We start from the raw sequence: 56297 nt of genomic DNA on the forward strand, positions 1-56297 counted from the left end.
GGGAGTCAACTGCCCCTCCGCCAGATCGACCTCGTAATCGTCGAGGTCGTCGAGCCAGATCTGTGCGCCGATAATCGCCAGCACGATCGATCGCTTGAACGCCGGTTCGATCTCGAACCCGGCCGCCTTGTACATCTCGACCATCCCGTCGTAGATCACACCGACACGGTCGTACTGGGTTTTCAGATAAGGGAGTTCGAGTTCCTCCGCGCTGAACATCGACGGCTCTTCCTCGAAGGTCCCGTACTTGTACCGTTGGCGGATCGCTTCCCGAGCCTCGTCGTCCCCGTCTCTGGCCTGCTGCATCAGCGCCCGGAACTGTTCGTCTTCGTCCTGATGGGCTTCGGAAATGTCGACGGCCCACTCGTAGATCTCCCGGAGTTCGTCGGGATACCGCTCGAACTGCTCGTCGACGCGATCCTGCAGCACCGACTGCGCAATCTCGGCGATCTGCGCTCGATCCGCCTCGTCGGTCGGGAAATCGACCTCGAAGTCCTCGTATTCGTCGTCGTTCAGCGCATCGCGCATGTCCCCGTCGATCAGCGCTTCGACAGCCAGCCGAGTCACGGCTTCTACCTCCTGATGGGAAGCGTCGTCGAGTCGCCGGTAGAGATAGCCGAGGGTCAGTTTCGCCGGCAAGACGAGTTTCGTGTCGTACCCGAAAGCGACAAACTCGTGGCCGAACTCCTCGGCGACGGCCTCCTCGACAGCGCCGAAGGCGTCGTCGATCATCTCCTCGACTGCGGCGTCGACTCGTCGCTTCAGTCCGAGACTCCCGGCGTCGAACACGCCCGTATCGGCGTAGTAGCCGAAGACGGCACGGACGGCTGTCGGCATTGCATCCACGGCGGCGACTCGGCCGGCCCCTCGCCTGAGCATGGTTGTCTCTCCTGTCTACCGTGTCTCCCCTTCATCCTGTCGGTCCGGCCCCCCGATAGCGCTGCGATTCCCGGAATCCGACCAGACACCCGGGCCAGGTTCCTAGATGGAGATATTGGGGTTTTTTATGAAATAGGGTACAAGACGCTCTGTAATGACAACGGATACCCGCGATATCGTCGTCGTCGGTGGCGGCACGGCTGGCTGTTTCGCCGCCGCGACGGCCGCACAGGACGGCCTCGACGTCGCCCTCCTCGAACGAAAAAGCGAGGCGGACGCCGGCCACATCGCCTGTGGTGACGCCATCAAGGGCAAGAGTACGTTCCCGGATGTGATCGATCTCGACTACCTCCGCGACGAGTCGTTCACCAACGAGAACATCCAGCGTGCTCACTTCATCAACCCGAAAGGCCCGAACTACGACATTCCGTTCGAGGGCGAGTCCGGTGCTGTCGTCGACCGCAAACGGTACGGCGAAGTCCTGGTCGAAGAGGCTGACCGGGCTGGTGTCGACATCCAATTCAACACCGTTGTTCAGGATGTCGTCCAGAACGGTCGGGTAACCGGTGTGACGGCGATTCGGGAGGGCGATCCGGTGGAGTACGAAGCAGATGTCGTCATCGACGCTGCCGGCGCACTCTCGCTTTTGCAGGACAAGGTCGATTTCGAGGGGACGAACTACGACACGAACGTCGATTACTCGCAGTTCTGTTCGGCCTACCGGGAGGTCATCGAAACCGACCAGCCGGTCGACTACGACGACGCTATCGTCTTCAAACCGACCGAAGAACTCGGCTATCTCTGGTATTTCCCGCGAACCGATCGGGAAATCAACGCGGGCCTTGGCTTTCAGATGGACCAGCCCCCAATGCCGCTGGTGGACGTCCTCAAGAATGATCTGGAGAACCAGCCGGAGTTCAGAAACGCCGAGGTCAAAGACAAACTCGGCGCGGCCCTGCCCACTCGCCGGCCGTACGACTCCGCAGTCGCGCCCGGATTCATGTCCGTCGGCGACGCCGCTGCCCACGTCAACCCGACGACCGGTGGCGGGATTCCCGGGGCCGCGAAGGCAGGTCACTGGGCGGCCGAAATTGCCGGCGAGGCCATCGCCGATGGCGATCTGAGCGAGTCGGCGCTGTGGGAGTACAACCAGCGCGTCCAGACCGACTTCGGCAAGCGATTCGCCGCGATGGACCTGTACAACATCTTCGGGACCGCTCACGAGGTCGACGAATTGACCGACGTGGTGACCGCACTGCCCGGCGAGATGCTGATCGATCTGATGGGCAAAAAAGGCGAGACGACGCTCGGACTCGTCGACAAACTCAAAACCGGACTCGTGACCGCTATCGAGACCCGCGGCCACTGGAAAGTCCTCTACGAAGGGTATCAGGTGAGCAACCTCGCCTCGGAACTCAAGGGAATCTACGACGAATACCCCGGAACGCCCTCGGAGTTCGAGGCCTGGCAGGCCAAACGTGACGAACTGATGGACGAGGTTTACGAAATTACCGGCGCGGAGCCGAAATACTGAGTCGTGTCTCTGCTCTGACTCCAGATAGCTATTTCTTCAGTCGAGGTACCAGTATCGTATGCCAAACTCGCAGCCCGATTCGTCGGTTTCAGACTCGCTGGGCGGATCGAGGTGGGAGATGTTACTCGGCGTTGCTTACGTCGTCGCTGGCGTTGCACTGTTTGCCGGTCTCCTGACGGATTCGTTCGGTCTCTCTGCCGCTGTTCTCGGGAGTCTCTTGCTGTTGATCGTCCTCTCGCTGGGCACGATTATCCGCCGTGAAGGACTCATCACCCCGGAAAACAAAGTCATCGGGGGTTGCGTTCTCGCGGCGATGGGGTTGCTGTTCGGATGCTCGCAGTATACTGAGTTCTCTCGGGAACTGATCTTCGGTGTCGTCTTTCTCGTCGGCGTGATCGTTCCGCACCTGCTGGTGCAGTATCTCGGCTACGGGGGCGACTGAGTGTCAACGGACCGGGAGAGATCTCGGGTTTCCAAACGCCTATTCCGCTGACGCCCCCACCACTGAATATGAGCGTACCAACAGTCTCAGGCATGCCGATGCTCGGTCTCGGAACGTGGCAGAACGACGATCACGACGCGTGTGCAAACAGCGTCGAGACGGCTCTCAATATGGGCTATCGACACATCGACACTGCACAGGCCTACCATAACGAAGACGCCGTCGGTGAGGGTATCGCGGCGGCGGACGTGGACCGCGACGATATTTTCCTCGCGACCAAGATCTGGATCAGCAACCTCTCCCGAGAGGACGTACTCGAAACGGCTCAGAACAGTCTCGACCGACTCGGAACGGACTACCTCGATCTGTTGTACATCCACTGGCCGGCCCGAGAGTACGAACCTGAGGAGACGCTCGCGGCGTTCGACCAACTGTACGACGAGGGCAAAATCGAGCGGGTCGGCGTCTCGAATTTCGAGCCTGAACACATCGACGAGGCCCAGGAGACTCTCGACGCGCCGGTCTTCGCGAACCAGGTCGAGATCCACCCGTTCCTCCAGCAGGAGGAACTGCGCTCGTACGCCGACGAGAACGACGTCGAACTGGTCGCGTACTCGCCGCTCGCCCGGACGGAGATTTTCTCGGATCCGACGCTGGGAGCGATTGCCGACGACCACGGCGTGAGCGAGGCACAGGTCGCGCTCGCGTGGCTGCGCGAACACGACATCACGGCGATTCCGAAAGCAACCGGCGAAGAACACATCCAGGATAACTGGGAGAGTCGGGCGCTCGAACTCACGGCGGAGGAGATCGAACGGATCGACGGAATCGACCGACGGGAGCGACAGGTCTACCCCGATTTCGCACCGTCGTCGTGGTAAGCTACCCGAGTACGAAAACATATACCGGGGGCAATCAAACGGTGGGATATGGCAGCCGGGAATCGCGGTATCGCCGACGCGATCAAATACGATCTGACGCTTATGCACGAGACGTGGATGGAGCTTTTCTATCCGCGTCAGCGAAACGCCGAGAATACCGTTCTCGGGAAGTACGAGCCCGAAACGACTGGAAAACGGTTGCTCTATCAGCTCGTCTCGGTGCTGGGTCTGTTGATCGTCGCCGTCTCGTATCCACTTCTGTTGACCGGATATTTCGTGCGGTTTCAGGCGCGGAAGCTGAACGTCACTGCGGCGCGACTCGGTCTGTTCGGCGTCATTCTGGTGTTTGTTGCACTCTGGGGAGGACTCGTCGCGCTGATCTGGTTCGGCTTCCAGAGCACCTTCAGCACCGTCGAGATTATCGCTATCGGTGCCGCCGGTGCCGTCGCAGTCGTCTCTTCGGCGCTTTCGTACGGCTTCTGGAAACTGGGCGGTCGCGGGACGACGATTCTGCTGGCATATCCCTTTGCGATGACTGCGCTGTTCCTGCCGCCGGTCGTCGCCGCACTCTTTCACCCAGTCCTCGAAGACGTGATCATCGCGCGAAGTGACGAACTCGCCCAGGACCTCTTTCAGGCCAGCCCGATGTTCGTCCAGGAGCAACTCGGACAGATCGACCGCCAGGAGGCCCACCACGTCATCATCTGGTTCGTCTTCTCGTTCCCAATCGGCTGGATTCTGGGCCTGCTGGTCTCGCTTGCGGATCTGATCCGCCCAAAGAACGGGTAAGGTTCGCATCCGAAACGGGCCGTCCAGGAGCGTAGTTGTTGGGTCACATTCATCACGGTCCGTCCAAATGTAGACAGTATGTCCGGAGCGATTCAGGTTCTCCACGTCGACGACGATCCGAACCTTGCGGACCTGGCGGCGACTGTTCTCGAACAGGAGGCCGAGGAACTGTCCGTCGAGACAGCCCTTCACCCGGACGAGGGGTTCGAGCGGCTGAAATCCAACGGGTTCGACTGTATTATCTCAGACTACGAGATGCCCGACCAGAACGGCATCGAGTTTCTCGAAACTGTCCGCGAGGAATATCCTGATCTGCCGTTTATTCTGTTTACCGGTAAGGGGAGCGAAGAGGTCGCCAGCGATGCAATCTCCGCCGGAGTCACGGATTATCTGCAGAAAGAGTCGGGAACCGACCAGTACGCTGTCCTCGCGAATCGCATTCAAAACGTCGTTGACGCCTACCAATCCGAGCGGAAACTCGAAGAGCGAACCCGCCGGCTGGAGACGCTCATCAGCAATCTTCCGGGCATCGTCTACCGGAGCGAAAACGAACCCGAATGGCCGATGGAGACTGTCGAAGGCGAGGTGACAGAACTTACCGGATACTCGGCCGACGAACTCAAATCCGGCGACGTGATCTGGGGTGAGGATATCCTCCATCCAGAAGAGCGCGACCGGATATGGGACGCCGTTCAACGGGGACTGGCCGAGGATGGGACCTTCGAGGTCACCTATCGGATTATCGCCTGCGATGGAACAGTCAAGTGGATGTGGGAGCGGGGCCGGGGTGTCTACGAGGAAAATGGAGAGCTAGAGGCGCTGGAGGGCTTTATCACTGACATCACGGACAAAAAGGAGTGGGCCGAGCGGCTTGACGCCTACATCGATAACAACTCGGACATTCTCGGTGTGGTGAACGAGAGCGGCGTTTTCGAGGATCTCTCCCCGTCGGCCGAGGACGTGCTGGGGTACGAACCCGCCGAACTCGAAGGGAGTCCAGTGTTCGAGTACATCCATCCCGACGACCGCGAGCGAATCGGCTCCGAGTTCGCCGACCTCGTCGAGAGCGGCGAGACCAAACGCGTCGAGTATCGGTTCAAACAGTCTGACGGTTCGTGGGCGTGGTTAGAATCGGTCGCGAGTGATCGCACCGAATCGCCGCTGTCGGGCTACGTCATCACCACGCGAGAGATCACTGACCGGAAGCGGCGCGAACAGGAGTTAGTCGCCCAAAACGAGAAACTCGACGCTTTCACGAGTTTCGTCTCTCACGACCTCCGCAACGCACTCAACGTAGCGACGCTGCGGCTGGATCTGGCCGAACGAGAACACGAGAGCGACCACCTGACGGCGATCGAACAGACGCTCGACCGGATGGAACAACTCATCGAAGACCTGCTGATTCTCGCTCAGCGCGGTGAGACGGGCGGCCAGACGGATCGTGTGCGACTCGAACGGATCGCGCGGGGAGCGTGGGCGAATCTGGATGCCCCCGACGCCGAACTGGACATCGACGTGTCGGGATCGATCCAGGGAGACGAGAGCCGTCTCACCAGTCTGGTCGAGAACCTCTTCCACAACGCAATCGAGCACACTGACGGGGCTGTCACCGTTACCCTCGACCGGCTCGACGCCGGAGAGGGGTTTTATGTGGCTGACGATGGCCCGGGACTCTCGAAAGAGGCACAGAACCGCCTATTCGAGACTGGCTACTCCACCAAAGACGACGGAACAGGTCTTGGCTTAGCTATCGTCGAACAAGTCGCCATCGACCACGGATGGGATGTTACCGTTACCGAAAGCACCGACGGCGGGGCCAGATTCGAGGTGACCGGTGTCGAGTTTTTCGACTAAAGGCAGCGTACAGTTGGTAGCCTGCTGGTGGTTTCACCATCCGTAACTACCCCTTCTCCTTTATTTATATTCGGTCCCAAGGCGGCGGTAATGAGAGCCTCGCTTCCACAGGATCGGGGTATCTCGCCCGTCATCGGGGCGATCCTGATGCTCGCGATCACCGTAGCCCTCGCGATGTTCGCGGCCAGTTTCTTCCTCGGCCTCACCGACGAGACCGATCCACAGCCAAATGTTGTTCTGTCGGATGCGGACGCAGACGACACGACCCACCGGCTGATCCACGACGGTGGTGAGACGCTCGATGGCGACCGGCTCGAACTACAGGGAGCGCTCAATCCCGACGCCGCAGCAGGTAAACGGCTCGAAGACGGCGATGAGATCGAGTTCTATCCGATCTCCGAAGAGATAACCGTCGTTTGGCACGGCGACAACGACGAATCGTACCAGTTGACGACGCTGACAGTCGAGCAGGCACTCCCCGAACCGGACGAGGGCTGTGAGTGGGTCGAAGACCAGACTAACGGTGGCACTGATCCCATCACAATCGACGACAAAGTCGTGAACTGTGACGTACAGACGGCTGACCAGATCAAAGTCCGCAACGACGGGATCGTTATCGGTGAGACGCTGAGTGACAACAAGGACCTCGATATCGACGCCGGCGAGGTCTACGGCGACGCCACAATCGAGACAGTGATCGACGTTCAGGACGGCCGGATCAGAGGTGACACGACATCAGAGACGGCGAACGTGAAACTGTCGAACACTGTCGTCGAGGGCACGGTCTCGTCCGACAAAGGAACCGAGGTGCTCGATGGCTCGACTGTCGAGGACTCGGTGACGGCCGGTGGAACGATCGACGTGCAAGACGGTGAGATCGGTGGCGCGGCAACGTCGGAGGATGAAGACGTGAAACTCACCAACGCAGTCGTCGAGGAAGAGATTGCGGCCGGGAAGGTCATCGACGTCCAGGACAGTCGGATCGGCGGGCCAGCAACGTCGGAGACGAAGAGTGTGACGTTCACTAACGCGGTGGCCGAGGGCGGCGTCACGGCCGAGACAGTGGTCGACCTGCAGGACAGTCAGATCGGCGGGCCAGCCACCTCGAAGACAGAGAACGTGAAGCTCTCGAACACCACCGCCGGGGGCGGCGTTACCGCCGAAAAAACCGCCGACGTGCTCGACGGCACGACTGTCGATGGCTCAGTAACGGCCAAGAAAGGCGCGACAGTCGACGATGGTACCGTCACTGGCGACGTAGAGAGTACCGGGGAAGGCACGGATATTCTCTCCGGAAGCGTCGTCGAGGGGTCGGTGACTGCCAACAAAATCGTCGAAGTCGACGGGTCGACTATCGAGGGCCACGTCTACGCGGAGCCGAGTGATTTCAAATGTACTGACTCGACGATCAACGGCGAAGATTGTGGCTCCTACGATCCAAAGGATCCCGACGACTGGTGACCGTATCGGACTAACCGCTTTCTGAAGGCTTTTTATTTCCAGAGCCTACTGTCTGGTATGGAACTCAATCTTCCCGTCTCGGTCGGCGTCGTACTTGCAATTATCGCGGCCGGAACCGCCGGGCTGATCTTCTCGCCGATTCCGATGACGGCGAGCACGACACTCATGATGGTCACACCGTCGATGCTCGTCTTCGCCGCAATCGTCTTCGTCATCGGCGTCAAGCACGGCGAGTATCGCGCAGGCGCTGTGTAAGCTCCGAGACGCTGAGTGCATCCTCTCCGGTCGACTCCTCACTGACGATCAGCTCTCCGTCTGCCCGCTCTCCACTGGACTGACGCAGTTCCAGCGTCGCCTCGGCGGCGAGCGTTCCGAGAACCGGCACAACTGCACCAGCCTCGGTAACTGGGGCATTGAGTACCACTCTACTCTCGTCATCGAGATCGAACTCCTCGACGAGATCTGTTGCCACCGACAGCAGGTCGTCGTGGCTGATCTCTGTCCCGTCTTCGACAACCGCCGGATCTTCTGGCGCGACTCGCTCCGGTGGCTCGATGGGATTTTCGCTCCACATCTCCTGCTCGAAGTGGACCACGTCGGCCTCCTCAGGCGGGCCGCCGTAGGCGATCTGTGTACACTGTGGGGTGAGTTCGTACCGCTCGGTCCAGCCGGCAGGGAGGACGAGCGCGCGGGATTCGACTGGCTCAGTTGGTTCAAACTCGACGGTTGCGCCGACGAGCGTCGCGCCGACGATGGCCAGCAGTGGGTCGGCCGCATCGACGCGGCGGTCGGTCTCGGCGGAGTCGGCGTCTTTCGGCCCGGTGACGACGGTCACTGATGCGCCGGGATGGACGCCGTAGTGGCCGAGCAGATTTCCGGACTTCCAGACGTTCGGCACAAAATCGTCGTAGGTGTACGGGGCAGTTCGGGCGGGCGTCTCGATCACGGTGCCCGAGGCGTCACGGCAGGCGGCGACGAGGTCTTTCAGCGTTTCCATTAGAAGGAGTTACGGAGCCGATCAAAAAAGCCCTGCTCTACCTCGATGTTTTCGCCGCCAGCCTCGGCAAACGCTTCCAGCGCTTCACGCTGCTCCTCGTTGAGCGAGTCAGGCGTGACGACCTGCACCTGCACGTAAAGATCGCCCTGTCCCCGGCGCTGCGGCCGTGGCATCCCCTTTCCTCCCAGTCGGAAGGTCTCGCCGCTCTGTGTTCCCTCCGGAACGTCGAACTCCACCACTCCGTCGAACGTTTCGAGTTCGACCGTATCACCGAAGACGGCCTGCGGGAATGAAATCGCCTTCCGGGTCTGGAGATCCGAGCCCTCGCGCTCGAACTCCGGGTGGTCTTCGATCTTGATTTCGACCAGCAGATCACCGTTGCGCGCACCGCCTTCGCCCGGTGCGCCCTCGCCGCGCATCCGCAGCGTCATCCCGTCCTGAATGCCGGCTGGGATCTCGACGCTGAGTGTCGCTTCGTTCCGGACGACCCCGTCGCCGCGACAGGTCGAACACCGCTCTTCGTAGATGGTTCCCTCGCCCTCGCAGCGCCGGCAGGTCGTCCGCTGTTGCATCCGGCCGAAGGCCGTCTCCTGCACGCGGGTCTGCTCACCACGGCCGTTACACTCTGGGCAGGTCCGAGAGTCGGTTCCCGGCGGGTGGCCGCGGCCGTTACACTCGTCGCAGGATTCCGGTCGGGTGACCGTCAGTTCTTTTTCGGTGCCGTGATAGGCAGTCTCCAGATCGATCGTCAACTTCGTCTTGAGATCCTTGCCGCGGCGTGAGCCCCCACCTCCGGAGCCACCGCCGAAGAACTGATCGAAGATGTCCTGCATGTTGCCGAATCCACCGCCGCCAGCGCCGCCGAAGGGGTCGCCGCCGCGGCCGCCACGGGCGCCGCCACTGTCGGTCGCGCCGCGTTTGTCGGCTTCGACGAACTGCTCGTGGCCCATCTGGTCGTACATCCGTCGCTGCTCGTCGTCCGTCAGCACCTCCTTTGCCTTCTTGGCCTTCTTGAATTTCTCTTCGGCGTCCGGTTCGTCGCTCACGTCCGGATGATACTCCCGGACGGCCTCGCGGTACGCGCTTTCTATTTCCTCTTCGGATGCGTCCCGCGAAACGCCGAGTGTGTCGTAGAAATCCTCCGTCATCAGTTATCCGCGTCTATGACACTTGGCTACTAAAGATGACCGGGTTGGAGGCCAGTCGTCCCAGGCCAGTGACCACAATACTCTTGATTCGTACCATCTGTTCTGTTCGTATGTCTCGCCGTCGTGTGCTGGTCGGACTCGTCCTCGTCGCCCTGTGTCTCACCGGACTCTCCTACGTCGGCGCTGGACTCGTCGATCCACCGAGTGAATCGACCCCGACAGAATCATCACCGCCGGACAGCAAGTTGGTCGACCCGGCGGAGAACACCTCACAGCTCTGGCCGTACACGTCCAAGCGCCGCTCGACCGATGGCCGCACGCTGGCGATCAACGTCGTTCTCCACGGCGAACCGACCGAGGTTCGGGCAGCACTGACCGACCGGTCGGATCTCGGATTCGAGGAACTCCCGGAATCAGAGGCTGAAGCGGGTAACGAATCCTACGAACTCGAAATACAGGAGAGTGACCTCGACTGGAACGACGCGACCGGATCGACCCGGTACACCTACATTCGTGACGGGACCAGCGGCACGTGGCTCGACGAGAGCTACCAGCTTCACGAGGGTACCTATCTCGGCGAACGCCACCACATCCGGGCCTACGAGGATCCCGACGGCGAGTACACCGCGATCCAGATCCACCGGGAGTACTTCGATTTCTTCCAGTTGCGACACAACGTCGTCGACCTCGACGGCTCTTCGCGAATGCTCGAAGCGGAGTTCATCGACGAACCGTTCGTCGAGCAGGTGAGCCGCGATTACTACGACACCCGCGGGCGCTGGTTCGACGGCTGGGCCACCTCGATCCATCTCGAAACGCTACTCCCGCTCGGGTTGTTCGGTCTGCTCGGGGTGGGAAGCGTCGTCTCTTCTAGCACTCGTCGGGCGGTCCAGTCGCTGCTCGGGAACTTCCTCTCGTGGGCCCGGGAGAACTGGGCTGGCTTCGCACTCGCCGTCGGACTGGTCGGGATCGTTCTCGGGACGAGAGCGTTCGCGCTCGTCCTCGAAGGCGCGTTCACCGAAACATCACCGCAAGTATTCGCGGGCGTCGTCTACCCGATTCTGGCGTTCGGTCCACCCGCAGCGGTGCTCGCTTTCGCCGGACGCCTCGATCCGTTACCCGGCTTCGGATTCGCCGTCTTCGGGCTCATCGCGGCTTTTACGCTCGATACGATCTGGGTCGGCCTCGGCGTCATCCCAGTCCAAGTGTTCTTGCATCGCTTCGGGCTGGCACTCACGCTCGGCATCCTCGCGCTCGGTGTGGCCCGCGAGGTGAACGACGACCCCGAAGCCATCGATCAGGAGCGGGGGATTCTCATCGCCGCCGGCCTGCTCGCGTGGTTCGGCGGACTCGTCTTGCCGCTTCTCGGAATAGTCTAACTCTGGGTTAACCCGACGCTTTTTGTCGACTCCACGTGTCAGTCATACTCATGTCTGACTCACTGGAGGGAACAGACGAAATCGTCTACGAACCCAGCGATGACTTCGTCGAGCAGTCGAACGTCTCGCAGTTCATGGACGAGCACGGGATCGAAGATTTCGAGGAGTTACACCGCCGGTCCACGACTGACATCGAGGGAGTCGAAGCTTCGGGACTGGACTGGTTCTGGGATGAAATTGTCGACACGCTCGACCTCGAATTCGACGAACCGTACGAGACGGTCAGGGACGATACTGATGGTCCACAGTTCGCAGAGTGGTACGTCGGGGGGAAACTGAACATCGCGCACAACGTCGTAGACCGCCACGCCGACCCAGACTCCGAGACGCGCAACAAGGTCGCGACGATCTGGGAGGGTGAGGACGGCGAGATTCGCGAGGTCACATATCACGAACTCCACCGACAGGCCAATCAGGTCGCCAACACGCTCGAAGCGAAGGGAATCGGAACCGGCGACACCGTCGGGCTGTATATGCCGATGGTCCCGGAAGTCGTCTCGCTTTTGTACGGCTGTTTCAAAGTCGGCGCGATTGCGGTCCCGATCTTCTCCGGGTTCGGCGTCGACGCCACCGCAACCCGAATCGCCGACGCGGAGTGTTCGGTGCTGTTCACCGGCGATGGCTTCTATCGCCGCGGCGACGAGATCACGCTCAAATCACAGGCCGACGAGGCCATCGAGGAGGCAGGCCACGTCGAGGATGTAATCGTCTTCGACCGTCTCGGAGCCGAGATTCCGATGACCGACGGCCGTGACGAGTGGTGGGGTGACACGGTTGGGGAGGCCGACGACAGCTACGAGACGAAGTCACTCTCTTCGGATCAGGAGTCGATGCTGCTGTACTCCTCGGGGACGACCGGCAAACCGAAGGGCATCGTTCACACCCACGCCGGCGGCCTCGTCCAGCCAGCGAAGGAACTGTACTTTTCGTTCGATCACAAGCCCTCGGATCGGTTCTTCTGGGTGTCTGATATCGGCTGGATGATGGGGCCGTGGACGCTGATCGGCAACCACGTCTTCGGCGGGACCATCTTCATGTACGAGGGTGCGCCCGACTACCCGAATCCGGATCGGTACTGGGAGATGATCGACCGCCACAACATCAGCGCCTTCGGCGTCTCACCGACTGCGATTCGCGCGCTCCGAAAACACGGCGACGAGTGGCTGGACGGCCACGACCTCTCGACGCTCCGATTACTGGGCTCGACGGGTGAGCCGTGGGACCCCGAGTCCTGGCAGTGGTTTTACGAGCGGGTCGGCAACGGCGAGACGCCGATCATGAACATCTCCGGCGGGACCGAAATCTTCGGTTGCTTCCTCCAGCCCTTACCGACTCACTCGCTGAAACCCGGGACGCTCGGCGGCCCCGCACTGGGGATGGACGTGGATATCGTCGACGCGATCGGCGAGTCGATCGCCGACGATCACGAACAGGGCTATCTGGTCTGTCGCTCCTCCGCGCCGTCGATGACGAAATCGCTGTGGAGCGGCGACGAGCGATATCTGGAGGAGTACTGGAGCCGGTTCGATGACATGTGGGACCACGGCGACTGGGCCGAGAAAGACGAAGACGGCTTCTGGTTCTTGCAGGGCCGCTCGGACGACGTGCTCAACGTCGCCGGTCGGAAGGTCGGACCCGCCGAGGTCGAGGGCGCACTGATCGACCACGAGGCGGTCAACGCCGCCGCCGTGGTCGGTGCCGAAGACGAAACGACCGGAACGGCCGTCGTCGCCTACGTCATCCTCGAAGACGGCTACGAGGAGACCGACGACCTCCGGGCAGAACTGACCGCTCACGTCGGCGACGAACTGGGCAAGCCGTTCCGCCCGTCGGAGCTGTTTTTCGTCGATGAGTTCCCGAAGACACAGAGCGGCAAGATCGTTCGACGGCTCATTCAGGCCGTCCACGAAGACGAAGAACTCGGTGATCTGTCGAGCATCGAGAATCCGGACGCCCTAGACGAAATCGACGAGGCCCGGTGACGGACTGCGGCGACCTCAGAGGACCCGTTTTCCGAGTGCGCTGGCGGTGAGTTCGCAGGCCAGTTTTGCGGTCTGATTCGATTCGTCGAGAATCGGGTTCACTTCGACGAGTTCGAGCGAGCAGAGTTCCGTTTCAGAGGTGGCGATCATTTCCATCGCGGCGTGGGCTTCTCGGTAGGACGCACCGCCCCTGACTGGGGTTCCGACACCCGGGGCTTCGGCCGGGTCGAGGAGATCCAGATCGAGGCTGACCGCGAGTTGTTCGGTCGTCTGTGTGATCGCGTCGAGGGCTTCACGGATCACCGTCGAGATCCCCTGCTGGTCGATGTCGGTCATCGTATACGCGTGGATCGGGCTGGACCGAAGGCGCTCGCGTTCGCCTGAATCGACGCTCCGCAGACCGACAATCGCCACGTTCTCTGGCTCGATCATCGGTGCGTGTGCCCACTCCATCTCGCCGAAGATCCCGTCGCCGAGAATCGCCGCCAGCGGCATCCCGTGGACGTTTCCGCTGGGGGTCGTCGCCGGCGTGTTCAGGTCGGCGTGCGCATCCAGCCAGAGCAGTCCTGTGGGTCTGTCGGCGACCCCGTTGGCGGTGCCGATTCCGATCGAGTGATCACCGCCGAGAACCAGCGGCAACGCTCCCGAGTCGTGAATCGACCGAACACGCTCGGTGAGTTCCGTACAGACGGCACGAGTCGCGTCGAGATACTTCGCGTCTCCGGTGACCTTGGCGTCACGCTGGGACTGTTCTGGACGCGGAACGTCGATATCGCCGTCGTCAGTACAGGGGATTCCGAGATCGTCGAGTTGGTCGCCGAGTCCGCCGTACCGGATCGCAGACGGCCCCATATCGACTCCGCGGCGGTCCGCACCGAGATCCATCGGGACACCGATCAGTTCGACTGGTCGATTCATATCTTCTCGTGGTCGGTCGACCGATAAAAGGGCTGTCACAGTGTCGCGAAAAGATACCGAAATATCATTATTGTTACCGTCGGCTTTAAGACCGCAAGTGCCGAAAATCGGATTATGTCATCAATCGAACTGACACCGAGTCAGAAAACCATTCTTCAGGAGTTGATCAATCTCCACAAGGAGTCCGACAGTGCCGTCAAAGGAGAGGATATCGCCGAAGAAGTGAACCGGAATCCAGGGACGATCCGCAACCAGATGCAGAGTCTCAAGGCTCTGCAGTTGGTCGAGGGTGTACCCGGCCCCAAAGGTGGCTACAAGCCAACCGGGACGGCTTACGACGCGCTGCAGATTCAGGATATGGATCAGGCGGCCGATGTCCCGCTGTATCACAACGGCGAACTGATCGACGAGGCCAACGTCGAACAGATCGATCTCACCAGCGTCCACCACCCCGAGGAGTGTCGAGCGAAAATCAACATGCGTGGCTCGCTCTCCCGATTTACCGAAGGCGACAAGGTGACTGTCGGTCCGACTCCCCTCTCGAAACTACAGATCATCGGCACGCTCGAAGGCAAAGACGACACCGACAACGCACTCATCCTGACGATCGACGATATGCAGGCTCCGGTCGAGGAACCCAGCCACTGATTCGACTCATCTCTGTTCTGGTTCTCGCCGATTCCGTCGGCTTCTCCCGCCGCCCCGATTCTCTTTCAAGGAACCCCGGGATAGAACGGCGACGAATAGCACATGTGAACTCATACCAATGGAAGGTGAATTGCAAACCTTTGTATCGGCGGATTACTGACGGGAGGATATGACAGAGCAGGTCGTCGTTCTCGGCTCCGGGTACGCCGGCGCCGGAGCAATCCAGAGCCTCGAATCGTCGCTCTCGGGCGACGCAGAGATCACGTGGGTATCAGACGTCGACTATCACCTCATTCTCCACGAGACCCATCGTTGCATCAGCGACCCAAGCGTCCAGGAGAAAGTCGCGATTCCGATCGACGAGATCAAATCGCCGTCGACAGAGTTCATTCAGGCGACTGTCGAAGGCGTCGATACAGACGAACGGACTGTCGAACTCGACGACGAGGACACCCTCGATTACGATTATCTGGTGGTCGGACTGGGAACACGAACTGCATTCTTCGGCATCGACGGCCTCAAGGAACACGCTCACACGATGAAGAGTCTCGACGACGCGCTCGGTATCCACGACGATGTCGTCGAGGCGGCAGACGAAGCGACACAGACTGACCCCGCACAGATCGTCATCGGCGGCGCGGGACTGTCCGGTATCCAGACGGCCGGCGAAATCGCGCGACTACGGGACGAGCGTTCGGCCCCGCTCGACATCCATCTCGTCGAGGGACTCGACGAGATTTTCCCCGGGAACGACGACAGCATCCAGTCGGCGCTTCGCGACCTCCTCGAAGAACGCAACGTCAACATCCTCACCGGCGAGTTCATCGGCGAAGTCGACGAAGAAACCGTCTACATCGGCGAAGAGACCGAACTCGATTACGACGTGCTGATCTGGACTGGCGGTATCACCGGCCGCGAGGCGGTTCGAGATGCGAACATCGAGAAAGACGAGCGCAACTACCGACTCGAATCCGGCCAGAACTTCCAGACGACCAACGAGCGCGTGTTCGCCATCGGCGACGCTGCACTCATCGACCAGCCCGGCGACGACCCGGCACCGCCGACAGCACAGGCCGCCTGGCAGGCCGCGGAGGTCATCGGCGAGAATGTCGCTCGGGAGATGCGTGGGCAGCCACTCAAAGAGTGGAAATACAAGAACAAGGGAACAGTCGTCTCCGTCGGCGAGGATGCGGTCGCGCACGACGTCTTCATCGTGCCGTTCGTCGACACCTTCGGTGGCTTCCCGGCGCGCAACCTGAAGAAAGCGATTGCCGCGCGGTGGATCAAAGACATCACGGGCATCGGCCGGGCGAAAAACGCCTGGGCCGACATGTAACTCGAAGCCGATTTCTCACTCCAGTCCGAGTTTCGCGTGCCACTCGGAACTCGCTGACTCTGCGACCCGCTCGTCCATCTCGGCTAGGAGGCTAACCGCTTTGCTCGCCGTCTTGGCGGCCCGCTGTTCTCCCGTCACCTCGAATTCACCTGTTGTCCGGTCCGCATAGACCGTGCAGACAGCACCGCCGCGCAACCCGTAGATGTTTGCGAGCGTCAAAATCGCGCTCGCTTCCATCTCGAAGTTGAGCACGTTCGCCTGCTTGAGTTCCTCGATCATCGCTTCACTGTCTCGACTCCGGTAGCCACCGAAGCCTTCGCGGCTCTGCCCGGCGTAGAAACTGTCTGTGCTGGCAGTTAGACCGACGTGGTAGTCGTAGCCTAGTTCCTCCGCGGCGGCGGCCAGCGCAGCGACAACCGCGTGATCTGCGACTGCCGGGTAATTCCCGCGGATGTACTCGTCACTGGTCCCCTCCTGTCGCACCGCCCCGGAGGTGATGATCAAATCGCCAACGTCGGTCTCCGGCTGGATCGCGCCACAGGAACCGACCCGGATCATGGTGTCGACCCCGACGCGGGCGAGTTCCTCGACGGCGATTGCCGCGCCCGGCGAGCCGATTCCCGTCGAGGTGACCGAAATTGGCGTCTGCTCGTGCGTTCCGGTCGCGGTCCGGTACTCGCGGTGGTCGGCGACCACATCGGCGTCGTCCCAGCAGTCGGTGATCGTCTCGATCCGCTCGGGATCGCCTGGAAGTAACACGCTGTCGGCCACGTCCTCGCTGGTGACTTCGAGGTGGTATTGTTCGTCCTCGCGAGGGTCCTCCGCGCCGCTGTGGTCGGTCATCGCTGGCCCTCCGCGGCGGCATCGAGGTGGTCTTTCGTGATCGTCTCTGGCAGGAGTTCCCCGAGGCTGTACCGCTCGAAATCGTCAGGGGTCCCACAGAGTACTGGAAACACCTCGGAACAGAACTCCGCGAGGCTCTGGCGACACATCCCGCAGGGAGTCACGCCATCGTTGGCGGCCGAAGCTACGGCGAGGCGCTCGAACTCCTGGACGCCGTCACTGATTGCCTTCCCGAGCGCGACTTCCTCGGCGTGAAGGCTGTTCGAGTAGTTCGCGTTTTCGATGTTACATCCTGTATACACGGTCCCATCTGTGGCCTCTAGCGCTGCACCGACTGGATACTCCGAGTACGGTACGTACGCCTGCTCGAAGGCATCCCGTGCCGCTGCGAGTAACTCCGCCTCAGCGTCGCTCATATCAGTGCTGTCGGGCACTCGCCTCAAATAGCCACCGCCGCGATTTCAGCGGCGTATCCTCGGTCTAAGTTTCAGAAGAGCACGTACAACTGGAGATAGACCAGCACGCCCAGCACGAACGAGATTAGCCACAGGGCGGCGGCGATCCGGCCCGCTCGGGGGTGATTCGTGTTCGGCAGTTGGGAGACTGGGTGGGTGCTCGCGAGCAACAGCGCGTAGTAGACGAATGGGATACAGAGTATCGCGAGCAGGATATGAATCGCCAACATCGGGAGGTAGATGTACTGGTAGAGTAGATCAGGGCCGGGGTACGTCGTCGGTCCTTCCAGCGAGACACGATAGAGATAGAGGAGCAAAAACAGCGCGAACAGGCCAGTGCTTGCGAGCATCGCGGCCCGGTGTTGCCGGATCTCACCGCGGCGGATCGATACCACACCGTAGGAAATGGTCCCAATCGCCGCCAGACTCAGGACAGCGTTGATGTGTGGAATCGCACTCACTACTCCTTCAATCCGGGGGAGCAGTCCGTCAGGGACCGCCCCGCCAACTGCTGCAAAAACCAGAGCGAGCGAGACGGCCGTCAGAATCCCAGTCAATGCCGGGACGTGCTCGCGGGCCTGCGATTGCATACCTATTCGTTCGACCACGGACGCCTATACGTTGTGTTCTCTCGTGGGTGGCTGCGAAACCTCGGCGATCCGACTCAGCGTCCTCGCGTGTGACCGAGGATGTGCGCGACTGTCGGGAGGATCAACTCCTCGGTACCGAACGCAGCCGCCTGTTTGCTCCCCGGCAGACAGAAGATTGCTACGCCCTCTTTCGACCCAGCGAACGCACGCGAGAGCAACGCTCGGGGCCCGATGTCTTCGTAGGAAAGCGAGCGGAACAGTTCGCCAAACCCGGGAATCTCCTGATCGAACAGTGGCCGAACGGCCTCGACGGTTACGTCCTCCGGCGAGAGACCGGTGCCGCCGGTCAGAACGACGGCGTCCACGTCGTTGCGCTCGACGAGCGCTTCGACTGTCGCCGCGATGGCCTCTCGTTCGTCTCCGACTAGTTCCCGCACTGCGACCTCGTGGCCGTCGGCCTCGATCAACTTCTGAAGTTTGTCACCGCCGGGATCGTTCTCCAGGCTTCGGCTGGTGGAGACGGTTACGACTCCGAAGGAGACGGTATCGAGTTCGAGATGGCTGTGCTGGTGTCCCTCATCATCGTGGTCGTGACTGTGATCGTGGCTACTGTCGTCGTGGTCGTGACCGTGACTCTGGTCGTCGTGATTGCTCATCTTTCCGGGTAATTCGCCCGCCGGTTGTAAGAAGGTACTGTCAGTCGTCGGCCGGCGATTCGATCAGTTCGAGATACTCCTCGTTGGGCACCCACTCGCCGTCTTCGCGAACCATATACTCCCCGTAGTACGGCACCCGGTTTGCGACCGTCTCACGGAAGGTTTCGCGAATCTCGGCTTTCGACATCGCCCCCATCGGCCTGTGGTCGTCGTGGCGGTTCAGACAGCCTTTGAATTTGCCGTCGTGTGTGACGCGAACGCGGTGGCAGTTCGCACAGAATTCGGCGTTCTCGACGGGGTCGACGATTTCGACCATTCCTTCGCCGCCGGTTTCCGGTAACTCGTCCAGATCGGTCTCTTCGCTGTCCAGATCGATTCGGACCGGCTCTTCGTCGGTCGCCTCGCCTTCGGCGATGAAATAGCGGGCTCGGCCGTGCATCTCGCGGCGTTCGATGCGGTGGGCCTGGTCGGCAAGCCAGTCGTGGACGCGGTCGATATCGATTGCCCACTCGGGATGACCCGAGATTTCGGGCATGTACTCGATCAACTGTAGTCTCAGTCCGTCGTTTCGAGCGACGTGATTGACCATCTGCGGGACGTAGCCCGCCGTTGGCTCGAAGACGACCATGTTCAGTTTGACCGGTGCGAGTCCGGCATCGAGGGCGGCCTCGACGCCCTCGATGACGCGGTCGTAGGCGCCGCTTTTGGTTAACTCTGCGAAGTCGTCAGGGTCGAGTGCATCCTGTGAGACGTTGACGCGATCGAGTCCCGCTTCGACGAGATCGGGTGCTCGTCCCGGGAGGAAGGTGCCGTTGGTCGTCATCGAGACTTCCATCCCCTCGGGAGTCCGGCGGATAATCTCTTCGAGGTCGTCTCGAAGCATCGGCTCTCCGCCGGTGAACTTCACAGCGTCGACGCCGAATTCCGAGACAACGTCCAGAATACGGACCACCTCGTCGGTGGTCATCTCGTCGTCCTGGGGGTCCATCGGGCCGCGCGTGTCACCCAACCCCTCGTTGTGGCAGTACACGCAATCGAAGTTACACCGGTCGGTCAGTGAAATGCGGATCCCTGTCACATCCCGACCGAACTCATCTTCGAGGGGCATATCATAATGCAGAATCGCGGGGCATATAGATGTGTGGGGCGCTTGCACGGTCTCGGATAGATCGAAACGGCTCGCAGGCTTTTGCCCTCGCCCCCGGGGCCAGCCAAACCCACCGACTGGCAAATCTCCGGGTCGATGGCGTGGCCGACGTGTCCACACGGTTGTGATCCTCACTGTCGTCAGGTCTCTGTCCAGAGGCTTGGACACGGTTGCACCGAACAGTATCCCTAACAATCGGTCGGTCGCCCGAGAATTCCGTACTAGCAGACTAGCGAGTCCATCGATGTTACGACTGTATACAGCCCTCGCTAAGGTTCCAGCCAAGGAATACGAGTGGATTAAACTCTGATAATCACGGCCCAACAATTAATCCTGAAACCGTCATTGACGCTTCATGGAATCTCCGCTTCATTCGGCCAGGTCAATCATATACAACGGAACACTCAGGCGAAAACTCATTCTTGCATTTGCGAGTGTCGCTGTATTAGCCGCTCTCGTTGGGATCGTTGGGATGGTCGGCGTCTCGGAGACTGCGTCGACATCCGAGACGATTGCCAACGACGGAACAGAAACTGTCGATGGGGTGATGATGCTCAAATTAGAGTCACAACGAGAGCGGGCCGCGACGCTTTCGTATATCAGGAACGATACTGACACGCGCGACGAGTTCGATGGGGCCGCGGAGAAGTACAACCGCATCCACGAAGATCGGGTCCAGTCGACGGACCTGCTTTCCTCGGGTTCTGACTCGCTCGTAGCGGACGCGCGGGACTTACACGAACAGGCAATCAGCGAGGCGCGGGCCGCGATGGATGCCAAGGATCAGGGAGACACGGAGGCGATGCGGGAGCATCTCACAGCCTACCAGAACACTCTCAACGAACTCGGAGAAGTTCTCGGACAGTTGGAGAAGACCGCCAAGGGAGAACTCCAGAACGAGGTCGACTCGGCACAGCAGACCCAGCAGCGAAGCGGTATCTTGATTTTTCTACTCACGGGCGGGGCCTTCCTCGGCGCACTCGGCGTCGGTCGCCGAGTCGGTGGCGGCATCGCGGCCGAAGTGGGCCAGGTCAGGGACACGGCCGACCGGATCGCCGACGGCGAGTTCCACTTCGAGGTCCAGGAGAGCGAGCGCCGGGACGAAATCGGTGACCTCGTCGACTCGTTTGGTTCGATGACTGGATATTTGCAGACCGTCAGCGAGCAGGCGGAGGCCGTTTCGGACCAGCGGTTCGACGCTGCCGTGCTGGACGAGGAGGTGCCCGGACCGCTGGGTGAAGTCATGACTCAGATGGCCGCGGACATCGAGCGGGCCCAGCAGGAGACCCGAGAGGCGCGACGCAACGTCGAACAGTTGAACGAGACGCTCCGCGAGACGGCTGACGACTACAGCGACACGATGGCCCAGGCCGCGAACGGCGACTTCACTCAGCGGATGGATACCGATACCGGGAGCGAAGTCATGCGAGACATCGGCATCGCATTCAACGAGATGATGGACGAAGTCGAGCGGATGGTCGCGACTGTTCAGGAGTTCACCCGAGAAGTCGAGTCATCGGGCCAGCGGCTCTCCTCGGGTGCTGGAGAGATCAGGACCGCCAGCCGCGAGGTCAGCGAGTCAGTCCAGGATATCGCGACGAGCGCAGAGGGCCAGCACGATAATCTCGAACGCGTCAACGGCGAACTGCAGGGACTGTCCGGAAGTATCGAGGAAATCGCATCCTCGGCAAACGAGGTCGCCTCGACTACCGGAGCGGCGACCGAACGCGGCCAGTCGGGTCGCGAGGCGGCGAGCGAGGCCGTCGAGGAACTCGAAACGATTCAGGAGACTGCCGACCGAACGATCGAAGAAGTCGAAGGACTTGCAGCCGAAATCGAGGAGATCGGCGAGATCGTCGAATTCATCACTGACATCGCCGAGCAGACAAACATGCTTGCGCTGAACGCTTCGATCGAAGCCGCTCGTGCGGGCGAAGCCGGTGAAGGATTCGCTGTCGTCGCCGACGAGATCAAAGGGCTGGCGACTGAGGTCGGCAATGCGACTGACGATATCGAACAGCGGATTGAGGGCATCCAGCGTTCGACAGAACATACGACCGACGACATGCAGGATCTCGGCGAGCGCGTCAAGACAGGAACCGATACGATCGAGGCAGCACTCGGTGACCTCGACGAAATCGTCGACATGATCGAAGACGTCAACGCCGGGATCCAAGAGATCAGTAACGCTACCGACGACCAGGCGAGTTCGACGACGGAAGCCGTTGAACTCGTCGACGACGTGACGCAGTTGGCTCAGGAGACCAACGACGAGGCGAGTTCGGTCTCGGCAGCGACCGAACAGCAGACCGCTTCTGTCGAAAGTGTCACTGATCGAATCGACTCGCTCGCGACGAGTACGCAGGAACTCTCTGCGTATCTCGACAGGTACGATGTCAAACAGTCCGAGATCGATCTCGATACGATCTCGACCGAAAACCGCTCCGGAGCAGTTTCCGACGGTGGTCCCTCATCCCATGAGGACTGACCGCTCCGCTTAGAGGAAGTCGTCGACGCCGATCCCACCGCTCGAGTCGTCGTCTTCGTGCGCCTGTGCACCGTAGAAGAGCATCGGATTCCGCGTCTGGAGCCAGACCTCACCCTCGCCATTGAACCTCGTCACGAGTCCCTCACCGCCGAGTACCGTCGATTTCAGACTGCCGTCTTTCTCCCGGGAGAGATCCATCCCGGCGGTCCACGCGACAAGGTGGTCCTCGTCGACGACCAGCGAGTTCTCCGGCGTGACCTCGCGTTTGACCATCGACCCGAACGAAGAGAGAAAGGTCATTCCTCGGCCCGACAATCCGAGGACGGTAAGCTCACCCGAAGAGAAGAGATTCGAGCGGTTGTTCCACTCCGTCGAGCGCTCGACCAGCGGTTCCCACGCCAGCAGTGATCCCGACTGTACACGGAGTTCGTCCCGCTCGCCCATATCGAGCGCGACGATGTCACCGGGGTGTTCCGGGACGAGTGTCACTCGCTCGTCGTCGGCCTGTGCGTAATAGGTATTGTCGATCAGCGAACGCTCGTCGCTGACCATCCGCCCGACTGTGCCCGCGATTCCAGCGTCGCCGCCGATGTCGGACTCGTTGCCGATCCCACCGGTCCGATCCATCATGACGCCCGGCTTCGTTTCGATCTGTTCGCCGTCGGCGAGCGTGACCTCGACCATCGCGTAACTCGGGTCTTTGCGAATCTGATACTCCATACCTGCGAGAAATCCCGACTATTTAATAAATATTGATATTCTCTTTCGAGAGAAGTTCTCGCTATAGAATCAGTTTGTTCGACAACCCTGATCCTCGACATCAGTTAATTCACTAGTTATTTCAGAGAATTAATCTGGGTGAGTGAAGAACAACTGCATTGAACGGGTAACTCCTACGTGAGGATGTCGATGAGCACTGGTATGTTCCGATCACGCTGTGTCGTCGAAACGGGACCAGAACGATGAACGCCAACGACCGCGCGATTACGGGCTTTACGATGGCCGGTCACGCGATGGTCCACACCTACGAGCTTTCGGTCCCAATTCTGATGACCGTCTGGCTGGTGGAGTTTTCCGTCACGTCGGCGGCGCTCGGGACCGTCGTCGCCGTCGGCTACGGGCTGTTCGGCGTCGGAGCACTCCCCGGTGGACTCCTCGTCGACCGCTTTGGGTCGCGCCGGCTCATCGTCGCTTGTCTCCTCGGCATGGGATCGTCGTTTCTCGTCCTCAGTGTTGCTCCCGGCATCGCCGGCATTACGCTCGCCCTCGGGTTGTGGGGACTGTCGGCCAGCGTCTATCATCCCGCGGGACTCTCGCTGATCAGCAACGCTGTCGAACAGCGCGGCTCGGCGTTTGCCTACCACGGGATGGCCGGCAACGTCGGTATCGCTGGCGGCCCGTTTCTCACCGCCATTCTGCTGGTCGCCGTCGACTGGCGGACGGCAACGCTCATCCTGGCAGTCCCCGCCCTGTTGGCGGCCCTGGTCGGACTGACGGTCGAGTTCGACGAAACTGCGGCCATTGCGGCCGCCGACGGCGGCGATGCACCTTCCGCAGATATCGACTCCCCCCGGGAATTTCTCTCGGCTTCCCGCGGACTGTTTACCGCTGGCTTCGCGACGGTTTTCGTCCTCGTGTTGTTCAACGGGTTGTACTACCGCGGCATGGTCACCTTTCTTCCGGAGATGCTCGGTGACTTCCTCGACCCGCTCGTGACTCTCGCGCCGGAGGAGGGGCTCGGTCCGATTCCTGACGGTCGACTCGCCCGGGAATTCGATCTCGCGCAGTATCTCTACGCAGGTCTTCTGGCGGTCGGCATCGGCGGGCAGTACGTTGGCGGCCGATTGACCGACAGCGTCGCCGAAGAGCGCGGGCTGGCGATCATGCTCGCTTTGCTCGCGGTCATCGCACTGGGTTTCATCCCGGCTGCTGGAACGCTCTCGACGTTGTTGCTCGCGAGCGTCGCACTCGGATTCGTTCTGTTCGCGATTCAGCCGCTTAGTCAGGCGACAATTGCAAAATACTCTCCGCCGGAACACCGTGGACTCTCCTTCGGCTATACGTATCTGGCGATTTTCGGTATCGGCGCGCTCGGTGCCTCCATCGTCGGGGCCACGCTAACCTACGGCTCTCCGGCGGCGGTGTTCGTATTGCTGGCTGGCTTCGAGGTGCTCGCGCTCGGACTTGCGCTGTCGTTGATCGTCCGAGGCTAATGGAGCATTTTCTAACTCGCGACGGACGGCTTTCGAGACGACCCACAACTACCGCCGCCGTCGAACCCGTACATCTCCGAGATGGCTTGGGTCACTGCGGTTGTTTCGACGACCCATAGCAACGCTCCGAAGATCAACGCGCCTGCAAATCCACCGACTACCCCGCCGATGATTCAGTTCAGGGAGCCGCCAATCCCTCGGTCGGTGATCGCCTCTGTCTCTGATCTCATAACTGATCTGCGTACGCCAACTGCACGCAGAATGGCTGGGGAATAACAATTTTCGGTTGGGATACCCCGCTCATCTTGCAAGTTACGATAGACTGAAAGAAGTTGGATTCACGAGTTTCTCGGGCTGAGGAGAGGAAATCGAACGCAGTCAGCACGCGTTCGGCTCGCGGATAACTTCCCCGAGACGACACGGTCCGGCTCTCTCATTGGGTATCAATATCTATTGGCCCGTTGATCGATTAGAGGCCGACAGTAACAACGAATGTTCTCTCGAAACGCTACAGCGTTGTAGAGACCCCCCGCCGTATCTTATACAGTGCATCCATTCAGGACGTTCACACAGTTTTTCACTCTGGGTACCACTCCGGATTAACTGAGAGAAACTGTGGTTTGACATTCATCCAGAACGTACGGTTATTTGGGAGACAATTGCTAACTCTGCACAGAGCCAGATTGGCAAACCCCCCCGATTTGTCGATCTGCTCCCCAAGAGCGGCCCTGACCACCCTCTACTGTCTCCCCTCTCACCCCCTCGTTGCCGATTTTTCTCCACCTCTGCAGAACAGAAAGCCCATCTCTTGCAGGTCTTCCCTCCAAATTTCAGGTGTTAGGCCACTCAGTATAGCCAGCCGACTCAATTTCAACCAGCAATCGCTTGGACGGAAGACAGTAGTTCTCTGACCATCCAACTGATCCACTGGGACAAAGTATATGGCCACAACACCAGACATGTTACTATGGCACACAGTCCAGAAGAGTTAGAACAATTCATCTGTGAGAACTGTCAGGTAACCCACGCTGGAACACCAATCCACCATTCAGCTTCCGAACACACTTTCGAGCCACCCGAATCCTGCGGTGCCTGTGGCGAAACTGAGTTCGTACACATGCAAGAGTGGATACACCACCACGATTAGTAGAGTTCACCGCCGGTAAACGACCGACTGTGAGTGGCTGAGATCGGATTTGAACGAGATGAGACGCCGACGCTCGGGCATACGCCCCACCGCTCACGATGATGCGGTAGCTAACTCACCTCATACTGCGCCGAGTACGATCAGCGCCACCAGCCCTGCAACGATTGTCGCGAGAATGCTCTCGGTGTACCACGCGATTGCGGCCGCGACGAGTGCTGCCGGAATCCGCCCGTTACTGACCACTGTGATTGTCCCGTCCGGTGCCACCACGGCTGGGACGACCAGCGCCGACAGCACCGCAGCAGGAACCATCTCTAAGCCAGTTTCGACCCCATCTGGAACGTCACCGAATCGCTCGAATAGGAACAGAAACGATGCCCGCAGGGCGTAGGTTCCCAGGCCGGCGAAGAGCACTGCCAACCAGACGACAGCGTCAGGAGATGTCATTCACCCACCTCCCTCGGATCGACGCCGGTGGGTGTTTCATCGGTCTTCAGTGCCACCAGTGTCCCAGCGGCGACGCCCAACAGCGCGCCGATAAGCAATCCGAGATTGTAGGGTATCCCCACGCCAGCGGTCGCGACGCTCCCGCCGACGATGGCGGCTATCGCGTGCGCTCGCGTCCGAATCGCCGGCACAAGAAGCGCCAGGAAGGTGAGCGGAACCGCGAACCGAAGCGGCAGCCAGCCAGGCACGTTCGCACCTACCACGACACCGACGACCGTACAGATCTGCCAGACGACCCACAGCGGGGCGGCAGTGCCGAGATAGTACCACCGCTTGCGGGTCACTCCCTCCATTCCCTCGGCATACCGCGTTGCCGAGAGTGCAAAGGCTTGATCTGTCATGATGTACGCCATCAGCCCACGCCAGCGGCGCTCTTCCTGTGTGAAGTGTGGTGCCAGCGACGCCGAGTACATCACCAACCGCGAGTTGATGATCAGTGCCGTCCCGACTACGACCAGCAGTGTCGCGTCTTGGCCGAATAGCTCGATCATCGCGAGTTGTGAGGCACCAGCAAACACCACGACTGACAGCGCGACTGCTTGCAACAGCGACAGTCCCGCCCCGACGGCGGCCGCACCGGCGACCAGCCCAAACGGAATGATTCCGAGCATCACTGGCGATGTCGCTGTCACACCAGCGATGAAATCCTCACGACGACTCATTGCTGGCTCTTCGCGTTTGGTTGGGACACTCCTTGCGATTCGAGACCACCTTTTTCCCGCTCGGGTTTCCTCGGTCGCCTGCGGCGACCTGCGGGAACCACGTGGCGGCTGCGAGGCGGCTACGCCGCCTCGAACCGTGGCGGTGAAACCGCCACGCTCGCCACGTTATGCAGTTGCGGGCGTCGCCCGCAACTCACTCCCGGCAAAAACGTGGTCCTGTTGAGCGAAGCGAAACAGGGCTCGAAAGACGAGCATAGCGAGTCTTTCGGTGGTGAAAAAGGCTGCTCGGTCGCTTTCGAGGACTCACTCCGTTCGACCTCGCACCGCTCCCTCGCAGTGAACCGCGCTCGCTACGCTCGCGCGGATACCACTCCTCGACAGGTTACTGACCCCCTCTTTTCACCATACTATTTGTGCATGCGCTGCTCAACAATTCGCTAATGGACAGGGAAGAGATAGACGAATATGTCCAGCGGTGTCAGCAACTCATTGAATCTTCACCGCAAATGGATGAAGAAAACACGAAAGTAAAACTCGTCCAGCCGTTTCTCGAACTTCTTGGATGGGATCTCTACTCTACAGAAGTGGCTCTCGAATACACTATCCCAATGGCATCGGGTAGTACCCACGTCGATTACGCTCTCCTTGTCGGTGATTCTCCCGTGGTGTTCGTCGAGGCCAAACCTGTCCGATCGACGCTTACTGACAATGAGGTCCAGCAGTTGCGGAGTTACATGAGACAGGAACTCGACGTGGATTGGGGTATTCTGACCAATGGGAAGTCCTTCGAAGTCTTGACCAAGAACAACCACAGGAAAGACGGCGAGGAAGTGTCCGTCGTTCAGTTTGATCTCGACGATCTCGCTGAGAATCCAGACGTACTGGAACTGCTCACCAAGGAATCGATACGCAGTGGAAAATCGGACGAGGTAGCTGAACAAGTTGCAGAGACGAACCGGGCGATTCGGCACCTGCAAAATAACGAAGACAGCGTCACAGAATCTATCACTGAGGCTGTCGAGAGCGAAGTCGGCGAACTTACTGTGGATCTCGAAGAACAGTCTCGTGAGTTTGTCCAGAACCTCGTCTCCGTGCTTCAGGAACAGCGGCACTTTGTGAGTGAGGACTCTCTCAAAATCGAAGAAGAGTCTACAAGCCAAAAAACAAAGTCAGGCCCATCAATCGAAACTGGCGATCAAGTGGTTGAAAACAAACAAGGATACGTTATACGCTTCTCCGACGGTATGGTAATTCCCCGCGATAACACAGACATCCAGACGCGGCAAAAAGAGAACATGGGTGCGGCAGTTGACTACCTGATTGATGAGTATAATTTAATCAACGAAATCGAAATTCCGCACTCTCCGCCCCGCGCTCGAAAGAACTGTTCCATCAACAATGAACCGGTACACCCCACTGGCGAAGAAATGAGGCAGCCTTATGAACTGACGAACGGGCATTTCCTTCATACCTCGCTCAATACGCGGGGTAAGAAGACTCGTCTTCGTGACCTCGCTGAAAAAGTTGGACTGTCCGTAGAATTTCTGAGTGAGTGGAAGTCCAATTAAGAAGCCTTTGGGGCAAGAATGCAGTCTGGCCATATGGATTAGAGTTTGGGCGAATATCCGCCGAGCGCTACGCGAACGGCGAAGCCGTGAGCGAGAAGCGAGGCGGTTCGCTCGACGCGAACGGAGTGAGCGTCGAGGAAGTTTTTCCCCAAGTTTTTACGAGGAGTGGTTCCCGCAGCGAGCCGAAGGCTCGCGAGGAAACCCGACGACGTAAAAAGTGGTAGTGCGCGGGACCGGATTTGAACCGGCGGACCCCTACGGGACAGCGTCCTAAGCGCTGCACCTTTGGCCTGGCTCGGTTACCCGCGCGCATCCTTCCATTCTGACCCACCCCAAATGAACGTGTTGCTTGCGGGCAGCATTTATACCGACCCACAACCAATCCAACGCCGTGTACCGCGCCAGCGACGAACTCGACAACGCCGAATGGCTGGAGACGCTGGAAACGGCAGCCGACAGCCTCGATCTCGGCACCGACGCCCGCACACACGCCCGCGATGTCTTTCTCTCGACAGTCCCCGAATCCGAGCGCTCCAAACAGGCCCGCGTCGCCTCCTCGCTGTACGTCGGCGCGCTCATCGCTGGCGAGCAACGCTCCCAGACCGCCGTCGCGGACGCTGTCGGCGTCTCGCGACTTGCCGTACAGCAACACTGGAAAGATCAGTTAGAAGCGACCGGGTTGGAACCGCCGGAGTGGTAGCTACTCCAGATCCGCGCTCGCCCGCCCGTCCCGTTCGGGAGTGAGATTGCCGTGTTCGTCGATTTCGCCGTTGACGATTCGCGTCGAGGAGATGACCTCGCCGTCCTCGGCGTAGACGTGATCGACCACTTCGAGTTCGAGAAGGTCGTGGCCGCGTTCGCGACGAATCTCGTTTATGCGCTTGCCGCCGGTTTTCGTTTCCGGGGAGACGACGAGCACGTCGAACTGCGGTTCCGTCGCGATGCCGGTCGGTTCTGTCAGTTCTCGGACGGCGAACTCGCGGTCGTACTCATCGCTGAATTGCTGCAGTTCGGCTTCGAGATCACGTTTGCGGCGGTCGAAGGATCGAATCGGGCGGCCCTCGTGTCGGGTTCGCGGGGCGAGTTCGTCGCTGGTGAGTCCCACCGTCACCTCGCCTAACTCGAACGCACGGTGGAACAGCGCGCGGTGGCCGTCGTGTACCGGATCGAAGGTCCCACCAAGTGCGACAGTCATATCTTCTGGCACGGTAGCTCCACGTTTAGTGGCTTCGGATTCCGGTCCCCACCTGATCAGTCCTCACCGTCTTCGGTCCCGTCGCCTTCCTCGGTGACCGTGATCGTCACGGGTTCGTCGTCGGTGTCTTCGTCGCCGTCGAGATACTCGTCGAGATTGAACACGGCGTTCATGTACCCCTGCACGTCGTCGACGACGCCGCCGACGAGATCACTCGGCGGGATGGCGCTGTACTCGTATGGGTTGTTGCCTGCGCCGTCGCTCTCGCGTTTCGAGCGCTCGACAGTGTCGTCCTCGTTGAGCGCCGCGAGCGCCTCGCGGACCGTACTCGGGTACAGCCCGGTGCCATCGGCGATTTCGTCGCTCGTGCTGTTGGGATGCTGTCGGAGGTGGATATAGATGCGTGCGCGGGTTTCGGTCTCGAGAATCCAGGAGAGCAGATCCACGACACCCTCGTCGAATTGCTCGATAGCTCGGTCCGCTTCCGCCTCGAGTTTATCGCGCATATCGCTGGCGGCGTCACTTTCCTCGGCGCCCTCGACGCCACGGTCGTCGTCTGATGGATCGTCGGCAGACATGCCTCGTACCGGGAGGAAAGCGATTCCCTGATAAAAATCCTTGCCTCAATTTCGAGGGTAGATACCCTGTCTACTCAATCGAAGTCGGTCAGTGAGCGCTGTCCGGCCGCCGAATCCGGGCTGTCGTCGTCCGATTCGAACGCCGACAGTGAGGGCTGTTCGTCTGCACCGAACGAAAGCTTCGAGACGCGGACACCGACCTTCCGGATCCGCTCGTCAGCGAACTCCTCGAACAACTCCGCGGCGACCTCCCGGAGCAGGTCCCCGTCCGCAACCGGGCCCGGGAGCGAGCGCGCCCGCGTGTGCACCTCGAACGGCGGCATGACGGCCTTGATGCCGATGGTCTGATAGAGCACGCCCCGGCGGTCGGCCCGCTCGGCGACTGCCGTCGCCAACTGCTCGATGCGCTCGTACTGCTCGGCCTCGTCGTCGGTCGGTTCGTGAAACGCTGACTCCCGTGAGAAACTCTTCGGCCGGCCCTTGGGTTCGACCGCGCGTTCGTCCTCGCCGCGGGCGAACCGGTGGACTCGCCGGCCGCGCTCGCCGAACTCCGTTTCGAGCGTTCCGGGGTCGGCGTCGGCAAGATCACCCGCGGTTTCGATGCCGAGTTCGCGCATCCGTGAGGCCGTCACCGGCCCGACGCCGTGAACATCTTCGACCGGGAGATCGGCGAGAAACGAGCGGACATCGCCGGATTCGACAATTACCAGCCCATCAGGTTTGTCGTGATCGCTCGCGACTTTGGCGGCGCTCATCGTCGGCGCGATGCCGAGACTCGCCGTCACGCCGACTTCTGATTCGATCCGAGACTTCAGTTCGCGGCCGAACGTCTCGACGCTGTCCCAGTCGACGCGCTCGGTCAGATCCAGATAGGCTTCGTCGATGCTCACCTCTCGAACGGTGTCGGCTTCCTCGTGAATGATCGCTCGAACATCCTCCGCGACGGACTCGTAGAACTCCATGTCGACCGGGCGGTAAAAACCCGCTTCCTCGACGGAGCCGCCATTCTGGGCGGCATCGATCTTACGGGGGAGCAGTTCCAGCGCTTCGGAGATGGCCTGTGCGCTCTCGACGCCGAACTCGCGGGCTTCGTAGCTGGCGGTGGCGACTGCGCCGTTTGTCGTCCCGGGTTCGTAGCCCATGCCGACGACCAGCGGTTCACCGCGGAGTGCGGGCTCGCGCAGGCGCTCGCAAGAGGCGTAGAAACAGTCCATGTCGGCGTGGCAGACGATCTGTTCGGGGGCAGAAACGCCGGGCAGCCGACCCCGCTCCATAACGACCTATTTGACGCTACGGGGTTAAATTCCTGCGAAGACGAGAAATACCGTGACACTGCCGGCCGGTCAGTGCCACGGCCCGCTGTCTTGACTGCGGTGCCAATGGCCGTGCCGTTCGGCGGTCATTCCCGCCGGAAGCCCCACTCACCAGGGCTTCACTCGTATGTTAACGTCTGCCACACTTAAACCTTTTCACCGTCCCGATTCGAGTAGTAATCGGCATAAGGTGGCGCGAACACGGATGACACGTGATGAGTGGTCGTCGAGTACAGAAGCGGGCGTCCGTAAGCGTCTGGACACGCACGAAGAGCACGATTGCCGAATCCTGGTGGGAGCATGACGATTGAACAGAGCGATATCGCCTGTCCGGACTGTGGCACGAATCTGCAGGTCATCTACGTCACGGAACTCAAACAGTCGGTCTCCGGGTGGGCCTGTCCGAACTGTGGCTATATCGCCTCGAAGCGCGAGGGATTCGAAGACTCCGTCGAAGTCAGTGAAACGGAGTATCTCATGCGCGTCGAGAAGCCACTGAAAAGCAGCGATATCCGCGATTCGGCGACGACCATAGAAGACGAGTTCCGAGCGCGAGCCGGAGATATCGACGACGACGAACTCTGGCTGTTGATCGATCCCGAAACCGACGAGATTGTCGATGCAGTCGTCGGCGATGCGGTCTCGGATCGTGAATAGTTGGATTTTTTATAGACAGACGGCCCTACAACGCGTAGGTCCGTGCCACAGGATTACTACGAGCGCCTCGGAATCGACCGGGATGCCTCCGAATCAGAGATCAAAACGGCGTTCCGCCAGCGGATCAAGGAGACCCACCCGGATGTCAGCGACGACGAAGCGGCCTCGGATCGAACCAAACGGCTGATCGAGGCGAAAGACGTGCTCATCGACCCGACAGAGCGACAGCGGTACGATCGACTCGGCCACGAGGCCTACGTCAACGACCGCGATTCGTCGGGCGTCACGGAACAAACGGATTCGGAGGAACACGCTCAGGCGGGTACGGACAGCGGAGAGGACCGTCGCGACTCCGGACAACGAGGCAGTCCGAACGCGAGTGCTCGGACGGAATCGTCGACAGCGGGCGGCCAGCAGAGCGACCCCTGGAGTCAGACGGAGGGTAATCAGCAGTCCCGCAGTTCGGGCGGTCCAGACGAGCGATACTCCAGGCAGGCGGGGCAAGCGCGCGATCACGCGACGAACTGGTACGACTCGACGCGGCGTCAGCGGTCGACCCCTTCCGACGGGAGGTATCGGGCGTGGGACACCGACCAGTCCTACGCTGTCGGCGATTCGCCGGGCATGTTCTCGCCGCGGGAACTGCTCACCTCACAGCGAACGATTGTCCTTCTCGGCACGACGTTCGTCATCTATCCCGTGCTGTTGTTCGGCGCGCTCTTCCGACCGTTTCCGACTGCCGTCAACCTCACTGTCGCCATGTGTATTGTTCTCGTAATCGCGTTCATGCAGAGCGTTCCGCAGGTCGGTATCCTCGTCTTCGGCATCTGGACTGTCCTGCTCCCGATCATTCTGTTCGGGGTCGTCGGAGTGAGCGTCCTCAGCGTACAGGGTGTGCTCTCGCTCGCGGCCGTAACTTTCCCACTCGGACTCTCCGTGCTCACGTGGATCGCTATCGGCCCGATGAAGCGGTGAGCGGTTCAGACGAGTTCAGAAATATCTTCGTGTAATCGTTCGCGGAATCGGTGGCTTTCGGTGCTATCGAACTCGACGGAGAGCAACTGTGTTCCCTCACGTTCGACCGACTCCTCGAAGGCCCGGCAGAACGCCGCCCTGTCGGCCGGGCGCTCGAACGAAAAGTCGTAGAGGTCGCCAGTCGGTGAGAAATCGAGGCCGTGGGGCGTCTTGAACTGCTCGGTGAACGGTGGCTCGAACTCCTCGATGGGCAGTTTGTGAAAGATGCCGCCACCGTCATTGTCGATCAGGACGATTGTCGCGTCGACGTTACAGCGTTCGAGCGCGAGCAGGCCGTTCATGTCGTGATAGAAGGCCAGATCACCGAGGACGAGCACGAGTGGCTCCTCGGACGCGCTGCCGGCGCCCAGCCCCGACGAGACGATGCCGTCGATGCCGCTCACACCCCTGTTTCCGAGGACAGTGATCTCTCCCAACCGCGGTCGGCCGAATCGGTCCAGATCACGGACGGGCATGCTGTTCGAGACGAAGCAGGTCGACGGGTCCGGCAGACGTTCGGCGACTGCTTGCAGGACACTTCCCTCGAACCACGTCGACGCGGTGGCCTCTTCGACCCGTTCCCAGTACGCTGCCTCCGCGTCGACGAAGCGCTCGCGATACTCGCTGGCTCCCGGATCGGCGACTCGCTTCGCGAGCGCTTCGGCGACAGCCGTCGGATCCGCTTCGACGAGATCCGTCGCCGTGAACTCGGCTTCGCGAAACGCTCCGGCCGGATCGACGAGGATCTGCTCTCGCGCACTCGCTTCGAGGTACTTCCGCAGGGCCTTCGAGGTCGGTGAGGCACCGAACCGGATCACGACTTCGGGATCCGGCCAGTCGGCCCAGTCGAGATAGGAGTCGTAGCCACCACAGACCGTACTCTCCTCGACGTGTTCGCCAAATCGATGGCCAGAGAGTGGGTCTGCGAGCACCGGAAAGCCAGTCGCCGCCGCGAGCGCGGCCAGCGACTCTCGATCCGGTGTCGGCTGGTTGGCCGGGCCGCAGACGATCAGTCCGCGGTCGGCCCCCTCTATGTGATCCGCCAGTTGCGCCACCTCATCGGTTGGGAGTTCGAGACGACCACGACGCTGCTGGAGGAACGGCCCTTCCCGCCCGCCCTCACCCAGCGGTGCCGTCTCCTCGATATCCGCGGGCACGTCTCCCTCGACATTGATGGGTTCGAGCGGCTTTCTGAACGGGATGTTGAGGTGGACCGGTCCCGCTGGCGTCCCGGTCGCCTCACTCACGGCGCGGGCAGCCGTCACGCGCAGTGATCTGAGTTTACGATCCTCGGGTTCTGGTTCGGGCAGCGTCCGGTAGTACCGGACCGCATCACCGTACAGCTTCTCCTGATCGGTCGTCTGATTCGCACCGCTGTCTTTCAATTCCGGTGGTCGATCCGCGGTCAGTGCGATCAGCGGCACGCGGCTCTCGGAGGCCTCCATGATCGCGGGGTGGTAGTTCGCCGCTGCTGTCCCGGAGGTACAGATCAGTGCCGTCGGCTCAGCTGTCCGGCGGCTCCGGCCGAGCGCGAAGAAGGCACTCGACCGCTCGTCGAGATGGGAGTAGACCGTCAGTTTGTCGTGGCTGGCGGCGGCGACGGTCAGCGGCGTCGAGCGACTACCGGGAGAGACACAGACGGCGCTGACGCCCTGTTCTACCAGTTCGTCGATCAGAATCTCGGCCCACAGCGTGTTTCGGTTCGGCGCGGTCATACGAGTTCGTCGAGAATCGGCTGGTATTTGAGCTGTAATTCGTCGTACTCCTCGTCCGGATCGCTGTCGGCCACGATTCCGGCTCCGGCGAACAGCGTCGCCTGCCGATCTACTGCGACAGCCGAGCGGATCGCTACTGCGAACGTCCCGTTGCCCTCCCCGTCGAGCCAGCCGACCGGCGCGGCGTACCAGCCCCGGTCGAACACCTCCGTCTCGCGGATCGTCTCCAGCGCTCGCTCGGGCGGCAGCCCGCCCACTGCGGGCGTCGGGTGCAGCGCCTCGACCAGGTCGAGGACGTGATACTCCTCGTCGAGGTTGGCCCTGATGGGCGTCTGGAGGTGCTGGACGTTGGCGAGCTTCCGGATCTGCCGAGAGCCGGTCGTGATATCGCTCGTGAAGGGGGCCAGTTGCTCGTGAATCGTCTCGACGACGATGTCGTGTTCGTGAGTGTTCTTGTCGCTCTCTCGGAGCTGACCGGCGAGCCACTCGTCTTCCTCGGTCGTCTCGCCGCGGCCAATCGAGCCGGCAAGCGCCTCCGTTTCGATGGTCCGTCCGTCGACCGAGACGAGCCGTTCCGGTGTGGCGCCGAAGAAGGTGCCGCCAGTTGCGGGCTCGAACAGAAACTGGAAACAGTCAGGATAGGACTCCCCGAGCCGAACCAGCACGTCCGCCGGCGTGATCGGCTCGGATAGCGTTGCGGTCAACGCCTGTGCGAGGACGACTTTCCGGAGCTGTCCGTCCTCGATCCGGGCGGTCGCTTCCGCAATCTCCCGCTGCCAGTCGGCGCGTGGCGGCGCATAAGCCTTTTCGGTGATTCCCGGCGGCCCGGCCGACTCGACGGCAGGGAGGTCCCGCAGTCGGTCGCGCCACTCGCTGAGTCGGGCTTCCGCTCGCTGTCCAGCATCTGGACCCGTCGCCGCCGTCGTCAGCCAGGCCCCGGAGTCTGTCTCGGCGACCTGCACTGCCGGCAGGACAAATTGCGCGCCCGGATAGCCCGCCCACGGACCCTCCTCGCCAGGGTCGGTGTGCGTATCGGTGAAGGCAAATCCGCCGTACAGTCGCGGTCGAGCCGGAGCATTGGTCTCGACGGAGGCGTTCGACAGCAGTGCCGAGGCCTCCCGCTGGATGCTCCGGAACCGATCGGAGCCGTTGGCCGTGATCGTCGCAGCCGTTCCGCCAGCGACGATCCGCTCCGACCGATCAGTCCACACGAGCCGTGGACATTCAAGCGCCGCGAGGAGCGCTCGGGTGGGTGGAGCATCGACCTGACAACTCCGGGCCGCAACCGGTCGTCCCGTCTGCGCCGCGTGCTCGTCGCCCGTTGATTCCATCTTCTCAATGTAGGGACTCCGGGGGCTTGAGGCTGACTATCTCGCAAGTTTTCGTTCGATCCCGCCGGTCGACCCTGCCCGATCCGACTGAATCCACGACCAGATAACACTAAAAAATCTTTCGGCGAGGCGATGTGGATTTTGTGTAACGCGGAAGATTCCCCGTCAGGTTTAAATACACCTCAGTCGAAAGCCTCCACGTTGCGATGCCAAAGGTAGAGATCACTATCCCCGAACATCTCGAGATGCAGATCGCCCAGCTCGTCGAACAGGGCGAGTTTCTCAACCGCGAGGAGGCCATCGAGGATCTGTTGTCAACAGGACTCAAGGCGTACAAGACAAGCGGCCCAATCGACGACGAAGAAGAACCCGGCGGCGGCTACGAGGACGACGGGATGATGGGCCACGACGACGAATACGTCTTCTGATCCGCTCTCCGATGAACGGTCGCGAATCGGCCCCGAACTACACCCTTTTACCCTCGTCTGGCGGTCCGAGACAGCACCGCGTGTAGCAGGTGCCCGGTCTGGTCCTCCCGCTAGATACGAACTACCGCAGAACTGCGCGGTGACTGCTATCGTTTCAGTAGTCCCGTTTAACGGCTCCCAAACAAACTTATGAAGGCCTGGGTGTATGTATAGATATGCACAAAGACGAACTCCTCGAACTGCACGAACAGATGGTTCTTATCATGAAGTATTTCAAGGATCTCGAACACGTCGACGACAGTCTCTTCGAGGCCTACGACGAAATCGATGTGACACCCGACGACGTACACATGTCCAAAAGCGAGCACAAACACGCCGTGTTCGTCCTCGGTAACGCTCTCGCCAACGCGATGAGCGAAGACGAGTTCTCCGACGCTGGCCGTGTCGGCAAACGGATGAAAGAACTCGCCGAAGACGCCGAAAGCAAACTCTAACGAGGCCTGTCTCTGCCGCACCTTCTCCTTCTGGCGAAAATTCAGCCTTTGTCACCGCGCACCCGAACGCGACGTGCAGTTCGTCGTTACTCCCCTTCGAACTCTGGCGTCTGTTTGTTGACGAAGGCCTGCACGCCGGTCTCGAAGTCGTCGCTCTGGAAACAGGCGCGCAGTCCGTCTGTTTCGGCGTCGATCACTTCGTCGAACGTGCGGTTGCCGCCATGCTGGAGCAGGTCTTTGGAGTGTTTCAGCGCGACGGTCGGACCGGTTGTGACTGTCTCGATGATCTCTTGGCTCTGTTCGTCGAACTCGTCGGTCGGGAAGACACGACTGACCAGTCCGAGTTCTTCGGCGCGGTCAGCGTCGAGCAGTTCGCCGGTGTAGACCAGATCCATCGCCTTCTTCTGGCCGACCGCACGGGGAAGCAGGTAGGAGGTTCCGGAGTCGACCGAGAGGCCGATCCGTCGGAAGCCGAAACTCATCTCCGCGCGTTCGCTGGCGATGACGACATCACAGGCGAGCGCGAGTGTCGCGCCAGCGCCGAACGCCGACCCATCAAGTTTGGCGACCGTCGGGACCGAACACTCGTAGACGTGCTGGATGGAACGGTTGACCGGCAGTGCAGACTCTTCGATCAACTCCTCGATATCCTGGTCCGTCGAGAGGTTTTCGAGCATCGACTTGATGTCGCCGCCGGCACAGAAGTTCCCATCCGAACCCTGCAAGACGAGACACCGCGCGTCGCTCTCTTCGACCCGTTCGACCGCTTCGGTGATCTCCTTCGCCGTCTCGAGCGTCAGTGCGTTCCGTAGCTCCGGGTTCGTGATCGTGATCGTCGCCGTCTCTCCGTCGATTTCGAAGTCGATGTTCTCCATACCCCACACAGGGTAACGGATGACATAAACAGTACGATGATCGGTCTGTGAACGGCCCGCCGGGGCCGTCCTGAGCGGGTCGCCCGAGCGTTCAAATGGCTCAGTCACGTAACATTACATATGAGTGTCACTGGACTGTGTCAGATCTGTACCAGCGAAGAGGCCGAAGAGAGCTGTCGGCTCTGCGGGAAACTCGTCTGTGAACGCCACTACGAGGACTCACTCGAACAGTGCGTCGAATGTGCCGCCGACAGCGACGGAGAGCCGATCACCGACAGCGACGAGATGCCCGACGGGGTCGATACTTACCAGTTCTGACCGTCATACTGGTGGCTGTACATTCGTCAAGATATTCGATTCCACGTGGGGTCGAAATTCTTCAGTTTGTACAGCCACCAGTATCAGCGGTATCGGTTGAGGCCGTCCCGGAGCTGTTTCGCCGACTGTCCGGCGGCCGCGAAGTAGTCACTGCCACTGGCCCGGTCCTCGCCGGCGAAGATGATCCCGCGTGAGGAGTTGACGAGTCCGACACCGTCGGCGAGGCCGTGATCGACGGCGGCCTCTTTGTCGCCGCCCTGTGCACCGACGCCGGGGACGAGGAATGGGAGCTCTGGCACCTGTTCGCGGATCGTTTCGAGTTCTTCCGGCGCAGTCGCGCCGACGACCAGTCCGACATTGTCGTTCGTGTTCCACGCGTCCGCGAGCGTCGCGACGCGCTCGTAGACGGTCTCACCGGAGGTGAGTTCCAGGTCCTGCAGATCCGCGCCGCCGGCGTTCGAGGTCCGACAGAGCACGAAAATCCCCTTCTCGGTCCGGTCGAGAAACGGTTTGACGGCGTCGCCGCCGAGGTATGGGTTGATGGTGATGGCGTCCACCTCGTCGAGCACCGAGGCGTACTGCCGGGCCGTGTTGCCAATATCGCCTCGTTTGGCGTCGAGCAGGACCGGGACATCCTTGCCGTGGGCGTAGGCGATGGTCTCCCGCAGTGCGCGCCAGCCGTCGCTGTCCTCGTAGAATGCCGCGTTGGGCTTGTAACAGGCCGCGTACTCGTGGGTCGCGTCGATGATTCGGCGATTGAACGCCCACCGTGGGAGGTCAGCGTCGGTGACACTCTCCGGCAGTCGCTCGGGGTCGGGGTCGAGACCGACCGAGACGACACTGTCGATAGTCGAAATCCGCTCGCCTAGACGCTCGAAGAAGCTCATACTCCGGTAGCCGACCCCCGGCGGAATGAATGTTATTACTCCCGGCGGGCCGTCTCGCGCAGGAGATCCACAGCCCGTTTGACCTCCGCGCCGCTGGTCACCGTCACGACGGACGGATCCTCCGTCCGCAGATCTACCGCCGTCTCGGACGCGGGTGGTTCGGTCTCGAATTCGAGTTCGACGTACTCGGGGTACAACAGCACCGTCGCGAGGTCCGACCCGTCCACGGCGATCCGGTAGGCGACAGTTCCGCTGTCGGACGGCATCGCTTCCGAATCCGCATCGGTGACGGACACGCGTTCGAGGACGCCGGTTTCCAGCCCCGTTAGCTCCGAGGCGAGTAGCTGTGCGATCCGTTTGCCGTCGGTGATGGTGTTTTCGACCATGTTAGAGTTCGTTACGCGCTCGTTCGGTGAGTTCAGGCAGTTCGAGACCACGACGACGGCCGTAAAGGATGGCCGCAGCCTCGATGGTCACCGCGAGTTCTGACTGAAGTTTGTTTATCTCCGCGACAGCCGTTTGCTTTTCGATACCGCTGTCGACGACGGCTTCGAGAATCCGCTCGAAGGTGCTTCGCTGAGTGAGGATATCCTCTGTCGGCTCGAAATCGTCGGGGATGTCGACGGATGCAGGGTCGAATCCAACGATCACGTCGTCGTCGACCCGGTCGAGCAGTCCTTCGCCAGCGCCGACGGTGACGACGCGTTTGGCCTGATCCGGGGAGAACCAGTCCCGGTCCAGCGACAGCGCGACGACGAATTCGCTCTCTGTCATCCGTTCGACGCCGCGTTGTCGGAACGGAACGGCGACGGCTCGTCGGAGACTCATTGTCTCAACGACTGGTCCCCGCGCGCGTAAATCTATCGGGACTTCTCGGCGACTGGATCCGAGAGCTTCAAGTGTCGGCTCCGCCAGGATAGAACTATGACAGATCAGGGACGTTCTCTGCGGAAACGAACAGGTGGGCGACTCCGCCCGAAACGAGACCGGCGCAAACACGAACTCGGCAACCAGCCGACCGAGACGCAGGTCGGCGACCAGAAGCTCAAAATGGTCGATGCCCGCGGGACCCAGACGAAAGTCCGTGCCATCACGACCGACGCCGCGACGGTCGCGACCGACGACGGAACGGTCTCGGCTGAGATTCTCGACGTTGTTGAGAATCCGGCAGACCCGAACTACGCGCGACGAAACATCATCACCCGCGGCGCGGTCATCGAGACCAGCGAAGGTGAGGCCCGCGTGACCTCCCGACCCGGTCAGGACGGGCAGGTCAACGCAGTACTGCTCGACTAAGGACGCGGCGCTGATTTCTGCAGTGCGCTCTCGGCGATGTTGGTCCCATAGTCTGCGGTCCGGGACAGCGAATCGATAACCAGGCCGAGAATCTGGGCGACCTGTGGCTCGTACTCGTGGATCTCCTGATCGACCGTCCGGACCATCTCGTCGACAGTCTCGATGTGCCGGCGGGCCTCACTCGCGAGTTCGACCGCCTTCTCCGAGTCGTCGGCCAACAGTGCATCCATCGCCGTGTCCGGAACTGTCGCGGCTTCTTCGTGGAGATTTCGCAGCGGTTCGACCGCGGAGTCGGCAATCTCACCGAGTTCGAGGGCGAGTTCGGCGATTTTGGTCGCGTGATCTGCGATCCGCTCCAGTTGGCGGGCGCTGGACTGGTAATCAAAACAGGTCTCGCGGGCGAATCCGATCTCGTTCGCCGCCGTCGGATTGCGCAGGACCGTCCGGAACACCCGTGATACCATATACCAGAGTCGGTCGACATCGTCGTCGCGCTCCATCACGTCGTGAGCGAGTTGGTCGTCGTCCGTGATCAGCGCCTCGACGGCGTCTTCGAGCATCGTCAGTGAGACTAGGCGCATCCGCGTGACTGCGTTCTCGATGGAGAGTTCGGAGGAATCAAGCAGATCCTGCAGTACCATCTCGTCGGGCATCTCTTCGATCACTTCGAGTCCCACGAGTCCCTGCGTGGCGTCCCGAATCGTCCGACGCTGTTCGGCGGTCATTTGGTCGGTCTCCAGGCTGATCACGTCGAAGCCGCTGACGTACATCGTCATCACCGCACGGGTGAGTTCGTTCTCCTCGGTCAGATCGGTGATGTCGAGCGTACCCTTCGTGTGTTCTTGATCACTCTGTGGCGTCAACAACAACAGATCGTCTTCCGAGTGAAACTCGACGTTCGTCCCCGAACTCACGTCGTTTTCCGTCGCCCATTCCTTCGGTAACGAGACCGTATATGTCGACCCGCCGGTAACCTGTACTTTCCGCGTTTCCATATATAGACTTTGGGTCAGGAATATATGAACCCACGGTTCTCTATATATGTCGTTAGGAAGAAAATTCGTCAGGGTGCCAATTCCGTAGCGTCGGAAGCGACGAGAAAGTGAGAGCGTTAGTCCGCCGATGCCGGGGTTTCTGAGGCGTCGTCAGCGCTTGCGGCAATCTCGCCTTCGTTGGCCTCGACGGCCTCGACGAGCAGTTCTGCCACGTCGACGATTTCGATGTCGTCCTCGTAATCGCCGGTCTTGCGGCCGTCCTCGTACATCGTCATGCACATCGGACAGGCGACGACGAACTTCTCGACAGCGTCGCCGGCCTGGGTGTCTTCGAGCGCTTCACGGATGCGTTCCTCGCTCGGCTTCTCGTCCTGTTCGTTGTCGAGCCAGAGGCCACCGCCACCGCCACCGCAGCAGTACGAGTCGGCGCGGTTGCGCGGCATCTCGTGCAGTTCCGCGCCCGTCGCGCGGATGAGTTCACGCGGGGCTTCGTACTCGTCGTTGAATCGACCGAGGTGACACGGATCGTGGTAGGTGACCGTGTAATCGAGTTCGGTTCCGTCGAGGTCGAGCGTGCCGTCCTCGACGAGTTCCTCGACGGCCTGGGTCCAGTGGAGGACATCGATCTCCCCGTCGTCGTTCCACGCGTCCTCGTACTCGAAGGGCATCATCGGATCGTCGGCGAACTCCTCGAAGTCGACCTCGGGGTACTCGTTTTTGAAGGTGTTGTAGGAGTGTGGGTCCGTACAGATCAGCTTCTCAAAGTCACAATCCTCCCACGTCTCGACGTGGTGGCCGGCGAGTTCGATGAAGAGGAACTCCTCGCCAATCCGGCGGATATCGTTGCCGTCGTACTTCTCGTCGTCGAAGAGAATCCCGAAGCTCACGCCGCTCTCTTTGAGGAGTTTGGCAAGCGAGCGAGCGACCTTCTTGTTGCGCTCGTCGTAGCTCGGGAAGTCACCGACGTACCAGAGGTACTCGACTTCTTCCTCGCGTGCGTCCGTGATGTCGAAGTCGAGTTCGTCGGCCCAGTCGCCACGGTTGCGCTGGTTGTTGCCGAACGTGTTGCCGTTCTGCATCACGTCTTGGAACACGTCCTGGATGTTGGTGTCGACGTCGCCCTGATCGACGAGCTGTCGATTCATCTTCGTGAAGCTCTTGAGGTGTTCGATCTCGACCGGACAGGCGTCCATACAGGCCATACAGGCCATGCAGGACTCCATCGTTTCCGCGTTGATCACCGACTCGCCGCCGTCAGCGATGATGTCAACTTCCTCGCCGCCGTCGGCGAGATTCTCGCGGTATTCTTTCAGATCGAGAATGACGTTTTTCGGATCGAGCGGGCGTCCTGAACCGCCAGCAGGGCAGACCGAGGAACAGCGACCGCATTTCGTACAGGCGTCCTGATCGAGTCGGTCCTTCCAGGAGAAGTCGTCCATCGACTCGGCGTTCGTCGCATCGAGGTCAGACGGAATATTCGGGAGTCGCGTGCCGGCCTTTTCGTCGCGTGCGACGACGTTGGCAAAGGAGGAGAACATGTGCATTCCCTTGGCGTAGGGAACCCAGGCGATGAAAAACAGCGAGAGCAGCGCGTGGCTCCACCAGAGTCCCCAGTGGAGTTGCGCCGCGACGGCACTAGTGTTCGAGACGCCTGCGGCGCTGAGAAGCCCGTCGAAGCTGAGTGCGATAGCCCAGCCGACGAAGCTCACAATCTCGAAGGAGGGGTAACCGTTGACGAGAATGCGAATCCCTTCGAGCAGGAAGCCGCCGATGCCCAGCAAGAAGAGAATCCAGACGAACATGTGGTCTTCCAGCGAGCTATGTCGACTGAACAGTCGCTCGTTACGCACCCAGTAGCGGCGGTACATCGCCATCCCGATCCCGACGACGAACAGGAGGCCGAGTGCATCAACCGCGAACTGGTAGGAGACGTAGAAGGTCCCGTTCCAGAACGACGTTCCGAGCGCTTTCCTGAAGAAGTACAGATCCAGCGCGAGAATCGACGTTGCAATAAACAGTGTTAAGAAACCCCAGATGATGAACGAGTGCATTACACCCGCGTAGATGTCGCGGTTGAACTGTTTCTCGTTGGAGAATGCGATGCGTGCAGCCGATCCGATTCGTCCCGTGAGGTTGTCCAGACGCGTGAATTCGTCGTCTGGGCCGTCCGTATATCCCTGCAGTCGTCGGTAGAGGCCGAAGGCGAGGACCCCGACCGCGATTGCTGCCAGGAAATAAAAGAGGTACTTTTCAACCGCATAGCTGAGCGGTTCGTAAACCTCTCGCGTACGGCTTGCAGTTTCCAATGGCAATCTCATACCTTGTGGATTGTGTACGTGAATAAAAATCCTTCCGTTGTTACCCGGTCGACAGACCGCTCGAACGGGTCCGGGAAGCTTTTGACCGCCCGCGGCGGAGAGTTCACCGGTGGCGATGACGAGACGTTACCCCCGCTCAGCCCCTTGTGATGAGAACTTCCCCCGAGCCACCACTTAGAATGGTGCGTCCTGTGACTCTTCGGTAGTGATATCTTCGCCCTCGACTGGCCCGTCCCAGCCCGAGAGCCCGCAGCCGAGACTCTCGACAGTCCCGTCGAATCCCTCGAAAGAGGTGATCAGCCGTGCGGCCTTGACACTGGCCTGTCCGTGGGGACAGACCGTCACGACGTGGTCTGCATCACGGAGCGTTTCGACACGCTGGGGTAACTCAGCGAGCGGGATGTTCACGCTATCGGGGATTCGCAACCGCTCGAACTGGCGGGCGTTGCGGATGTCGACAATCAGCGGTCGGTCGTCGCTTTCGAGTTCGGCTTCCAGGTCCGGGCCGGAAATCTCGCCGTCCATACGGATATGTGGGGTATTGCTCAATAAACGCCTGACGGTCGATTAGAGCAGACCGTCAGCCTGCGCGAGTAGAATTCCCTCGATGGTCGCGTCGTTCGACGGTGGCTCGCGAGCGCGTTCGAGTGCCTCCTCGACTGGCACTGTCGTCACCGAGAGAAACTCGTTTGAGTCACGATTGACCTCGACCGGTTCTAGGCCCTCGGCGAAGACGATGCCCCGCCGATGTCGAAGCACACCGGTTGCACACCAAAAGTCCTCGACCAGTGAGATTCCGGCGGGGTCGAAGCCAGTCTCTTCACGTAGTTCGCGTGCGCCCGCGGTGGTGAACGATTCGCCGTCCTCGACGAGACCGGCGGGCAGTTCCAGACAGTGTTCGCCGATGGCCGGGCGGTACTGCTCGACCATGACGAGTTCGTCGCCGGTCGAGGCGACGATCACGACCGCCGGATCGAGTGCGGCCCAGTAGTACTGTTTCGTCGTGCCATCTGGCTGTTCGACGAGGTCGTAACCGCCGTCGTACCAGCCGGTCTCGTATTCGGTGTTTGATTCGAGGACGGGCCAGTCGTGATCTGCGTACTCGTCGGTCATTGCTCGCCCTCCGTCGACTCGTCGAGTAGTTCGCGGTACAGCCGTCCGAACGCCTGCCGCCGCAGTGTCTCGACGGCCGCCTCCTGTTTGTCCTGAAACGTGGCGGCAACTGCCGTCTCGGTTGCGGGAGGCGCGTGCCAGGCGACGTTGTCGACGTGTTCGCTGCCCACTTCGATCACGTCGTGGTCGGTCTCAGCTTGCCACTCCTCGAACTCCTCACGTGTGCCGATAGTGACCGCCAACCGCGAGGCAAAGAGCGTATCCTGTGCAGTTTCGATCACGCCTTCGGTCACACGCTGATCGTATTCGTCGCTGCCGAACTCCATCGCCTTGGCAACTTCGCGGACGACCCCTTTCGCTGTCGATTCGAGACTGTCGTAGTGGGCTCGTGCCTCTGTCGCCGTCTCAGGCGATACGGTCCCCTCGCTTTCCATATCTTGGACTAGGGTAGGCGTCATTACTCAGTTTCGCCTTCGTCGTTTTCGCCGTCCTCGGCAGATCCCGTATTTTCTCTGCGCTTGCGCGTCAACTCCATCGCTTCCTCCATTATCTCCTCGGCGTCGTCCTCGCTCGGTTCGTCTGGCATATCGGCCTCGAACGGTATCGAGTCCGTCGGAGAGCCTCCTCCACGCTGTGGACTCCCGGTATGGTCGTGATCGTGGTCGTGTCCACCGGTCGTATCCTCGAACACCTGCGGGTACTCAGTTTCCTCGGCACTCCCCTGGAGTTTCTCGGCGAGTGACTGTTCATCGAGTTCCTGCCAGTTGGGTACGTACTCGTCGAGGAACGCTTCGTGGTCGCCGCCGCGGGTCATCGCGGTGATAGCGAGATGGTTGGCGAGATGGACCCCGTCAGCCTGTGGATCCTCACAGACCGGACAGCTGTATCCCATACTCGGCGTTGGATCCTGACGGCGAAAAGCGTCAGGGTCTGACTGCGACCGGCGCACCGTCGATTACGTCGGCGAGTGCTCGCCGCTTCAGGAAGACGAAGCCAATTGCGACGAGCGCGAACCCGACGAGAGTCAGGACGCTGATCGTCTCCTGCAGGACGAACACCCCGACCAACGTCGCGACGACGGGAACCAGATACGTGACGAGCGAGACCTCGAACGCACCGTGGGTCTCGATGATGTAGAAGTAGATGTAGAAGGCGATTGCCGTCGAGAAGACGCCGAGATACAGCACGGTTCCCACGGAGGTCGGAGCGAGCGCGCTGCCGTCGGGAAACTCTCCGGTACCCAGACTGACCAGATGGAGCACCAACGCGCCCACCAGCATCGACCAGCCAGTTAGGGGAACGCGGCTGATCGACGGCGAGGCGCGCTGCACGATCACGCCACCCAGCGAGACACTGATCACCTGTCCGACGATCAGCAACCGACCCAGCGTCTCGCTCCCGAGCAGGTTGTTTGGATCCGGCTGGACGACCAGCGAGATGCCGAGAAATCCGATCCCGACGCCGACCGCACCAGCCAGTGAGAGCCGTTCGCCCAACAAAAACAGCGCCCAGACGGCCGTCACAATCGGGACCAGTGCCTGCAGTATCGCGGCGACACCGCTGGGGACGGTCTGCTGGCCGAGGAACAGGAAGCCGTTGCCCGCGACCAGAAAGACGCCACCCCCGACGATTGCATAGTGGTTGTTCCGGCCCGCAGGCCACCAGTCGTCGGTCCAGATGACGGCGTAGCCCAGCAGGAGGATTGCGGCAACGTCGTACCGGAGTGCGGCAAACAGAAGCGGTGGCAGATATTCCAGACCGACCGTTATCGCCGGAAAGGAAAGCCCCCAGAACGTCGCCAGCGTGACGAAAAGTCCCGCTTCTCGTAACCGTGACACGACCGTGAATCCGGCCGTGAATCGCTTAGACCTGACGATCTCGGCCGAAAAGCACGAATAATAAGCTATTGTAAATCGAGCGCCTGTACTCGGTTTCCATCGTATCTGACTCGACGAACCCAGGGGTACTTTGTCCCGGCCCACATCGTGTGTGGCATGAAACTCGCGCTCGCCCAGTTCGAAATCGAGGGTGGAAAGCCCTCGGCGAACAGACAACGCGCCCGTACCCTCGTCCGCGAGGCCGCCGAGAAGGGCTGTGATCTCGTCGCGCTGCCCGAGATTTTCAACGTCGGCTACTTCGCCTTTGACAGTTACTCTCGGGAGGCCGAACCGCTCGACGGTGAGACGATCACAGAGCTACAGGAGGTGGCGGACGACCTCGATATTTCGATCTGCGCTGGCTCGATCGTCGAAGACCTCGCGGAATCGACAGCCCGCGGGTTCGACACACCTGACGAGGAGGGGTACGCGAATACGTCGGTCTACATCGACAGTTCGGGAGACCGCCGTGGGGTCTACCGGAAACGTCACCTCTTCGGCTACGAGTCCGCAGAACAGGACCTGTTGACCGCCGGCGAGTCGGTAACCACCGTCGATGATCAAGGCTTCACTGTCGGCATGACGACCTGTTACGACCTGCGGTTCCCCCAACTGTATCGCCGACTCGTCGATGCGGGGGCGACGCTGGTTCTGGTGCCGAGTGCGTGGCCGTATCCACGCGTCGAGCACTGGCAGTTGCTCCCGCGGACGCGTGCGGTGGAGAATCTCTGCTACGTTGGGGCCGTCAACGGAATCGGTGCGTTCGAGGAGGCGTCGCTGCTCGGTCGGTCGGCAGTCTACGACCCGTGGGGGACGCCGGTCGCGAGCGCGGGCGAACGCGAACGACTCGTCGTCGCCGACATCGATCCGGAGCGTGTCGAACAGCGTCGGGAGGAGTTCCCTGTCCTCGACGACCGGTTAGACGAGTAACACTCTGAAGCGACTGGGCCGGAGTGTTGCCGGGAGATTTATTTATGTGCGTTCGTTATGAACAGTTGCCGGTTCAGACGCTTTTCACGTCACGACCGGTACCAGGGCTCTCTCGGCCTCGCACCATCTCGGCCGCCGCGGGACGGATCAGTGGCTGTCCGGACAGCCACGATCTCTGCTCATCTCCAACCACCGCCGCCTTTCTGACGGAATCCCTAAACCCCTGCCCCGGCAACGGTATGTATGGAGTACGAATACAGCGGCGACGCTGCAGACGGGCTTTTCGATTCGTACGATCGGGACGGCGACGAGTTCCCCACGCGAGACTGCCCCGACTTTCCCCGCCGCCGCTATCAGTGCGAGGAGATCGACCTCCTCAAACAGCTATTCTTTCCACGCTGCTGGAATGCAGGTTCTCTCGTCGACGACAAGGACGCGCTAAGTGACCGTCTCGACGAACTCGGTCAACTCTTCTACCGTGGGCTCTGCCCGTACGTCAACTACCCGAGCCAGATGATCACGGAGACCATCGACGCACTTCCCGAGATCCGCGAGCGACTCAAGAAGGATATCGAAGCCGCCTACAAGGGCGATCCGGCGGCCAAAAGCTACGTCGAGATCGTCCGGGCTTATCCCGGGTTTCACGCGATCATGGTCCAGCGCGTCGCCCACGAACTGTACACACGCGGCGGCGAGATCTACGCTCGCGAACTGACCGAGACCGCAAAGACCGAGAGCGGCATCGACATCCACCCCGGTGCCGAAATCGGCGATCACTTCTTCATCGATCACGGAACCGGCGTCGTCATTGGCGAGACGACGACCATCGGCGAGTGGGTCCGAATCTATCAGGATGTCACCCTCGGGGCACTGCACTTCGAGCAGGAAGAAGACGACGAACACGCGCTCAAGAAGGGGTACAAGCGCCACCCAGACATCGGTAGCAACGTCGTCATCGGCGCGGGGAGCAAGATTCTCGGCGCAATTTCTATCGGCGATCACGTCAGCATCGGCGCGAACTCCTGGGTCACCGAGGATATCGACGACCACACCAAGGTGTACGTCTCCGAACACCCCAAACAGGAGCGTAAACACATCGAATCGCCGCAGGATACGGACTAAGTCAGCCATTACGTCTGACGGAATCCATCCCGCGTCGTCCGAGAACCACGTTGGTCAGCACACCAAACACGGACACGTACCGCAGCGAGGTTCGCACGCGATCTGTGTACACTCACGCTCCGACTGTTGATTTTTGATCTTTGTGTCTGCCGAGACACGGAGTTGGTTAGCGACACCGACTTACCCAATTACTTGCACACAGTATAAGCTCAATATTTTGATTAATAATTACAGAAGCCAACACTACAGGCTACTGAGTTACTCAGGGGACAAAAACCGCAGTCCATTTTCAAATTTAATAATTATAGGGTTATGATTTTTTGCTCATCTTCCTTGAGTTGGTTGCATGTCTCGGACAGAGGATGAGAACGCGTCTGATGACTCTGCGTCTCGGTCAAATCTCGGTCTCGGCATAGACACTATTCCCGACGCCGTCATCGTAGCCGACGCAGATTCCGGGCGAGTCGTCGATGCGAACGCTGCCGCCGGTGATCTATTTCACTGTCAGCCGATTTCACTCATCGGCCGAGATCAGTTAGAACTCCATCCGTCAGACCGCGCTGACGACTATGCTGAAGCGTTCCAGCGCGGGATTGAGGGAGAACGAGTCGATCGTCTTCAGGACGGAACTCCGATACAGATCGAGTCCTTTGATGGGCAACACAAACCGGTCGAGATCAACGCCTGCCGCAAGACGATTGATGATCGCTCGGTCGTTCTCGGAGTATTTCGAGAAATAACGACGCAGCTTGAACGGCAACGACAGCTCGAAGCAGCGACCGCTCGGCTCGAAACACTGCTCGATGTACTGCCGGTCCCTGTCGCCGTTTTGGACGTTGAGGGAACTGTCGAGCTGTGGAACCAAGCTGCTGAGGAAACATTCGGCTACACCGCCGAGGCTGTTATCGGAACAACAGACCCAATCACCATGAACGACGATACGTTCGAGAAGCAGCTCGATCGACTACTTAACGGTGAAGTTATCGACGGGCACGAAGCAGTCTACCGTGCCAAAGACGGGACCCGCGTCCCTGTCGAGATATGCGCTCGTCCGCTGTACGAAGACGGTACAGTATCGGGAGCAATCGTAGCGGGCGTCGATATCTCTGACCGGCGACACCGGATACAGCAACTGGATATCCTGCACCGGGTCATGCGACACAACCTCCGGAACAAAATTGATGCTATTCAGGGATGGGTCAACGTAATTAGTGATCCAGAGCTTGAGGACAACAATGCCGTCACAAGGATCGCTGACGCCAGCCAGAGCCTGCTGGAACTGAGCGAACAGGCCAAACAGATCCGAGCCGGTCTCGAAGCCGGTGCCACGGAAGCCAAGGCGGTCGAGACCGAATCGGTGATGACGGCGCTGAGAGAGCTGTCGTCGGAGAAGTTCCCCGAGATGTCGGTCACCGCCACAGATTCCCCAACGACTGCCGCAATCCCTGCGCAGGCGGAGCGCCCGATTCTCAGTCTCGGACAGAAAGTACTGGAGTACGCCGGCGAGGGACAGATCGAACTCAAAACCGATGTTCAGGACCAATACGTCGTCGTCCAGCTAGTGGGGACTACACGGCTGTTATCTGCTGGCGATTGCTCGCTCATCAGGGATGGAGAAGAAACAGCGCTGCGACACGGGAGCGACCTCACCATCGCGCAGGTGTACCTGGCTGTGGAATCAATCGGCGGTAACATATCGCTTCCTGCTGAGACTCCACCGGCTAGTATCCTCTGTATCGAACTGCCCCGGGTCAACCCGGATAGCACCCCGGACACCATCTACTGACCACTCACCACGTATCGACAATATTGACAATCCGATGGTGTGGCTCGTCTACGGCGTTATCACGGCCCGGCCGTCGATCTCACCATGCTCCAGTTTCTCCGCCACTTCGTTGATTTCTCCGAGGTCGTACCGACTGGTATGCAGGTCGACGTAGTCGTTTTCGACCAACGCAACGAGTTCCTGTAACTCGGTGTACTGCCCGACGATATTGCCGACAAAGGAGAATTCTCCGTCGACCAGTGCTTGGGAGGGTTCGTGGACGTGGCCGCCGTAGCCGATGATGTGGTGATCGCCACCCGCGGCAGTGATATCGGGTGCCAGTGCGGTCGTCTCGTCTGCACCGACGAAATCCAGTACCTGCTCGGCCCCCCGCTCGTCGGTGATCGTGTCGATTTCCTCGGCGATATCCTGTGACGACGGATCGAGTGTGTGCTGGGCACCGAGGTCGCTCGCGAGGTCGCGTGCCGACTGCTTGATATCCAGCGCAACGATGTCGGCCGCGCTCATCGCATCGACACACTGCAGGCCGATGTGACCCAGCCCACCGATGCCGATGACGACAGCGGTATCCCCCGGATTGAGGTCGTCGACCGCTTTTTTCGCGGCGTGATAGGCGGTGATTCCCGCGTCGGCGTGGGGCGCGATGTCGATCGGGTCGACGCCGTCCGGAAGCGGGATGACGGCCCGTTCGCTGGTGTGCAACTGATCGGCGAAGCCACCGTCGGTCGTCAGGCCGTTGAACGCCGCGTTCTCGCAGTACATCGTCTCGCCCTGCCGACACGGGCGGCAGGTGCCGCAGGTCTGGACCGGGTGACAGATCACCTGATCGCCCTCGGAGACGAGACTGACTTCTTCGCCGGTATCGACGACCGTGCCGGCGTTCTCGTGGCCGAGCGTCATCGGGAGTTCCTGCGGAACGTAGTCGGTCCACATCCCCTCGATGATGTGGTTGTCAGTCTGGCACCAGCCAGCGCCGTCAACCTCGACGATCACGTCGTCGCTGGCTGTCACCTGTGGTGCGTCGATCTCGTCGATCGAGAGCCCATCCCCCATGTTCTCGGTGTACTCGTGGAGTCGTGCCGCGCGCATAGCCAGATAGTTGTCTGGATTCCTAATAAAAGACTCCCACAATCCGAACCGCCTACGTCGCATCAGGGTGATTACTGCTTGTAGACGTGTGTTTGCTGATGGCTGGGATCGTTTTCCATGATGACGTTCCCGCACTGCGTACACCGCCAAACGTATGCCGCAATCCGCTTCAGCGTGCCGGCGTTCTCTGAATCCGCCCACTCCTCCTTGCAGTTCGGGCACCGATCTGGCCAGTATTTACTGTCGACATCCTCTTTCGATTCAGTCCGCTCGGCATCGAGCGTGAGCGCGCGCATGACCGCAGCAACGTCGTCATCTGACAGCCGTTCGCGGTACTGCTCGAGCCTGGACTGCAGCGTCGTGGCCGTCTCTCTGAGTCTCTGGATCTCCTCGTCTTCGGCCGGTTCTGCTCGCTCGCGGGCGACCAGTGTCATCCTCGCTCGGTAATAGAGCTGCAGTGCTTGGTGGTAGTTGCGTCGGCAAAGCAACTGGTCGACGTGTTCCTGAAGCTCCTCCTCGAACACCGGCTTCGTGAGATGGCTCTCGGACTCGAACTCGGGAAAGCTCGCAGACCGTGGGCGAATTGCCAGAACTCGACACAGCTGTGACTCGGCTCTGATAATCTCGACGAGTGTCTCTGCCGCACCGTCGGCGAACTCCTCGTTGACGACTGCGACTGCCAGCCCGCTGTCCACGTGTTTCTGTGCTGTCTGCTTCGAGGAGGCGACACGGACGTCGTACGCTTCGAGCCAGAGTGCGTACAACTCGGCACGCGTTTTGTTGTCCTCGAAGACGGCGACAGTCGCATCGGATTCGTCCATGATGTGTTAAGTATACTGGGTTCCGAGTGATCCGAGCGGTTTTCTGTCGGTCCGGTCGGTGCGCTGAGCGCCCTCACTCATCGTCACTGACACCAATCCCGTCCAGTGTTCCGTTCAACCGATCTCCGACTTCTCTCGACGTGACAGATCTCGTGTGAACGGTCACGAGGTCGTCGATCAGGTCCTCGACCCGTTCGAGCGAGCGTTCTGCTGCTTCGAGATCGGCAGAGCCAATCTCGGATTGGGCTTGCTGGACTGGAATCCTGAGGTCCTCGGCGAGCAACTCACCGAACTCTTCGAGGCGTCGGGCAACCTCCTGTTCGTGTTCTTTGATCGTCGTGACATCTTGAAGGAATCCGACGAAATGTGTCGTCGAACCGTCCTCGCCCGCGACGGGTGCGAGCGAGATCCGCCCCCAAAAAGGATCCCCGTCCGCCCGGTACAGCAACGCTACGAGAGACGCAGAGCGTTCTTCCTCGAAGGCCTCCCTCAGCTCTGATAACTGCGAATCTGCGGTTTCAGCTCCCGCGAGCATCGACAGTTGGCCTCCCTCGATGGCCGTCGGTTCGTGCCCCGTCAGTTGCTCGAAGCCGCTGTTCGCGTAGGTGATCGGGAAGCCGGAATCTGTTAGCTCGTGAATGGTGATTCCGATTGGAGCCTCGTCCATCGCGCGGTTTTTGAGCCGGAGTTCCCGCTCGCGCTCTCGGCGTTCGGTGATATCGGTCGCGATCCCGATAATCCGTCTCAATTCGCCGTCCTCGAAGACGCCAGAGGCTCGGTCGTGGACCCACCTGATCTCGCCGTCGGGCCGTTCGACACGATAGGTTTCCTCGTACTGTTGTGGGTCGGTCTGTTGCGTTTCGAGAGCGCGCTCGACTCGGTCGCGGTCCGCGGGGTGTATCGCCTCGACGAACGACTGTGGCTCGGCACGTAGCGACTCTGTCGACCGGCCCCACACTTCCTCATAGGCGTTGCTTACGAACTCCATCGTGTTCTTTTCGGGGTCGGTCATCCAGACCACGTCAGTGATGTTCTGACGGAGTTGCTCGAGTAGTTCGATCCGTCGTTTCCGCTCGGTAATGTCGATGTACGCGCCGAGCCACTCGACGGACCCGTCTTCGTTAGAGACGGTTTCCGACTTGAACAGAAACTCCCGCTCGGAGCCGTCGGCTGCGAGGCGTGTCACTTCTCTGGTGACTGGCTCACCTGCGCGCATCTTTTTGTTCATCTCCCGGGCCTCTGACTGCTCAGACTCCGGGACTAGATGTGGATCAATCGACGAGCCGACCACCTCTTTCGCGGCGACACCAAACTTGTTCTCGAACGCATCGTTAATCCTCAGCGGGATTGGATCTCCGTCCTCGAAGCTGACGTGCACGAACGGGTACGGCGCGGCGTCGAATACTGACTTGAGGCGGTCGCGTTCGCGCTGTAATTCTCGCTTTCGCTGCTTGCGCTCGGAGATATCCCGGATCACTCCGACCGACCCCTGGAACTGACCCTCGTCGAAGGGAAGCAAGGCCGTGTGATTCTCGGTCGGAATCTCCGTTCCGTCCGCAGTGATGCGGGTCATCTCCCACGTGGTACTCTGTTTGTTCTCGTCGTCCAGCAGTTCACGAATGACAGTCCGCCCCCGCTCGATCTCGGCATCGGGCAAGACTTTCGAGACGTGACTCCCGACGAGTTCCGACCGGTCGTAGCCAGTGTGTTCGAGAAAAGCATCGTTGACGTAGTTGTATCGACCATCGGCATCGAGGGCATACACTGGGTCAGCGAGAACGTTGATAATCGTCTCGTACCGGCGCAACTCTCGTTCTCGCCGTTTCCGCTCGGAGATATCACGACCGATACCGACGATCCCTCGGGTCGTCCCTTCGGCGTCGGTCAGTGCGGCGCCGGTGTAATCGAACGGGATCTGTTCGCCGTCTTTCGTGCGCATCTCCGCTTCGACGCTGCTCGAACCGGTCTCCAATATTTCTGAAATCGTGGTCGCGACGCGCTCACGATCATCCGCTGCGAAAAACTCGAGCGGACCCATCTCGTCGATCTCTTTGTCGGTGTAGCCCGTGACCGCAGAGAGATGATCGTTCCATCGGATCAGATTACCATCCGTGTCCAGCAAATAAAACACGTCATCGATCGTATCCAGTAGGAGGTCGATCAATGGCGTTGAGTGTTGCTCGGCGTCCGACTTGTGAAGTACATCTGCTATTGTTGCACACACCACGCGGTTCGCCCCTCCTCCCGGGATGGCTCGGAACCTGATTTCGGCTGGAACGAGTGTTCCGCTATGCTGGCGAAAGGAGACGGTTAGTGTCTCTCGGTCGAGATCGCCATCGAGGATCCGCTCGAAGCACTCTTCGATCCGTCGTACGTCTTCTTCCGCGACCAGGGAACTGAGAGGGTTCCCGACGAAGTCCGTCGGCGTCTCGGCCTCGACGACGCTACCGGTCCCCACAGTCGCCGTGACGATCCGGCCCTCGGAATCGAGCAGCAACGTCGTTTCAGATCGCATACCGGCGTCCTCCGAGAGTATCTGTCGGTGGGCGAGGACGTTGGTCAGCCGCTGGCCCAGCACGGCCGGTTCTGCGTCGCCGTCATTACGAACGTAGACATCAGCCGCGCCCGCGGCAACCGCATCAGCCCGATCCGACCGCTCTCCTGTCACGATGATAATGGGGACAGAAGCGAGGCCATCGATGCTCGCATCGAGTATATCCAGCCCGGAGCCGTCGGGAAGATCCATCTCGGCGACTACCCCCGCGACCGGGGTTTCTTCGAGCAGTGATATCGCCGCCGCAACCGTCTCGACTGACTGCACCGACTCCCCTAGATTGCAGTCCGCCACGGCCTCGTTTACGAGTTCGTCCTCCTCCCCGACATGAAGGAGAGCGTTGCTGTACGTGTCCATTACACAAAGTCGCGTACAGTATTGTATAAATCTACTGCACAGATTCTCAATGGTTGAACTGGCTCGTTGGTCCGTGTCGTGTGCCTGGAACTGTGATCGCTCGATGCAGACTCACAGATACCAGCCCCAAAGAAACCGTAGCAGCTAACTGGACCCGACTTGACGGATCGGACAGCATGACCGCTCGTCGACGGACACTGCTCCGAGTCGGACTAGCAGCCACCACCGGAGGGCTCGCTGGCTGTTCGATATTCGGAGGTGACGGCGGAAACCCCTCTACAGACGACGAGAAAGACTCACAGAATCCCGCCGTCCCGACCGACGAGTGGCACTCCTTGCAGCGGACGCCGGCCAACGACGGCGTCGCGGCGGAGACAACTGTTCCTGCCGACCCGACCGAACGCTGGCGGATCACGCTTCCCGCAGCAGTAGACTGCCAGCCAGTCGTCGGCGAGGACTCTCTTTTCGTGATTACGCGGGACGGAACGCTACACGCCCTCGAAACGACAACTGGCGAAACCGTCTGGACAGAATCACTCGGAGATACCCGTACGAAGTGTCCGGCCATCGTCGGGGAGACTGTCGTTGTGGGGACCGGCAACGGACAACTCCGTGCATTCGATCAAGGATCGGGTGACACCACGTGGACT

Annotated in this window: 56 protein-coding genes and 1 tRNA gene (2 of these 57 only partly in view); 25 read left to right on the forward strand and 32 right to left on the reverse strand. The window is 60.5% G+C overall.

What is annotated here, in order from left to right:
• Nucleotides 1-879, reverse strand: the 5' portion of a protein-coding gene (locus V8P86_RS00580; RefSeq protein WP_336325290.1) for a hypothetical protein. 195 nt of this gene lie to the left of the window's left edge; the window shows 879 of its 1074 coding nt (coding positions 1-879); its start codon is at nt 877-879; the stop codon falls past the left edge of the window.
• 154 nt (nt 880-1033) lie between these two features.
• Between V8P86_RS00580 and V8P86_RS00585 the strand changes: the two genes are divergently transcribed.
• The 7 genes from V8P86_RS00585 (at nt 1034) to V8P86_RS00615 (ending at nt 8095) form a co-directional block, all read left to right on the forward strand.
• On the forward strand, nt 1034-2413 hold the full coding sequence (locus tag V8P86_RS00585) for a geranylgeranyl reductase family protein (protein WP_336325291.1): 1380 nt from the start codon (nt 1034-1036) through the stop codon (nt 2411-2413).
• Nucleotides 2414-2471: 58 nt separating this feature from the next.
• Nucleotides 2472-2855: a DUF7987 family protein gene (locus V8P86_RS00590; protein ID WP_336325292.1), complete on the forward strand. Its 384-nt coding sequence runs from the start codon at nt 2472-2474 to the stop codon at nt 2853-2855.
• Between the two features lie 68 nt (nt 2856-2923).
• Nucleotides 2924-3736, forward strand: coding sequence for an aldo/keto reductase (locus V8P86_RS00595; protein ID WP_442909338.1), 813 nt, complete (start codon nt 2924-2926; stop codon nt 3734-3736).
• A gap of 48 nt (nt 3737-3784) precedes the next feature.
• Entirely contained in the window at nt 3785-4525 is a 741-nt protein-coding gene (locus tag V8P86_RS00600) for a hypothetical protein (protein ID WP_336325293.1), read from the forward strand.
• A gap of 78 nt (nt 4526-4603) precedes the next feature.
• Complete coding sequence (locus V8P86_RS00605) at nt 4604-6379, forward strand: PAS domain-containing protein (RefSeq protein WP_336325294.1); 1776 nt, start codon at nt 4604-4606, stop codon at nt 6377-6379.
• Nucleotides 6380-6469: 90 nt separating this feature from the next.
• The gene (locus V8P86_RS00610) at nt 6470-7840 is read left to right on the forward strand and encodes an archaellin/type IV pilin N-terminal domain-containing protein (RefSeq protein ID WP_336325295.1); all 1371 of its coding nucleotides are present in this window, start codon (nt 6470-6472) and stop codon (nt 7838-7840) included.
• Between the two features lie 57 nt (nt 7841-7897).
• Nucleotides 7898-8095, forward strand: coding sequence for a DUF7333 family protein (locus V8P86_RS00615; RefSeq protein ID WP_336325296.1), 198 nt, complete (start codon nt 7898-7900; stop codon nt 8093-8095).
• Here the strand turns inward: V8P86_RS00615 and V8P86_RS00620 are convergent.
• Entirely contained in the window at nt 8061-8837 is a 777-nt protein-coding gene (locus V8P86_RS00620) for a hypothetical protein (protein WP_336325297.1), read from the reverse strand. The genes V8P86_RS00615 and V8P86_RS00620 overlap by 35 nt on opposite strands.
• On the reverse strand, nt 8837-9985 hold the full coding sequence (gene dnaJ, locus V8P86_RS00625) for a molecular chaperone DnaJ (RefSeq protein ID WP_336325298.1): 1149 nt from the start codon (nt 9983-9985) through the stop codon (nt 8837-8839). Before dnaJ ends, V8P86_RS00620 begins: the two co-directional genes overlap by 1 nt.
• 110 nt (nt 9986-10095) lie before the next feature.
• Between dnaJ and V8P86_RS00630 the strand changes: the two genes are divergently transcribed.
• Together V8P86_RS00630 and V8P86_RS00635 are read left to right on the forward strand one after the other, a co-directional pair.
• Entirely contained in the window at nt 10096-11364 is a 1269-nt protein-coding gene (locus tag V8P86_RS00630; RefSeq protein WP_336325299.1) for a hypothetical protein, read from the forward strand.
• Between the two features lie 50 nt (nt 11365-11414).
• On the forward strand, nt 11415-13406 hold the full coding sequence (locus V8P86_RS00635; RefSeq protein ID WP_336325300.1) for an AMP-binding protein: 1992 nt from the start codon (nt 11415-11417) through the stop codon (nt 13404-13406).
• 15 nt (nt 13407-13421) lie between these two features.
• Here V8P86_RS00635 and rocF read toward each other — a convergent pair whose 3' ends face one another.
• The gene (rocF, locus tag V8P86_RS00640; RefSeq protein WP_336325301.1) at nt 13422-14324 is read right to left on the reverse strand and encodes an arginase; all 903 of its coding nucleotides are present in this window, start codon (nt 14322-14324) and stop codon (nt 13422-13424) included.
• A gap of 114 nt (nt 14325-14438) precedes the next feature.
• On the opposite strand from rocF, the gene V8P86_RS00645 reads away from it, so the two are divergent.
• Entirely contained in the window at nt 14439-14972 is a 534-nt protein-coding gene (locus V8P86_RS00645) for an Rrf2 family transcriptional regulator (protein ID WP_336325302.1), read from the forward strand.
• A 169-nt stretch (nt 14973-15141) separates the two neighbouring features.
• Nucleotides 15142-16308, forward strand: coding sequence for an NAD(P)/FAD-dependent oxidoreductase (locus V8P86_RS00650; RefSeq protein ID WP_336325303.1), 1167 nt, complete (start codon nt 15142-15144; stop codon nt 16306-16308).
• Nucleotides 16309-16323: 15 nt separating this feature from the next.
• Here V8P86_RS00650 and V8P86_RS00655 read toward each other — a convergent pair whose 3' ends face one another.
• The 5 genes from V8P86_RS00655 to moaA all read right to left on the reverse strand — a co-directional run bounded on the left by V8P86_RS00655 (nt 16324) and on the right by moaA (nt 19960).
• Nucleotides 16324-17151, reverse strand: a complete 828-nt coding sequence (locus V8P86_RS00655; protein ID WP_336325304.1) for a nucleoside phosphorylase — start codon at nt 17149-17151, stop codon at nt 16324-16326.
• Complete coding sequence (cdd, locus tag V8P86_RS00660) at nt 17148-17567, reverse strand: cytidine deaminase (protein ID WP_336325305.1); 420 nt, start codon at nt 17565-17567, stop codon at nt 17148-17150. Before cdd ends, V8P86_RS00655 begins: the two co-directional genes overlap by 4 nt.
• Nucleotides 17568-17638: 71 nt before the next feature.
• The gene (locus V8P86_RS00665; protein ID WP_336325306.1) at nt 17639-18196 is read right to left on the reverse strand and encodes a DUF420 domain-containing protein; all 558 of its coding nucleotides are present in this window, start codon (nt 18194-18196) and stop codon (nt 17639-17641) included.
• 74 nt (nt 18197-18270) lie between these two features.
• Complete coding sequence (locus tag V8P86_RS00670; protein WP_336325307.1) at nt 18271-18852, reverse strand: MogA/MoaB family molybdenum cofactor biosynthesis protein; 582 nt, start codon at nt 18850-18852, stop codon at nt 18271-18273.
• Between the two features lie 40 nt (nt 18853-18892).
• Nucleotides 18893-19960 carry a GTP 3',8-cyclase MoaA gene (moaA, locus tag V8P86_RS00675; protein WP_336325308.1) on the reverse strand — a complete coding sequence of 356 codons (1068 nt, stop codon included), beginning with the start codon at nt 19958-19960 and terminating at the stop codon, nt 18893-18895.
• Nucleotides 19961-20354: 394 nt separating this feature from the next.
• On the opposite strand from moaA, the gene V8P86_RS00680 reads away from it, so the two are divergent.
• Complete coding sequence (locus tag V8P86_RS00680; protein ID WP_336325309.1) at nt 20355-22487, forward strand: HAMP domain-containing methyl-accepting chemotaxis protein; 2133 nt, start codon at nt 20355-20357, stop codon at nt 22485-22487.
• 9 nt (nt 22488-22496) lie between these two features.
• Here V8P86_RS00680 and V8P86_RS00685 read toward each other — a convergent pair whose 3' ends face one another.
• Nucleotides 22497-23207: a TIGR00266 family protein gene (locus V8P86_RS00685; RefSeq protein WP_336325310.1), complete on the reverse strand. Its 711-nt coding sequence runs from the start codon at nt 23205-23207 to the stop codon at nt 22497-22499.
• 242 nt (nt 23208-23449) lie between these two features.
• On the opposite strand from V8P86_RS00685, the gene V8P86_RS00690 reads away from it, so the two are divergent.
• A complete protein-coding gene (locus tag V8P86_RS00690) occupies nt 23450-24700 on the forward strand; it encodes an MFS transporter (RefSeq protein ID WP_336325311.1) in 1251 nt (416 codons plus the stop codon).
• Nucleotides 24701-25967: 1267 nt separating this feature from the next.
• Here V8P86_RS00690 and V8P86_RS00695 read toward each other — a convergent pair.
• Both V8P86_RS00695 and V8P86_RS00700 read right to left on the reverse strand, forming a co-directional pair.
• Nucleotides 25968-26294, reverse strand: coding sequence for an AzlD domain-containing protein (locus V8P86_RS00695; RefSeq protein ID WP_336325312.1), 327 nt, complete (start codon nt 26292-26294; stop codon nt 25968-25970).
• Nucleotides 26291-27016: an AzlC family ABC transporter permease gene (locus tag V8P86_RS00700; protein ID WP_336325313.1), complete on the reverse strand. Its 726-nt coding sequence runs from the start codon at nt 27014-27016 to the stop codon at nt 26291-26293. The genes V8P86_RS00695 and V8P86_RS00700 overlap by 4 nt, the downstream gene beginning before the upstream one ends.
• Before the next feature lie 440 nt (nt 27017-27456).
• Between V8P86_RS00700 and V8P86_RS00705 the strand changes: the two genes are divergently transcribed.
• Complete coding sequence (locus V8P86_RS00705; protein WP_336325314.1) at nt 27457-28584, forward strand: type I restriction enzyme HsdR N-terminal domain-containing protein; 1128 nt, start codon at nt 27457-27459, stop codon at nt 28582-28584.
• A gap of 224 nt (nt 28585-28808) precedes the next feature.
• Here the strand turns inward: V8P86_RS00705 and V8P86_RS00710 are convergent.
• Nucleotides 28809-28893 (reverse strand) — tRNA-Leu (locus tag V8P86_RS00710).
• Between the two features lie 82 nt (nt 28894-28975).
• Here V8P86_RS00710 and V8P86_RS00715 point away from each other — a divergent pair.
• Nucleotides 28976-29284 carry a transcription initiation factor IIB family protein gene (locus tag V8P86_RS00715; protein ID WP_336325315.1) on the forward strand — a complete coding sequence of 103 codons (309 nt, stop codon included), beginning with the start codon at nt 28976-28978 and terminating at the stop codon, nt 29282-29284.
• Here V8P86_RS00715 and V8P86_RS00720 read toward each other — a convergent pair whose 3' ends face one another.
• From V8P86_RS00720 to dinB, 3 genes are all read right to left on the reverse strand, one after another.
• A complete protein-coding gene (locus tag V8P86_RS00720; RefSeq protein WP_336325316.1) occupies nt 29285-29779 on the reverse strand; it encodes a phosphopantetheine adenylyltransferase in 495 nt (164 codons plus the stop codon).
• Between the two features lie 56 nt (nt 29780-29835).
• On the reverse strand, nt 29836-30357 hold the full coding sequence (locus V8P86_RS00725; protein WP_336325317.1) for a helix-turn-helix domain-containing protein: 522 nt from the start codon (nt 30355-30357) through the stop codon (nt 29836-29838).
• Between the two features lie 74 nt (nt 30358-30431).
• Complete coding sequence (gene dinB, locus V8P86_RS00730) at nt 30432-31631, reverse strand: DNA polymerase IV (protein ID WP_336325318.1); 1200 nt, start codon at nt 31629-31631, stop codon at nt 30432-30434.
• A 339-nt stretch (nt 31632-31970) separates the two neighbouring features.
• Here dinB and V8P86_RS00735 point away from each other — a divergent pair, with 339 nt between their 5' ends.
• Both V8P86_RS00735 and V8P86_RS00740 read left to right on the forward strand, forming a co-directional pair.
• On the forward strand, nt 31971-32327 hold the full coding sequence (locus V8P86_RS00735) for a hypothetical protein (RefSeq protein ID WP_336325319.1): 357 nt from the start codon (nt 31971-31973) through the stop codon (nt 32325-32327).
• Between the two features lie 42 nt (nt 32328-32369).
• A complete protein-coding gene (locus tag V8P86_RS00740) occupies nt 32370-33302 on the forward strand; it encodes a J domain-containing protein (protein WP_336325320.1) in 933 nt (310 codons plus the stop codon).
• Between the two features lie 5 nt (nt 33303-33307).
• On the opposite strand, the gene menD is transcribed toward V8P86_RS00740, so the two are convergent.
• Together menD and V8P86_RS00750 are read right to left on the reverse strand one after the other, a co-directional pair.
• Nucleotides 33308-35056 (reverse strand): 2-succinyl-5-enolpyruvyl-6-hydroxy-3-cyclohexene-1-carboxylic-acid synthase, encoded by a 1749-nt coding sequence (menD, locus tag V8P86_RS00745; RefSeq protein WP_336325321.1) that lies wholly within the window; start codon nt 35054-35056, stop codon nt 33308-33310.
• Entirely contained in the window at nt 35053-36387 is a 1335-nt protein-coding gene (locus V8P86_RS00750) for an isochorismate synthase (RefSeq protein ID WP_336325322.1), read from the reverse strand. The genes menD and V8P86_RS00750 overlap by 4 nt, the downstream gene beginning before the upstream one ends.
• A 206-nt stretch (nt 36388-36593) precedes the next feature.
• On the opposite strand from V8P86_RS00750, the gene V8P86_RS00755 reads away from it, so the two are divergent.
• Nucleotides 36594-36815, forward strand: a complete 222-nt coding sequence (locus V8P86_RS00755) for a ribbon-helix-helix domain-containing protein (RefSeq protein WP_336325323.1) — start codon at nt 36594-36596, stop codon at nt 36813-36815.
• A gap of 215 nt (nt 36816-37030) precedes the next feature.
• Complete coding sequence (locus tag V8P86_RS00760) at nt 37031-37309, forward strand: UPF0058 family protein (protein WP_336325324.1); 279 nt, start codon at nt 37031-37033, stop codon at nt 37307-37309.
• 86 nt (nt 37310-37395) lie between these two features.
• Here the strand turns inward: V8P86_RS00760 and V8P86_RS00765 are convergent, their stop codons facing one another.
• The gene (locus tag V8P86_RS00765; protein WP_336325325.1) at nt 37396-38184 is read right to left on the reverse strand and encodes an enoyl-CoA hydratase/isomerase family protein; all 789 of its coding nucleotides are present in this window, start codon (nt 38182-38184) and stop codon (nt 37396-37398) included.
• 120 nt (nt 38185-38304) lie between these two features.
• Here V8P86_RS00765 and V8P86_RS00770 point away from each other — a divergent pair, with 120 nt between their 5' ends.
• On the forward strand, nt 38305-38502 hold the full coding sequence (locus V8P86_RS00770; protein ID WP_336325326.1) for a hypothetical protein: 198 nt from the start codon (nt 38305-38307) through the stop codon (nt 38500-38502).
• An 83-nt stretch (nt 38503-38585) separates the two neighbouring features.
• Here V8P86_RS00770 and pyrF read toward each other — a convergent pair whose 3' ends face one another.
• The 3 genes from pyrF to V8P86_RS00785 are packed head-to-tail and all read right to left on the reverse strand — an operon-like array spanning nt 38586 to nt 40217.
• Complete coding sequence (gene pyrF, locus V8P86_RS00775) at nt 38586-39389, reverse strand: orotidine-5'-phosphate decarboxylase (protein ID WP_336325327.1); 804 nt, start codon at nt 39387-39389, stop codon at nt 38586-38588.
• Nucleotides 39390-39424: 35 nt separating this feature from the next.
• Nucleotides 39425-39775 (reverse strand): DUF7993 family protein, encoded by a 351-nt coding sequence (locus tag V8P86_RS00780; RefSeq protein WP_336325328.1) that lies wholly within the window; start codon nt 39773-39775, stop codon nt 39425-39427.
• Between the two features lies 1 nt (nt 39776).
• On the reverse strand, nt 39777-40217 hold the full coding sequence (locus V8P86_RS00785) for a DUF2240 family protein (RefSeq protein WP_336325329.1): 441 nt from the start codon (nt 40215-40217) through the stop codon (nt 39777-39779).
• A 96-nt stretch (nt 40218-40313) separates the two neighbouring features.
• Here V8P86_RS00785 and V8P86_RS00790 point away from each other — a divergent pair, with 96 nt between their 5' ends.
• Nucleotides 40314-40685: a 30S ribosomal protein S8e gene (locus tag V8P86_RS00790; protein WP_336325330.1), complete on the forward strand. Its 372-nt coding sequence runs from the start codon at nt 40314-40316 to the stop codon at nt 40683-40685.
• Here V8P86_RS00790 and V8P86_RS00795 read toward each other — a convergent pair.
• The 7 genes from V8P86_RS00795 to V8P86_RS00825 form a co-directional block, all read right to left on the reverse strand.
• Entirely contained in the window at nt 40682-41680 is a 999-nt protein-coding gene (locus V8P86_RS00795; protein ID WP_336325331.1) for a PhoU domain-containing protein, read from the reverse strand. The genes V8P86_RS00790 and V8P86_RS00795 overlap by 4 nt on opposite strands.
• A 116-nt stretch (nt 41681-41796) precedes the next feature.
• A complete protein-coding gene (locus tag V8P86_RS00800) occupies nt 41797-43998 on the reverse strand; it encodes a heterodisulfide reductase-related iron-sulfur binding cluster (protein ID WP_336325332.1) in 2202 nt (733 codons plus the stop codon).
• A 174-nt stretch (nt 43999-44172) separates the two neighbouring features.
• Nucleotides 44173-44523, reverse strand: a complete 351-nt coding sequence (locus tag V8P86_RS00805; RefSeq protein WP_336325333.1) for a rhodanese-like domain-containing protein — start codon at nt 44521-44523, stop codon at nt 44173-44175.
• A gap of 42 nt (nt 44524-44565) precedes the next feature.
• Nucleotides 44566-45111 carry an NUDIX hydrolase gene (locus V8P86_RS00810; RefSeq protein WP_336325334.1) on the reverse strand — a complete coding sequence of 182 codons (546 nt, stop codon included), beginning with the start codon at nt 45109-45111 and terminating at the stop codon, nt 44566-44568.
• Nucleotides 45108-45545, reverse strand: a complete 438-nt coding sequence (locus tag V8P86_RS00815; RefSeq protein ID WP_336326283.1) for a DUF5809 family protein — start codon at nt 45543-45545, stop codon at nt 45108-45110. Before V8P86_RS00815 ends, V8P86_RS00810 begins: the two co-directional genes overlap by 4 nt.
• A 23-nt stretch (nt 45546-45568) precedes the next feature.
• Nucleotides 45569-46003: a DUF5810 domain-containing protein gene (locus tag V8P86_RS00820; protein ID WP_336325335.1), complete on the reverse strand. Its 435-nt coding sequence runs from the start codon at nt 46001-46003 to the stop codon at nt 45569-45571.
• A 31-nt stretch (nt 46004-46034) separates the two neighbouring features.
• On the reverse strand, nt 46035-46949 hold the full coding sequence (locus V8P86_RS00825) for a DMT family transporter (RefSeq protein WP_336325336.1): 915 nt from the start codon (nt 46947-46949) through the stop codon (nt 46035-46037).
• Nucleotides 46950-47105: 156 nt separating this feature from the next.
• Between V8P86_RS00825 and V8P86_RS00830 the strand changes: the two genes are divergently transcribed.
• The 3 genes from V8P86_RS00830 to V8P86_RS00840 all read left to right on the forward strand — a co-directional run bounded on the left by V8P86_RS00830 (nt 47106) and on the right by V8P86_RS00840 (nt 50826).
• Entirely contained in the window at nt 47106-47918 is an 813-nt protein-coding gene (locus V8P86_RS00830; protein ID WP_336325337.1) for a carbon-nitrogen family hydrolase, read from the forward strand.
• A 243-nt stretch (nt 47919-48161) separates the two neighbouring features.
• The gene (gene epsC / locus V8P86_RS00835) at nt 48162-49040 is read left to right on the forward strand and encodes a serine O-acetyltransferase EpsC (RefSeq protein WP_336325338.1); all 879 of its coding nucleotides are present in this window, start codon (nt 48162-48164) and stop codon (nt 49038-49040) included.
• Nucleotides 49041-49386: 346 nt separating this feature from the next.
• Nucleotides 49387-50826, forward strand: a complete 1440-nt coding sequence (locus tag V8P86_RS00840) for a PAS domain S-box protein (RefSeq protein WP_336325339.1) — start codon at nt 49387-49389, stop codon at nt 50824-50826.
• Between the two features lie 48 nt (nt 50827-50874).
• Here V8P86_RS00840 and V8P86_RS00845 read toward each other — a convergent pair whose 3' ends face one another.
• From V8P86_RS00845 to V8P86_RS00855, 3 genes are all read right to left on the reverse strand, one after another.
• A complete protein-coding gene (locus V8P86_RS00845) occupies nt 50875-51915 on the reverse strand; it encodes an NAD(P)-dependent alcohol dehydrogenase (RefSeq protein WP_336325340.1) in 1041 nt (346 codons plus the stop codon).
• A gap of 71 nt (nt 51916-51986) precedes the next feature.
• A complete protein-coding gene (locus tag V8P86_RS00850; RefSeq protein ID WP_336325341.1) occupies nt 51987-52736 on the reverse strand; it encodes a response regulator receiver protein in 750 nt (249 codons plus the stop codon).
• A 73-nt stretch (nt 52737-52809) separates the two neighbouring features.
• Nucleotides 52810-55647 (reverse strand): PAS domain S-box protein, encoded by a 2838-nt coding sequence (locus V8P86_RS00855; RefSeq protein WP_336325342.1) that lies wholly within the window; start codon nt 55645-55647, stop codon nt 52810-52812.
• Nucleotides 55648-55823: 176 nt separating this feature from the next.
• Between V8P86_RS00855 and V8P86_RS00860 the strand changes: the two genes are divergently transcribed.
• A protein-coding gene (locus V8P86_RS00860) for an outer membrane protein assembly factor BamB family protein (protein WP_336325343.1) crosses the window boundary here: on the forward strand, nt 55824-56297 show its 5' end (the start). 714 nt of this gene lie beyond the right edge of the window; the window shows 474 of its 1188 coding nt (coding positions 1-474); its start codon is at nt 55824-55826; the stop codon falls past the right edge of the window.

The organism is Halovenus anhuiensis, assembly GCF_037080055.1.
Lineage (GTDB): Archaea > Halobacteriota > Halobacteria > Halobacteriales > Haloarculaceae > Halovenus.

Excerpts from the sequence above, each read along its gene's own strand:
- V8P86_RS00665 (WP_336325306.1), bottom strand. The coding sequence starts at position 18,196 with ATGCAATCGCAGGCCCGCGAGCACGTCCCGGCATTGACTGGGATTCTG.
- V8P86_RS00810 (WP_336325334.1), bottom strand. The coding sequence starts at position 45,111 with ATGACCGACGAGTACGCAGATCACGACTGGCCCGTCCTCGAATCAAAC.
- V8P86_RS00765 (WP_336325325.1), bottom strand. The coding sequence starts at position 38,184 with ATGGAGAACATCGACTTCGAAATCGACGGAGAGACGGCGACGATCACG.
- V8P86_RS00620 (WP_336325297.1), bottom strand. The coding sequence starts at position 8,837 with ATGGAAACGCTGAAAGACCTCGTCGCCGCCTGCCGTGACGCCTCGGGC.
- V8P86_RS00795 (WP_336325331.1), bottom strand. The coding sequence starts at position 41,680 with ATGGAAACGCGGAAAGTACAGGTTACCGGCGGGTCGACATATACGGTC.
- V8P86_RS00830 (WP_336325337.1), top strand. The coding sequence starts at position 47,106 with ATGAAACTCGCGCTCGCCCAGTTCGAAATCGAGGGTGGAAAGCCCTCG.
- V8P86_RS00695 (WP_336325312.1), bottom strand. The coding sequence starts at position 26,294 with ATGACATCTCCTGACGCTGTCGTCTGGTTGGCAGTGCTCTTCGCCGGC.
- V8P86_RS00725 (WP_336325317.1), bottom strand. The coding sequence starts at position 30,357 with ATGTCTGCCGACGATCCATCAGACGACGACCGTGGCGTCGAGGGCGCC.
- V8P86_RS00585 (WP_336325291.1), top strand. The coding sequence starts at position 1,034 with ATGACAACGGATACCCGCGATATCGTCGTCGTCGGTGGCGGCACGGCT.
- V8P86_RS00680 (WP_336325309.1), top strand. The coding sequence starts at position 20,355 with ATGGAATCTCCGCTTCATTCGGCCAGGTCAATCATATACAACGGAACA.
- V8P86_RS00630 (WP_336325299.1), top strand. The coding sequence starts at position 10,096 with ATGTCTCGCCGTCGTGTGCTGGTCGGACTCGTCCTCGTCGCCCTGTGT.
- V8P86_RS00650 (WP_336325303.1), top strand. The coding sequence starts at position 15,142 with ATGACAGAGCAGGTCGTCGTTCTCGGCTCCGGGTACGCCGGCGCCGGA.
- V8P86_RS00785 (WP_336325329.1), bottom strand. The coding sequence starts at position 40,217 with ATGAGTCTCCGACGAGCCGTCGCCGTTCCGTTCCGACAACGCGGCGTC.
- V8P86_RS00815 (WP_336326283.1), bottom strand. The coding sequence starts at position 45,545 with ATGGAAAGCGAGGGGACCGTATCGCCTGAGACGGCGACAGAGGCACGA.
- cdd (WP_336325305.1), bottom strand. The coding sequence starts at position 17,567 with ATGAGCGACGCTGAGGCGGAGTTACTCGCAGCGGCACGGGATGCCTTC.
- V8P86_RS00800 (WP_336325332.1), bottom strand. The coding sequence starts at position 43,998 with ATGAGATTGCCATTGGAAACTGCAAGCCGTACGCGAGAGGTTTACGAA.
- menD (WP_336325321.1), bottom strand. The coding sequence starts at position 35,056 with ATGACCGCGCCGAACCGAAACACGCTGTGGGCCGAGATTCTGATCGAC.
- pyrF (WP_336325327.1), bottom strand. The coding sequence starts at position 39,389 with ATGAGCTTCTTCGAGCGTCTAGGCGAGCGGATTTCGACTATCGACAGT.
- V8P86_RS00685 (WP_336325310.1), bottom strand. The coding sequence starts at position 23,207 with ATGGAGTATCAGATTCGCAAAGACCCGAGTTACGCGATGGTCGAGGTC.
- V8P86_RS00735 (WP_336325319.1), top strand. The coding sequence starts at position 31,971 with ATGACGATTGAACAGAGCGATATCGCCTGTCCGGACTGTGGCACGAAT.
- V8P86_RS00690 (WP_336325311.1), top strand. The coding sequence starts at position 23,450 with ATGAACGCCAACGACCGCGCGATTACGGGCTTTACGATGGCCGGTCAC.
- V8P86_RS00850 (WP_336325341.1), bottom strand. The coding sequence starts at position 52,736 with ATGGACGAATCCGATGCGACTGTCGCCGTCTTCGAGGACAACAAAACG.
- V8P86_RS00845 (WP_336325340.1), bottom strand. The coding sequence starts at position 51,915 with ATGCGCGCGGCACGACTCCACGAGTACACCGAGAACATGGGGGATGGG.
- V8P86_RS00595 (WP_442909338.1), top strand. The coding sequence starts at position 2,924 with ATGAGCGTACCAACAGTCTCAGGCATGCCGATGCTCGGTCTCGGAACG.
- V8P86_RS00790 (WP_336325330.1), top strand. The coding sequence starts at position 40,314 with ATGACAGATCAGGGACGTTCTCTGCGGAAACGAACAGGTGGGCGACTC.
- V8P86_RS00760 (WP_336325324.1), top strand. The coding sequence starts at position 37,031 with ATGCACAAAGACGAACTCCTCGAACTGCACGAACAGATGGTTCTTATC.
- epsC (WP_336325338.1), top strand. The coding sequence starts at position 48,162 with ATGGAGTACGAATACAGCGGCGACGCTGCAGACGGGCTTTTCGATTCG.
- dnaJ (WP_336325298.1), bottom strand. The coding sequence starts at position 9,985 with ATGACGGAGGATTTCTACGACACACTCGGCGTTTCGCGGGACGCATCC.
- V8P86_RS00750 (WP_336325322.1), bottom strand. The coding sequence starts at position 36,387 with ATGGAATCAACGGGCGACGAGCACGCGGCGCAGACGGGACGACCGGTT.
- V8P86_RS00670 (WP_336325307.1), bottom strand. The coding sequence starts at position 18,852 with ATGAGCAATCACGACGACCAGAGTCACGGTCACGACCACGACGACAGT.
- V8P86_RS00805 (WP_336325333.1), bottom strand. The coding sequence starts at position 44,523 with ATGGACGGCGAGATTTCCGGCCCGGACCTGGAAGCCGAACTCGAAAGC.
- V8P86_RS00770 (WP_336325326.1), top strand. The coding sequence starts at position 38,305 with ATGAGTGTCACTGGACTGTGTCAGATCTGTACCAGCGAAGAGGCCGAA.
- dinB (WP_336325318.1), bottom strand. The coding sequence starts at position 31,631 with ATGGAGCGGGGTCGGCTGCCCGGCGTTTCTGCCCCCGAACAGATCGTC.
- V8P86_RS00755 (WP_336325323.1), top strand. The coding sequence starts at position 36,594 with ATGCCAAAGGTAGAGATCACTATCCCCGAACATCTCGAGATGCAGATC.
- rocF (WP_336325301.1), bottom strand. The coding sequence starts at position 14,324 with ATGAATCGACCAGTCGAACTGATCGGTGTCCCGATGGATCTCGGTGCG.
- V8P86_RS00600 (WP_336325293.1), top strand. The coding sequence starts at position 3,785 with ATGGCAGCCGGGAATCGCGGTATCGCCGACGCGATCAAATACGATCTG.
- V8P86_RS00705 (WP_336325314.1), top strand. The coding sequence starts at position 27,457 with ATGGACAGGGAAGAGATAGACGAATATGTCCAGCGGTGTCAGCAACTC.
- V8P86_RS00855 (WP_336325342.1), bottom strand. The coding sequence starts at position 55,647 with ATGGACACGTACAGCAACGCTCTCCTTCATGTCGGGGAGGAGGACGAA.
- V8P86_RS00720 (WP_336325316.1), bottom strand. The coding sequence starts at position 29,779 with ATGACTGTCGCACTTGGTGGGACCTTCGATCCGGTACACGACGGCCAC.
- V8P86_RS00610 (WP_336325295.1), top strand. The coding sequence starts at position 6,470 with ATGAGAGCCTCGCTTCCACAGGATCGGGGTATCTCGCCCGTCATCGGG.
- V8P86_RS00605 (WP_336325294.1), top strand. The coding sequence starts at position 4,604 with ATGTCCGGAGCGATTCAGGTTCTCCACGTCGACGACGATCCGAACCTT.
- V8P86_RS00840 (WP_336325339.1), top strand. The coding sequence starts at position 49,387 with ATGTCTCGGACAGAGGATGAGAACGCGTCTGATGACTCTGCGTCTCGG.
- V8P86_RS00820 (WP_336325335.1), bottom strand. The coding sequence starts at position 46,003 with ATGGGATACAGCTGTCCGGTCTGTGAGGATCCACAGGCTGACGGGGTC.
- moaA (WP_336325308.1), bottom strand. The coding sequence starts at position 19,960 with ATGCCCCTCGAAGATGAGTTCGGTCGGGATGTGACAGGGATCCGCATT.
- V8P86_RS00635 (WP_336325300.1), top strand. The coding sequence starts at position 11,415 with ATGTCTGACTCACTGGAGGGAACAGACGAAATCGTCTACGAACCCAGC.
- V8P86_RS00700 (WP_336325313.1), bottom strand. The coding sequence starts at position 27,016 with ATGAGTCGTCGTGAGGATTTCATCGCTGGTGTGACAGCGACATCGCCA.
- V8P86_RS00615 (WP_336325296.1), top strand. The coding sequence starts at position 7,898 with ATGGAACTCAATCTTCCCGTCTCGGTCGGCGTCGTACTTGCAATTATC.
- V8P86_RS00645 (WP_336325302.1), top strand. The coding sequence starts at position 14,439 with ATGTCATCAATCGAACTGACACCGAGTCAGAAAACCATTCTTCAGGAG.
- V8P86_RS00655 (WP_336325304.1), bottom strand. The coding sequence starts at position 17,151 with ATGACCGACCACAGCGGCGCGGAGGACCCTCGCGAGGACGAACAATAC.
- V8P86_RS00590 (WP_336325292.1), top strand. The coding sequence starts at position 2,472 with ATGCCAAACTCGCAGCCCGATTCGTCGGTTTCAGACTCGCTGGGCGGA.
- V8P86_RS00780 (WP_336325328.1), bottom strand. The coding sequence starts at position 39,775 with ATGGTCGAAAACACCATCACCGACGGCAAACGGATCGCACAGCTACTC.